General features: G+C 37.3%; 53 protein-coding genes (3 of these 53 running past the window's edge). 32 read left to right on the top strand and 21 right to left on the bottom strand.

What is annotated here, in order from left to right; translation table 11 throughout:
* Together panC and ytxJ are read left to right on the top strand one after the other, a co-directional pair.
* On the top strand, nt 1–556 hold the 3' portion of the coding sequence (gene panC / locus ACSBFT_RS00515) for a pantoate--beta-alanine ligase (protein WP_489602839.1). The gene continues 287 nt to the left of window position 1, outside the view; only the last 556 of its 843 coding nucleotides appear in the window; its start codon lies beyond the left edge, outside the window; it ends in the stop codon at nt 554–556.
* 69 nt (nt 557–625) lie between these two features.
* A complete protein-coding gene (ytxJ, locus tag ACSBFT_RS00510) occupies nt 626–961 on the top strand; it encodes a bacillithiol system redox-active protein YtxJ (protein WP_463044778.1) in 336 nt (111 codons plus the stop codon).
* On the opposite strand, the gene ACSBFT_RS00505 is transcribed toward ytxJ, so the two are convergent.
* Entirely contained in the window at nt 958–1,581 is a 624-nt protein-coding gene (locus ACSBFT_RS00505) for a 4'-phosphopantetheinyl transferase family protein (protein WP_489602837.1), read from the bottom strand. The genes ytxJ and ACSBFT_RS00505 overlap by 4 nt on opposite strands.
* 43 nt (nt 1,582–1,624) lie before the next feature.
* Here ACSBFT_RS00505 and ACSBFT_RS00500 point away from each other — a divergent pair, with 43 nt between their 5' ends.
* The 3 genes from ACSBFT_RS00500 (at nt 1,625) to folB (ending at nt 4,196) form a co-directional block, all read left to right on the top strand.
* Nucleotides 1,625–2,539, top strand: a complete 915-nt coding sequence (locus tag ACSBFT_RS00500; protein ID WP_489602835.1) for a WD40 repeat domain-containing protein — start codon at nt 1,625–1,627, stop codon at nt 2,537–2,539.
* A 95-nt stretch (nt 2,540–2,634) separates the two neighbouring features.
* A complete protein-coding gene (locus tag ACSBFT_RS00495; RefSeq protein ID WP_489602834.1) occupies nt 2,635–3,831 on the top strand; it encodes a DivIVA domain-containing protein in 1,197 nt (398 codons plus the stop codon).
* 14 nt (nt 3,832–3,845) lie between these two features.
* Complete coding sequence (gene folB, locus ACSBFT_RS00490) at nt 3,846–4,196, top strand: dihydroneopterin aldolase (RefSeq protein ID WP_489602833.1); 351 nt, start codon at nt 3,846–3,848, stop codon at nt 4,194–4,196.
* A 19-nt stretch (nt 4,197–4,215) separates the two neighbouring features.
* Here the strand turns inward: folB and ACSBFT_RS00485 are convergent, their stop codons facing one another.
* Together ACSBFT_RS00485 and ACSBFT_RS00480 are read right to left on the bottom strand one after the other, a co-directional pair.
* Complete coding sequence (locus ACSBFT_RS00485) at nt 4,216–6,072, bottom strand: M1 family metallopeptidase (protein ID WP_489602832.1); 1,857 nt, start codon at nt 6,070–6,072, stop codon at nt 4,216–4,218.
* A gap of 62 nt (nt 6,073–6,134) precedes the next feature.
* A complete protein-coding gene (locus tag ACSBFT_RS00480) occupies nt 6,135–6,923 on the bottom strand; it encodes a TatD family hydrolase (protein ID WP_489602830.1) in 789 nt (262 codons plus the stop codon).
* Between the two features lie 149 nt (nt 6,924–7,072).
* Between ACSBFT_RS00480 and ACSBFT_RS00475 the strand changes: the two genes are divergently transcribed.
* From ACSBFT_RS00475 to ACSBFT_RS00460, 4 genes are read left to right on the top strand one after another with little or no spacing between them, the layout of a single operon-like run.
* On the top strand, nt 7,073–9,520 hold the full coding sequence (locus tag ACSBFT_RS00475) for a bifunctional UDP-N-acetylmuramoyl-tripeptide:D-alanyl-D-alanine ligase/alanine racemase (RefSeq protein ID WP_489602829.1): 2,448 nt from the start codon (nt 7,073–7,075) through the stop codon (nt 9,518–9,520).
* Nucleotides 9,517–9,771 carry a hypothetical protein gene (locus tag ACSBFT_RS00470; protein ID WP_463044771.1) on the top strand — a complete coding sequence of 85 codons (255 nt, stop codon included), beginning with the start codon at nt 9,517–9,519 and terminating at the stop codon, nt 9,769–9,771. The genes ACSBFT_RS00475 and ACSBFT_RS00470 overlap by 4 nt, the downstream gene beginning before the upstream one ends.
* A gap of 58 nt (nt 9,772–9,829) precedes the next feature.
* Nucleotides 9,830–10,762, top strand: coding sequence for a ComEA family DNA-binding protein (locus ACSBFT_RS00465; protein WP_489602827.1), 933 nt, complete (start codon nt 9,830–9,832; stop codon nt 10,760–10,762).
* Nucleotides 10,763–10,764: 2 nt separating this feature from the next.
* On the top strand, nt 10,765–12,141 hold the full coding sequence (locus ACSBFT_RS00460) for a vanadium-dependent haloperoxidase (protein ID WP_489602825.1): 1,377 nt from the start codon (nt 10,765–10,767) through the stop codon (nt 12,139–12,141).
* Nucleotides 12,142–12,155: 14 nt separating this feature from the next.
* Here the strand turns inward: ACSBFT_RS00460 and ACSBFT_RS00455 are convergent, their stop codons facing one another.
* Nucleotides 12,156–12,875 carry an LOG family protein gene (locus ACSBFT_RS00455; RefSeq protein ID WP_463044768.1) on the bottom strand — a complete coding sequence of 240 codons (720 nt, stop codon included), beginning with the start codon at nt 12,873–12,875 and terminating at the stop codon, nt 12,156–12,158.
* 79 nt (nt 12,876–12,954) lie between these two features.
* Here ACSBFT_RS00455 and rpiB point away from each other — a divergent pair, with 79 nt between their 5' ends.
* Nucleotides 12,955–13,386: a ribose 5-phosphate isomerase B gene (rpiB, locus tag ACSBFT_RS00450; RefSeq protein ID WP_489602823.1), complete on the top strand. Its 432-nt coding sequence runs from the start codon at nt 12,955–12,957 to the stop codon at nt 13,384–13,386.
* A gap of 325 nt (nt 13,387–13,711) precedes the next feature.
* Here rpiB and ACSBFT_RS00445 read toward each other — a convergent pair whose 3' ends face one another.
* Entirely contained in the window at nt 13,712–15,049 is a 1,338-nt protein-coding gene (locus ACSBFT_RS00445; RefSeq protein WP_489602821.1) for a hypothetical protein, read from the bottom strand.
* A gap of 186 nt (nt 15,050–15,235) precedes the next feature.
* Here ACSBFT_RS00445 and ACSBFT_RS00440 point away from each other — a divergent pair, with 186 nt between their 5' ends.
* The 7 genes from ACSBFT_RS00440 to ACSBFT_RS00410 all read left to right on the top strand — a co-directional run bounded on the left by ACSBFT_RS00440 (nt 15,236) and on the right by ACSBFT_RS00410 (nt 24,872).
* Complete coding sequence (locus tag ACSBFT_RS00440) at nt 15,236–15,625, top strand: ribosome-binding factor A (RefSeq protein ID WP_463044765.1); 390 nt, start codon at nt 15,236–15,238, stop codon at nt 15,623–15,625.
* 9 nt (nt 15,626–15,634) lie between these two features.
* The gene (locus ACSBFT_RS00435) at nt 15,635–16,864 is read left to right on the top strand and encodes an FtsX-like permease family protein (RefSeq protein WP_489602819.1); all 1,230 of its coding nucleotides are present in this window, start codon (nt 15,635–15,637) and stop codon (nt 16,862–16,864) included.
* A gap of 2 nt (nt 16,865–16,866) precedes the next feature.
* Nucleotides 16,867–17,325: a hypothetical protein gene (locus ACSBFT_RS00430; RefSeq protein WP_463044763.1), complete on the top strand. Its 459-nt coding sequence runs from the start codon at nt 16,867–16,869 to the stop codon at nt 17,323–17,325.
* Nucleotides 17,326–17,332: 7 nt separating this feature from the next.
* Nucleotides 17,333–19,804 (top strand): M1 family metallopeptidase, encoded by a 2,472-nt coding sequence (locus ACSBFT_RS00425; protein ID WP_489602817.1) that lies wholly within the window; start codon nt 17,333–17,335, stop codon nt 19,802–19,804.
* Nucleotides 19,804–20,814: an SPASM domain-containing protein gene (locus tag ACSBFT_RS00420; protein WP_463044761.1), complete on the top strand. Its 1,011-nt coding sequence runs from the start codon at nt 19,804–19,806 to the stop codon at nt 20,812–20,814. The genes ACSBFT_RS00425 and ACSBFT_RS00420 overlap by 1 nt, the downstream gene beginning before the upstream one ends.
* An 85-nt stretch (nt 20,815–20,899) precedes the next feature.
* Nucleotides 20,900–23,956, top strand: coding sequence for a T9SS type A sorting domain-containing protein (locus tag ACSBFT_RS00415; RefSeq protein ID WP_489602815.1), 3,057 nt, complete (start codon nt 20,900–20,902; stop codon nt 23,954–23,956).
* A gap of 49 nt (nt 23,957–24,005) precedes the next feature.
* A complete protein-coding gene (locus tag ACSBFT_RS00410; RefSeq protein WP_489602813.1) occupies nt 24,006–24,872 on the top strand; it encodes a hypothetical protein in 867 nt (288 codons plus the stop codon).
* Between the two features lie 8 nt (nt 24,873–24,880).
* On the opposite strand, the gene ACSBFT_RS00405 is transcribed toward ACSBFT_RS00410, so the two are convergent.
* Nucleotides 24,881–25,717: a sulfurtransferase gene (locus ACSBFT_RS00405; protein ID WP_489602812.1), complete on the bottom strand. Its 837-nt coding sequence runs from the start codon at nt 25,715–25,717 to the stop codon at nt 24,881–24,883.
* 168 nt (nt 25,718–25,885) lie between these two features.
* Between ACSBFT_RS00405 and ACSBFT_RS00400 the strand changes: the two genes are divergently transcribed.
* The 8 genes from ACSBFT_RS00400 to ACSBFT_RS00365 all read left to right on the top strand — a co-directional run bounded on the left by ACSBFT_RS00400 (nt 25,886) and on the right by ACSBFT_RS00365 (nt 32,703).
* Nucleotides 25,886–27,370, top strand: coding sequence for a glycine--tRNA ligase (locus ACSBFT_RS00400; protein ID WP_489602811.1), 1,485 nt, complete (start codon nt 25,886–25,888; stop codon nt 27,368–27,370).
* A 110-nt stretch (nt 27,371–27,480) separates the two neighbouring features.
* A complete protein-coding gene (locus ACSBFT_RS00395) occupies nt 27,481–27,891 on the top strand; it encodes an Xre family toxin-antitoxin system antitoxin (RefSeq protein ID WP_489602809.1) in 411 nt (136 codons plus the stop codon).
* Nucleotides 27,888–28,346: an RES family NAD+ phosphorylase gene (locus tag ACSBFT_RS00390; RefSeq protein ID WP_489602807.1), complete on the top strand. Its 459-nt coding sequence runs from the start codon at nt 27,888–27,890 to the stop codon at nt 28,344–28,346. Before ACSBFT_RS00395 ends, ACSBFT_RS00390 begins: the two co-directional genes overlap by 4 nt.
* 132 nt (nt 28,347–28,478) lie before the next feature.
* Entirely contained in the window at nt 28,479–29,354 is an 876-nt protein-coding gene (locus ACSBFT_RS00385) for an SMP-30/gluconolactonase/LRE family protein (RefSeq protein ID WP_489602805.1), read from the top strand.
* Nucleotides 29,355–29,390: 36 nt separating this feature from the next.
* Complete coding sequence (locus ACSBFT_RS00380; protein WP_489602804.1) at nt 29,391–30,971, top strand: serine hydrolase domain-containing protein; 1,581 nt, start codon at nt 29,391–29,393, stop codon at nt 30,969–30,971.
* A 249-nt stretch (nt 30,972–31,220) separates the two neighbouring features.
* Nucleotides 31,221–31,799 carry an RNA polymerase sigma factor gene (locus ACSBFT_RS00375; RefSeq protein WP_463044753.1) on the top strand — a complete coding sequence of 193 codons (579 nt, stop codon included), beginning with the start codon at nt 31,221–31,223 and terminating at the stop codon, nt 31,797–31,799.
* Nucleotides 31,789–32,106, top strand: coding sequence for a hypothetical protein (locus ACSBFT_RS00370; RefSeq protein ID WP_463044752.1), 318 nt, complete (start codon nt 31,789–31,791; stop codon nt 32,104–32,106). The genes ACSBFT_RS00375 and ACSBFT_RS00370 overlap by 11 nt, the downstream gene beginning before the upstream one ends.
* Before the next feature lie 72 nt (nt 32,107–32,178).
* Entirely contained in the window at nt 32,179–32,703 is a 525-nt protein-coding gene (locus tag ACSBFT_RS00365; RefSeq protein ID WP_489602803.1) for a Spy/CpxP family protein refolding chaperone, read from the top strand.
* A 4-nt stretch (nt 32,704–32,707) separates the two neighbouring features.
* Here the strand turns inward: ACSBFT_RS00365 and ACSBFT_RS00360 are convergent, their stop codons facing one another.
* Both ACSBFT_RS00360 and ACSBFT_RS00355 read right to left on the bottom strand, forming a co-directional pair.
* Nucleotides 32,708–33,160 (bottom strand): tRNA (cytidine(34)-2'-O)-methyltransferase, encoded by a 453-nt coding sequence (locus ACSBFT_RS00360; protein ID WP_463044750.1) that lies wholly within the window; start codon nt 33,158–33,160, stop codon nt 32,708–32,710.
* Between the two features lie 42 nt (nt 33,161–33,202).
* Nucleotides 33,203–33,577: a hypothetical protein gene (locus ACSBFT_RS00355; RefSeq protein ID WP_489602801.1), complete on the bottom strand. Its 375-nt coding sequence runs from the start codon at nt 33,575–33,577 to the stop codon at nt 33,203–33,205.
* Nucleotides 33,578–33,904: 327 nt separating this feature from the next.
* On the opposite strand from ACSBFT_RS00355, the gene ACSBFT_RS00350 reads away from it, so the two are divergent.
* Both ACSBFT_RS00350 and nhaA read left to right on the top strand, forming a co-directional pair.
* Nucleotides 33,905–34,312 carry a hypothetical protein gene (locus ACSBFT_RS00350; protein WP_489602799.1) on the top strand — a complete coding sequence of 136 codons (408 nt, stop codon included), beginning with the start codon at nt 33,905–33,907 and terminating at the stop codon, nt 34,310–34,312.
* Nucleotides 34,313–34,528: 216 nt separating this feature from the next.
* Nucleotides 34,529–35,842 carry a Na+/H+ antiporter NhaA gene (gene nhaA, locus ACSBFT_RS00345; protein WP_489602798.1) on the top strand — a complete coding sequence of 438 codons (1,314 nt, stop codon included), beginning with the start codon at nt 34,529–34,531 and terminating at the stop codon, nt 35,840–35,842.
* Between the two features lie 36 nt (nt 35,843–35,878).
* Here the strand turns inward: nhaA and ACSBFT_RS00340 are convergent, their stop codons facing one another.
* Nucleotides 35,879–37,024: an MFS transporter gene (locus ACSBFT_RS00340; RefSeq protein WP_489602796.1), complete on the bottom strand. Its 1,146-nt coding sequence runs from the start codon at nt 37,022–37,024 to the stop codon at nt 35,879–35,881.
* A gap of 124 nt (nt 37,025–37,148) precedes the next feature.
* Between ACSBFT_RS00340 and ACSBFT_RS00335 the strand changes: the two genes are divergently transcribed.
* The 4 genes from ACSBFT_RS00335 to ACSBFT_RS00320 all read left to right on the top strand — a co-directional run bounded on the left by ACSBFT_RS00335 (nt 37,149) and on the right by ACSBFT_RS00320 (nt 42,868).
* Nucleotides 37,149–38,105 (top strand): ThuA domain-containing protein, encoded by a 957-nt coding sequence (locus ACSBFT_RS00335; RefSeq protein WP_489602795.1) that lies wholly within the window; start codon nt 37,149–37,151, stop codon nt 38,103–38,105.
* Between the two features lie 134 nt (nt 38,106–38,239).
* Nucleotides 38,240–40,654, top strand: a complete 2,415-nt coding sequence (locus ACSBFT_RS00330; RefSeq protein WP_489602793.1) for a DUF1549 domain-containing protein — start codon at nt 38,240–38,242, stop codon at nt 40,652–40,654.
* A gap of 1 nt (nt 40,655) precedes the next feature.
* The gene (locus ACSBFT_RS00325) at nt 40,656–42,086 is read left to right on the top strand and encodes a DUF1501 domain-containing protein (RefSeq protein ID WP_463044743.1); all 1,431 of its coding nucleotides are present in this window, start codon (nt 40,656–40,658) and stop codon (nt 42,084–42,086) included.
* Nucleotides 42,087–42,184: 98 nt separating this feature from the next.
* Nucleotides 42,185–42,868 (top strand): membrane or secreted protein, encoded by a 684-nt coding sequence (locus ACSBFT_RS00320; protein ID WP_489602791.1) that lies wholly within the window; start codon nt 42,185–42,187, stop codon nt 42,866–42,868.
* 295 nt (nt 42,869–43,163) lie between these two features.
* Here the strand turns inward: ACSBFT_RS00320 and ACSBFT_RS00315 are convergent, their stop codons facing one another.
* Together ACSBFT_RS00315 and ACSBFT_RS00310 are read right to left on the bottom strand one after the other, a co-directional pair.
* Nucleotides 43,164–43,574 (bottom strand): GNAT family N-acetyltransferase, encoded by a 411-nt coding sequence (locus ACSBFT_RS00315; RefSeq protein ID WP_489602790.1) that lies wholly within the window; start codon nt 43,572–43,574, stop codon nt 43,164–43,166.
* A gap of 6 nt (nt 43,575–43,580) precedes the next feature.
* A complete protein-coding gene (locus ACSBFT_RS00310) occupies nt 43,581–44,444 on the bottom strand; it encodes a protein-glutamine glutaminase family protein (protein WP_489602788.1) in 864 nt (287 codons plus the stop codon).
* A gap of 374 nt (nt 44,445–44,818) precedes the next feature.
* Between ACSBFT_RS00310 and ACSBFT_RS00305 the strand changes: the two genes are divergently transcribed.
* Nucleotides 44,819–45,328: a UpxY family transcription antiterminator gene (locus ACSBFT_RS00305; RefSeq protein WP_463044739.1), complete on the top strand. Its 510-nt coding sequence runs from the start codon at nt 44,819–44,821 to the stop codon at nt 45,326–45,328.
* Here ACSBFT_RS00305 and flxY read toward each other — a convergent pair.
* The gene (gene flxY / locus ACSBFT_RS00300; protein ID WP_489602786.1) at nt 45,317–46,606 is read right to left on the bottom strand and encodes a flexirubin biosynthesis putative acyl-CoA ligase FlxY; all 1,290 of its coding nucleotides are present in this window, start codon (nt 46,604–46,606) and stop codon (nt 45,317–45,319) included. The genes ACSBFT_RS00305 and flxY overlap by 12 nt on opposite strands.
* Nucleotides 46,603–48,273 (bottom strand): C45 family autoproteolytic acyltransferase/hydrolase, encoded by a 1,671-nt coding sequence (locus tag ACSBFT_RS00295; RefSeq protein WP_489602785.1) that lies wholly within the window; start codon nt 48,271–48,273, stop codon nt 46,603–46,605. The genes flxY and ACSBFT_RS00295 overlap by 4 nt, the downstream gene beginning before the upstream one ends.
* A gap of 1 nt (nt 48,274) precedes the next feature.
* Nucleotides 48,275–49,507, bottom strand: a complete 1,233-nt coding sequence (locus ACSBFT_RS00290; protein WP_463044736.1) for an NAD(P)/FAD-dependent oxidoreductase — start codon at nt 49,505–49,507, stop codon at nt 48,275–48,277.
* Nucleotides 49,501–51,015, bottom strand: coding sequence for a phytoene desaturase family protein (locus ACSBFT_RS00285; protein ID WP_489602783.1), 1,515 nt, complete (start codon nt 51,013–51,015; stop codon nt 49,501–49,503). The genes ACSBFT_RS00290 and ACSBFT_RS00285 overlap by 7 nt, the downstream gene beginning before the upstream one ends.
* Nucleotides 51,016–54,870 carry an MMPL family transporter gene (locus ACSBFT_RS00280; RefSeq protein WP_489602781.1) on the bottom strand — a complete coding sequence of 1,285 codons (3,855 nt, stop codon included), beginning with the start codon at nt 54,868–54,870 and terminating at the stop codon, nt 51,016–51,018.
* A gap of 7 nt (nt 54,871–54,877) precedes the next feature.
* Complete coding sequence (locus ACSBFT_RS00275) at nt 54,878–56,053, bottom strand: DUF2062 domain-containing protein (protein ID WP_489602779.1); 1,176 nt, start codon at nt 56,051–56,053, stop codon at nt 54,878–54,880.
* Entirely contained in the window at nt 56,050–56,415 is a 366-nt protein-coding gene (locus ACSBFT_RS00270; protein WP_489602777.1) for an ApeI family dehydratase, read from the bottom strand. The genes ACSBFT_RS00275 and ACSBFT_RS00270 overlap by 4 nt, the downstream gene beginning before the upstream one ends.
* Nucleotides 56,416–57,054, bottom strand: coding sequence for a flexirubin biosynthesis protein LolB2 (lolB2, locus tag ACSBFT_RS00265; protein WP_489602776.1), 639 nt, complete (start codon nt 57,052–57,054; stop codon nt 56,416–56,418).
* Nucleotides 57,035–57,671: the 3' portion of a flexirubin biosynthesis/transport protein LolA2 gene (gene lolA2 / locus ACSBFT_RS00260; RefSeq protein ID WP_463045020.1), read on the bottom strand. It continues 8 nt past the right edge of the window; the window shows 637 of its 645 coding nt (coding positions 9–645); its start codon lies beyond the right edge, outside the window; it ends in the stop codon at nt 57,035–57,037. Before lolA2 ends, lolB2 begins: the two co-directional genes overlap by 20 nt.
* On the bottom strand, nt 57,663–57,671 hold the 3' end of the coding sequence (locus tag ACSBFT_RS00255; RefSeq protein WP_489602774.1) for a polysaccharide deacetylase family protein. It continues 780 nt past the right edge of the window; 9 of the gene's 789 nt are visible here — the last part of the coding sequence; its start codon lies beyond the right edge, outside the window; the stop codon is at nt 57,663–57,665. The genes lolA2 and ACSBFT_RS00255 overlap by 17 nt, the downstream gene beginning before the upstream one ends.

Here is a 57,671-nt window from a genome sequence, read left to right as displayed (position 1 = left end):
CGAAATGTATGTTTCAATGCCAAAGATGGAATTGAATTTTGGTAATCTAGAACATGTCATGGAAGGCAAATTCAGAACGGGTCATTTTAATGGCGTAGGTACTGTGGTTGCCAAACTTTTCCATATCATAAATCCTAACAAAGCTTATTTTGGGCTTAAGGACTTACAACAAGTGGCCGTTATAAATAGACTTGTGAAAGATTTAAGCTTTGATTTACAGCTTATCCCCTGTCCTATAATCCGAGAAAAAGATGGATTGGCTATGTCCTCAAGAAATAGAAGGCTCTCGGAAACTGCCAGAACATCTGCTTCTCAAATATCCATTGCCTTGCAAAAAGCCAAAGCGTTAATGATTCAAGGGAAAAGTGCTTCTCAAGTTAAAAAGACCATTGAATCGTTTTTTCATAAACTACCTGAGTTTGAGGTAGAATATTTTGAGATTTCAGATTTTGAAAATTTAGAACCGATTGAGATAAAAAGTGCTAAAGGCAATACCACCATTTGTATAGCGGCATATCTGGACGGAGTAAGATTAATTGACAATATAGTATTCTAGAATATGCAGTTTTTGAAACTTTTATTATCCAAAATTATGTTCACAGGTGATAAATCAAAATCACAGAAGATGAACTGGAATCAGCTAGAAAAAGAAGAACAATTAGAAACTATTATTAGTGAGTCTAAAGAAAACCCTGTTCTCATTTTCAAGCACAGCACCACTTGCCCTATTAGCGGAACCTCGCTATCTAGAATGGAGAGGAGCTGGTCAGAAGATAAAGCCAAAGGCATTAAACCTTATTATTTGGATTTATTAAATAACCGTCATATTTCTAATGCTATCGCTGAAAAGTTCTCAGTAGAGCATCAGTCGCCTCAGATACTTTTAATTAAAGACGGTAAAAGCGTATATGATGAGTCGCATTTTGGTATCTCTTTTTCAGATTTAATAACAGCCGTTTAAACCGTCCAAACTAGAATATAGTCTTCTACAGGTTCTTGGTGAATTTTGTGCTTTTTATTATAATCAGGCATGGAAATTTCTCCAAACAATCCTTCAGTGGTTTGATGGAGTTTTAGGTTTTTAACAAAGTCAACACCTCGTTTTCCGTAGAGTTTATAAAGAGCTTCTTTGGCAGACCAATAAACAGAAAGCGTATTTAAATCGCTACCGATAGCACTTATTTCAATTTCTGAGTAAAGTCTTGGTAAGATTCTCCACATTTTTGTTTGTGGTTTTTCAATATCAATACCCACAGGTAAACTGGGATGCATAATCACACCAATAAAGTTTTTGGAGTGGGTTATGGACATTTCCCATTCAGAATTCACCATATAAGGTTTACCATGTTCGTCTTTTTTAATCCCGTCGAAATTAATTTGAAGAGATTTAGCCAAATGCCTAATGGCTATTCTGCTGGTAAGCATCTCCAGTTTCTTTCTTGGCGTTATAATACTTTGATATTCGGCATCCGTAAGAATACTGGACGGCAAATCTGTAAGCAATTCAAGCTCTTCCTCTTTGGACTCCCACACTAGTAAATGTGCACCACTGTCACATTCCTTTTGAAACCGAACTGGCATAATCTATCTTTGAAAATCAAATATCCCCTTTTTCCCAGTCTATATGAAATATGAAGCAGAGAAATTAGAATCCTTTACCGGCCACAAAGACTGTGTTTATAATGTAGTGGGTCATATAGACCCCAATAAATTCATTTCCTCTGCAGGAGATGGCCTTTTAGTGGAATGGGATGCTACAAAATCGGATTTAGGAAGGCCTTTAGCTCAAATGAAGAATTCAATTTATGCCCTGCATCTAGAACTTTCAAAAAATAGAATTTGGGCTGCCGAGAATTTTGAAGGTCTACGTGTCATAGATTTAATCTCCAGAAAACAAATAGCTTCTATTGCCTTAAACAAGGCTACCGTTTTTGATATAAAAACGTATAAAAACTTAGTTTTTGTGGCTGGAGGAGATGGCGTAATCACAGTTATTGACAGCGATCTTATGGCCTTTAAGAAACACATCAAGTGTTCGGATAAGAGTGTTAGGGCTTTAGCCATTAATCCTGTGGAACGGGAACTAGCAGCGGGCTTTTCAGATCATTCCATAAAGATATTTGACCTTGAAACCTTTGAACTTAAAAAACAAATTCTCGCTCATACCAACTCCGTTTTCACTATAGAATATAGCCCAGACTATTTAACGCTCTTCAGTGGATCCAGAGACGCCAATCTAAAAACATGGGATATCAACAATAATTATGCTCCCGGAGAGCAGATCGTGGCTCATATGTTCACTATTAACCACATTGCCATTAATCCATCAGGAACCCTTCTTGCCACATGCAGTATGGATAAATCCATAAAGCTTTGGGATACCGAATCTTATAAACTGTTAAAGGTTATAGACAAAGCAAGGCATGCAGGACACGGTACCTCGGTGAATAGATTACACTGGTTAACGGATGATACCTTTATTTCTGCAAGTGACGATAGAAGTTTATCTTTGTGGAAAATTAACCAATATGAAGCCTAAAGACTCGTTTAATATAAAAAATAGCGTCTAAATTCCCTTTTTACTAAAAGTGCGTGTAATTTTGTAACTATACATTTCCTGAATAATATAGAAGAATGAAAATAACTGCTTTAGAGATTAAACAACACGAATTTGAAAAATCCTTTAGAGGATATAATATTGAAGAAGTAGATATTTTTTTAAATAACTTGGCCTCTGAATGGGAAAGAACCAGCAATGAGTCCAAAATGCTAAGAATGCAATTGGAAATAGCGGAAAAAGAAGCTGCTAAACTTAGAGAGGTAGAAATGTCTCTTATAAGAACACTCCAAAGTGCTGAAAATACCAGCAATAAAATCACAGAACATGCTAAGCATGAAGCCGATAAGAAAATTGAAGATGCTAGTGTAGAGTCTCAATCTATCTTAGAAAAGGCAAAAAAAGAAGCATCACAAATTTTAGCACATGCGAACAATGAGTCTGAATCTATTTTGGCTAATGCTCAATTAGAAGTGAGTCAAAGCCAGAAAGCCCTTATTGACCAAGAAGCAAACCTGCGTAAGGAAATAAGTGGTCTAGAGTCTTATAAAGTAGACATTATCAATCAATTAAAAACGATAAACGCTGCAACCTCTGAAAGGATAAAAGGATTAGAAACCCCTATTCCTGAAACTTCTAAGCTTCAAACTATAGAAAAAGAAGAAATTATAGTTGAAACCAAAGAAGTGTCAATTGAAATTTCTGAAGAGGTAGAAATAGAAACTGAGGCCGTTCAAGGGATTGCTTCATCTGCCAATACACTCGTTTTAGAAAAGACCGTAGAAAGTAAAGAGGACGACCTAACAGTGATTGAAGGCATCGGTCCTAAAATCGCAGATGTTTTAAGAGAGAATGGTATTAAAACATTTAGAGATTTAGCCACTAAACCTGTTTATCAAGTCAAAGAAATTTTGGGATATGCTGGTTCAAATTACGCGATGCACGACCCTACGACCTGGTCTGAACAAGCCCTTTTGGCTGATTCAGGTAAATGGGAAGAACTAGAAATACTGAAAGATAAACTTATTGGTGGAAAGAACGTTTCTGTAGAATTTAAGCCGTCTGAAGAGCCAGCTTATGTAAATACACCAGAACAGGTTACTGAGGAAATGTTAGACAGAGTCAACAAAGTGAAAGCGGCTCTTAAGAAAGCAATGATAGAAAAGGATGCTGTATCAGTTTCTAATACTGCTCCTAAAGTAAAAACTATTAATGATATCGCAGCAGACAAAGCCGCAGAGGGAAGCGGGTCGTTTTTTGACAATTTGGGTTAATCTAGCATAAAATTATGGGACTTATTTCTCTGGAAGGCATGGAGTTTTTTGCTTATCACGGTTATTACGATGAAGAGCAAAAGATTGGTAATAAATATGCTATTGACCTTAACATTGAAACCAATCTTACAGACGCCGCCGAATCTGATTTGCTTAAAGACACCATAAACTACGAGGAGTTATACCAAGTGGTACTGTCCATCATGCAAATTAAACACCGGCTGTTAGAGCATGTGGCTCATGGTATTATTCAGAAGGTAAAAGCAACCTATCCTAATGTTATAAAAGTCACTGTAGGAGTTTCAAAATACAATCCGCCAATCGGCGGAATTTGTGAAAGAGCTAAGGTTCTAATAAGTAGATAACCCTACTTATTAGAACCTTTTAAGCTATCCAAAACAAAAAAGAAGTCATAATCTGCTGCAGCCAAAATAGAGATTTGACGGAATATTTAGCCAATAGGGTATTAGGCTTTTCTAAGCTGTATTGATTATTAATCAAATTCAAATCCATCAAATTCTTTTTCTTAGGATCAATCTGCACAGATAGAATGCTGTTTTTGTACTCAAATCTTTTTAAAGGGCTTTTTGCATCCCAGATGAGCAGTTCAGAACTTCCATCCGAAAAGTTGACCTGAACCTCTTGCGGCAAAATAAATTCCCCTTTTCTACTCAGTATAAAATAAGAATAATGGTCTCCATTGTTTAAGGTATCCACGGCATAATCGCAAGAATAAGATTTATTAAAAGCCTGCTCAAAATACCAGTTATAATCTCCTTTTAATACTTCATCTACCACATTTACAAAATCTTGAAGTTTTGGATGTTTAAACTTCCACTTCTCGTAATAGGTTTTTAAAATGGCATCCATGTTTGCTCTACCTATTATGTTTTCAAAAGTCCTAAGAATTGTAGCTGTCTTGGAATAAGTAAGTTCTCCATAAACGCCTTTAGGATATTCCCAAGAAGGTTTATTTACTTTTGATAGCTCTGGAAATCTCATACTCACATAAGAATATCTCGAACTCTCCATATCTCCCACTATGAAACCAAAAAGGTTCATTTGCGAACCCTTGCCATAGCCTTCGTCCATTATCCTACCTTCCATATATTGGTTAAAACCCTCGTCAAGAAAAGACTGTTCAAACTCATTACTGGCCAAAATCCCTTGGAAGTACTGATGACCAAACTCATGCACAGTGACCATTTCTGCCATTCTTAACCACTCTCCCACTCCCCAATAAGAACCGCAAGTTATAAATGTTGGGTATTCCATTCCTCCAGAACCACTGCTTTCAATGGGTGGATCCACCATAGTTAAAGTGCTATGAGGATAAGCTCCTAAAGTTTTTTCAAAGTATGCCAATGACTTTTCTGCGGCATCAAAGTATCTTTTATACTGACTGCTGTGTTCGGGCTGCATCATGGCCTTTAACTTAACATGCTTCCAGGTTTTCTCATAAACCTTAAAAGATGGCGATGCCGTCCAAGCAAAATCATGAACATCATCTGCTTCATAAATGACCGTCTTTAAACCATTTTTTAGCCTTGTACTTAGAACCTCTTTACCAGTAGCTCCTACTTGTAATCCTTCTGGAAGTGTAATGCTCACATGGTATTTACCAAAATCAGCATAAAACTCGCTGTTCGCATGAAACTGATGGCAGTTCCATCCCCATTCTCCATTACTATTCTCTTCAAATACACCAATTTTCGGAAACCACTGACCAATCAAATAGTAGTCATTTTCTCCATAGCCTGTCCGAGCAAAAATCTTTGGTAATTTGGTTTTGAAACCCATATTTAAGGTTATCGTTTCACCAGGTTGAAGCGGATATTTAAGCGGTACTACTGCCACGGTTCTATCTTTTTCATTTCTGTCGTCAGGTTGAAAATACCTTAAACCTCCTAAAAGTTCTTCTCCTCTAGAAGACTTCAAAGCGGTTACATAAATATTCCCAAATCCATCTTGCTTGAAATAATCTCCTCTTAATCGCCCTCCAGATTCTTTCATAAAGGTGGATTCCTTATCCTTAAATGCATTCATGTATAGATGAAACTGAAGTTCCTTCACAGGCACAGGACTGGCATTTGTCCATGTTAGAATCTGCTCGCCTGTCAAACTCTTTTCATCCCTATTTAAACTTACCGCAATTTTATAATTGGCAATATCTGGGGCTAAGTTTTGAGACAAACCCTGAAACGAAACTAAAAGCAGGGTGTAAATTAAACTTCTTTTCATTGAATTATATCTGTTAATCAAAACCATCGGAAAAAGTCTCTACTTAAAAAGTAAGAATCAAATTAAAACTTAGGATTAACAAGTCTTCTGGCATTTTCGGTTGTCTTTTCTACAACCTCTTTTTTGTCTTTAGCCATCCAGAATGCCACCTTCTCAGCTACCAAATCTATATAGCTAACCTCATTTCTTTTTCCTCTGTGAGGTACGGGAGCCAAATAAGGAGAATCAGTTTCCAAAACCAAATCCTCGAGTGTAACATAAGGCAGCACTTTATCTAAGCCTCCATTTTTGAAAGTAGCTACGCCACCTATTCCCAATAAGAAATTCAGACTGAGAGCCCTTTTTGCTTCTTCCAAATTGCCCGAAAAGCAATGAAAGATACCTCGTAAATCTTTCCATCCGAACTCCTCAATGAGTTCACAGCACCTAATTATAGCGTTATGTTCATTGTTTTTAGAATTCCTAGAATGTATGCATATTGGGATGTTATACTTCTTAGCCAACTTCAATTGTGCCAAAAAAGCTTGCTCTTGTTGATTGGTAAAACTCAAGTCCCAGTAAAAATCGAGCCCTATTTCTCCAATCATTTTAAATTTGCGATCCGCAAGCCAGTGCTCTACCAAAACTAATTCCTCTTTAAAATCTTCCTTAACATAACAAGGATGTAATCCCATCATAGGAACACAAAAGTCAGGATGGACATCTGCCAAATTTAACATTCCGGCTATGGTTTCACTATTGCAATTTGGCATCCAAATTTCCTTAACTCCCACTGCTTTTGCTCTTTGGAGTATCTGCTCTATATCTTCAGTAAATTGCCCATCATAAATATGAGCGTGAGTCTCTATCATTTAGCTATCACTGTTTTGCATGCAAGATACCAAATAGCCCTTCCACATACAGAACTTTAAGCATTAGAATTCGGAATTTTAGAATTATAATTACTCCGATTAAACGTAACTTTGCAGTTTACGACACAAAAAAACTACCATTGCAAAAAGTGCTTAATCCTAAAAATAAGACAATTCTTACAGACAGCAGATTCCTGTCAAACCCTTCTGAAACCCTATTTATAGCTATTAAAGGGGATAGACATGACGGTCATAAATTTATAGAACATCTCATAAATGAAGGCGTTAGGGAGTTTGTGGTGGAAAAGGAATGGCTTAAAGAGCACCCGGGAATGAAGGATAAGGCCGCATTCTGGCCAGTAGATAATACGGTAAATGCTTTACAGGCTCTTGTAAAAAAACATAGAGAAAGTTTCAGTTTACCTGTGGTGGGTATTACCGGTAGTAATGGAAAAACTATCGTTAAAGAATGGCTCTCCGTAATTGTTCAAAATAGCTTCTCGTTGGTTAAAAGCCCACGGAGTTATAACTCCCAGATTGGTGTACCGCTCTCTGCTTGGCAAATTAACGAGCATCATGACTTAGGTATCTTTGAAGCGGGAATATCTCAACCCGCAGAAATGCAAAAACTACAAGATGTCTTGCAGCCAGAGATAGGTATCTTTACAAATATAGGCTCTGCTCATAACGAGGGTTTTAGAAGTATAAAGCAAAAGATAACAGAAAAGCTTAGACTCTTTAGACATTCAAAGCAGCTCATTTACTGCCAAGATTATACAGAACTACACGAAGAAATAAGGATTTTCCTTTCCGCTGTTAATCCAAAAATAGAGCTTATCGCTTGGTCTAAAAACCAAAAAGGGGCTATTCAAATTGAAGTTTCTAAAAAGAAAGATTTCAGCCTTCTTAATATTTACTGGAAAGGCGAGGATTATAAAATTCGCGTACCTTTTACTGATGATGCATCCTTAGAAAATGTCATCCATTGCTTTTTTGTGGCTTTTATTGTTCTAAGGAAGAAATACGCTGAAAGCGAAACCTTGGCAATTATTCAGGCCGGTATTGACAGCTTAAAGCCAATAGCCATGCGGCTAGAGCTTAAAGAGGGCGTAAGAAATTGTTATTTGATTGACGACAGTTATAATAATGATTTTGGAGGATTGGCCATGGCCTTAAACTTCATGAATCAGCATCACATCAACAGAAAGAAAACCATTATTCTAAGCGATGTATTACAATCTGGGCTCAAAGATAGAGAACTGTATCTAAAGATAAATGACTTATTGATAGGTGCTGGTGTTGATAAAATTATAGGAATAGGTCCTAAAATCTCTAAAAATGCCAGAGCATTCAGAAGAATAACCTGTTATGCCACCGTACCTGAATTCCTTGCCAATCATCCGCTCCATACTTTTAATAATGAACTCATTTTAGTCAAAGGGGCAAGAAGTTTCTCTTTCGAAAAAATCGTTAATCAGCTGGTAAACAAAGTACACGGAACTGTTTTTGAGACCAATTTAGATGCCATTACGCATAACCTCAATTACTATAAAAGTAAGTTAAAACCGGAAACCAAAATCATGGCCATGGTGAAAGCCTCTGCTTATGGAAGTGGTAGTACGGAAATAGCCAGTTTGCTACAATATCACAGAGCCGATTATCTAGCCGTGGCCTATACCGACGAAGGTGTGGAATTAAGGAGAAATGGTATAGAATTACCCATACTCGTTTTAAATACACAACCAGAAACATTTTCTAAAATCTTAGAATATAATTTAGAACCAGAGCTATATAGTTTAAAGAACCTAAAAGAACTGCTCCAATTCTTAGACACCGCAATAGAAACTAACCTTGAAATCAAAGTTCACCTGAAACTAGATACGGGTATGAATAGGCTTGGATTTAAAGAGCAAGATCTCCCAGAAGTTTTAGAACTTATCACTAAGGATAAGAGACTAGAGATTGCCTCCATTTTCAGTCATTTGGCTGGTGCAGATAATAAAACTCATGATGCGTTTTCTAAAGAGCAAATAGCCACTTTTAAGAATTTGTCTGACTTTATTATTAGTAAATTAAGTTACAAACCGCTTAGGCATATTTTAAATTCTGCAGGCATTATTCGTTATCCAGAAGCCTCATTTGACATGGTGAGACTTGGCATTGGATTATATGGTATTGAAGCCAATTATGAAGCTCAAGGAGACTTACAAACTGTAGGTACCTTAAAAACTACTATTTCGCAGATAAAAACAGTAAAAAAAGGGGATACCGTGGGTTACGGGAGAGTAGGCAAACCCGACAAAGATGTTCAAATAGCCACCATTGCCATAGGGTACGCAGATGGCTTTGACAGACACCTGTCTGCTGGCAAAGGAAAAGTATGGGTCAATGGCACCCTATGCCCTACAGTAGGAAATGTATGTATGGATATGACCATGATAGACATTACCGAAGCAAAGGCGGAAGAAGGAGATAGTGTGGAAATTTTTGGTTCTCACCAAAGCATCTTCGAGATAGCCCAAACGCTGGAAACTATTCCCTACGAAATACTAACAAAAATAGGACATAGAGTAAAAAGAGTATTTTTTAAAGAATGAAAATTTCTAATGCAAAAAGTACTTTTTTGATAGGAATTGTACTTTTGATAATTACTTTTTTTCTCTTGGTTTGGGCTGCAGTAAACTTAATGCAAAGTAAGTCTCATGAAACGATCTTGCCTTGTGATTGCGTTTCCGTAGTAGATGGAAGAAATTTGTGTGCTCAGTTTAGTTTCCTTCTTGTAGCCGCTTTTTCATCTTTAACGGCTGTGCTTTTCTTAGTTGTTAAATCAGGAAAAACTCAAAGCTAAACTCTTCTTTGTTTAAAATTAGTTATCTTTCTGATGAGTAACTCTTTAACTCATCCATATGAACGCACTAATTAAATCCATAAAACAACATTTTGAAGTTAACAGGCACGAGGCACTGAGCATTATTTTTGGAGTTCTTGGCTTTATTATCATAGCCACGGCACTTTTGCTATCCGATAGCTGGTACGACCAAAGCGAAGCAAAGCTAATACTTACAAAGTATGACAATCTAGAACCAAGTTTGTCCAAAATCTATTCCAAACGAAAGAAAATTAAAGAAGCAACAAACACTATAAACCATCAGCATTTTAACCCGAATACAGTCACTTTTGACGTTTTAGTGAAAAATGGTGTTTCAAAGTATGCCGCCAAAAACCTTATCAATTTTAGAAATAAAGGAAAGGTATATAAAGCCAAAGAAGACCTACTAAAAGTGTACGGTATTTCAGAAGAGACCTATCTAAAAATTGAACCTTATATTGACCTGCCGAGTCAAGAAGAAGATAAAACCTACGCTACGTTTGAACGAATCTATGACGACACCACTGCTTCGAAACCAATTTTCAAAGCATATACGCCACCCATTATACAATCCTTTGACCTAAATTTGGCCACCCAAGAAGATTTAAGGCAAATTCGGGGAATTGGCGAAGTTTTTGCCAATAGAATTATTAAATATAGGGATGGTTTAGGAGGCTTTCATGATTTAAAACAAGTGAAAAGCACCTACGGATTGGCAGATAGTACCTACCAAGAATTATTGAAATCTACCTTTCTTAAAGAACCACCTAAAAAAATAAAAATTAATACGATTGAAGAAAAAGAATGGAAATCAACGCTTTTGAAAAACTACCAAAAAAGAGCCATTATTGCTTATAGAAAACAGCATGGCCCTTTTGAGCAGGCAGAAGACTTGATGAAAATCAAAGTACTAACACCCGATTTAATTGAGCGTCTCATTCCATACTTAGATTTTAGTAAGCCAATTTAAAAATGAAAAGAAAATTATTTTATTGTTTCACGCTCTTAGTATTTGTCTTTAATCAAAGCTGTAAAGAGAAAACCGAGGAAGAGATAACTCCTGATCCCATACCAGATCCTGTGGAATTAGAAATCTCTGCGGATTTAGCCATCAGATGGAGTAATACGACACTTAATGTTTTGAAAAACTCTCCTGATAACTCTCCTACTTATGCATCACGGTCTTTGGGTTATATTGGTCTTACCATGTATGAATCCATTGTTAAAGGAAGTATCGTTTTCAAGTCTATAACTCCTAGCTTAAATGGAATTGGTCAAACTCCGGATTTACCGATGGATCAAAAAATTGACTTTGAGGTGGCCTTAAATGCGGGTCAAAAAGAAATCATTCATTCGCTATATCCTCATGCACCTGAAAAAATATCTTCTAAAATTGACTCTCTTTATAACCTTGTTTTAAAAGAAAAACTAGCGGCCTCTGTTTCGCAGGAAACTATAAACGCATCTGACAATTATGGTAAACTGGTGGCTCGTCAAATTTTCGAATGGTCTAAATTAGACAAAGGACATGAGGGTTTTTCTAATACTTTTGATTTCAACTACAACTATCCTAGGGGAGCTACTTATTGGTCGCCCCCCGTGGCTGGTCAATCGAGTATTATGGCTCCAATGCACCCATACTGGGGCAATAACAGAACTTTTGCTTTGGCAAATTCTGCATTGGGAATCCCAACATTCATGGAGTCGAATAAGGACTCGAAAAGTCAGTATTTCATTGATATGAAAATGGTTTATGATAAAAATAATGCTCTTACCCAAGAAGAAAAAGAAATAGCATTATGGTGGGGAGATGACCCATCAGTTTCGGCAAGCCCTCCCGGCCATTCTTATTATTTAACTGCTAGCTTAATCACTAAGAAAAACTTAAAATTATTTGAAGCTACTTCTGCCTTTGCCAAAGTAGGTATGGCTGCCGCTGATGCCTTTATAAATACCTGGAAATGCAAATATCACTATTACGGTGAAAGACCAGCTAATTTTATAAAAAGGAACATCGATGGCAGGTTTGTCCAATTTTGGCCTGAGCCTCCGTTCCCTGCATTTACATCAGGTCATTCGAGTCAAATAGCCGCCACTACCACCGTCATGATTAGTGTATTTGGAAACCAAATAGAAATAGAGGACGATTTCCATACAGGAAGACCATGGGATAGTTCCAGAAGAGTTGAATATAAAACACGTCATTTTAGCTCTCTTACGGAACTGGCAGAAGAGTGCGGCTGGTCAAGAATTCTAGGGGGTATTCATACACCTCAAGATAATATAATAGGCCTAGAAGAAGGTAAAAAAATAGGCGACAATATAGTCGCCTTAGATTGGAAATACTAAGAAAAATGCAAAGTCTAAAAATTAGGCTTGAGCATATATTTCCCGTAAAAATCGGTAATAACTTGGATAGCTTCATCGGAAGTATCCACCAGTTTAACGAGGTCCGTATCTTGAGGACTAATATTCCCCTCTTGATCTCCCATTACCTTTTTAATCCAATCAAAAAGACCGCTCCAATAATCTGTTCCGACCAAGACAATAGGAAATCGACCTATTTTCTTGGTCTGAATAAGGGTTAAAGCCTCGAAGAGTTCGTCCATCGTTCCAAAGCCACCGGGCATCACGATAAACCCCTGTGAATATTTCATAAAACACACTTTACGTGCAAAGAAATAGTCGAAGTTTATACTCTTATCAATATCCACATATTTATTTGGAACAGCTTCGAAAGGTAGTTTAATATTCAATCCAATAGATTTTCCACCACTTTGCTGGGCACCTTTGTTTCCTGCCTCCATAATGCCAGGTCCTCCACCTGTAATGACGCCATAACCCTTTTCTACCAACTTTTCCGCTATCTCAACAGACATTAAGTAAAACTTGTGGTCAGGTTTTGTCCTTGCCGAGCCAAAAATGGAGACACTGGGTCCTATTTTTGCCATTTTATCATAGCCTTCTACAAACTCCGCTATGGCCTTAAAAATTTGCCAACTGTCTTGGCTTTGAATCTCACTCCAGTCTTTTTCGGCGAAAGCATCCTTTATTTTATGGTCTTCTTCGTTATTATTTATCATAGTTCGTTGATTGATTTTATAAAGTCATGTACCTTTACGTTTGTTTAAATGTACGCTTTAAAATTAAAAAATTTCTGTCATGAAAATAGCAATCGGTGGTGACCATGCGGGTTTTGAATATAAAAAGTTTATTCTTAGCTGGCTTCAAGAACAAAATTTCGAAACATCCGATTATGGACCTTATTCAACAGATTCTTTCGACTATCCAGACTCCGTACACCCATTATGTAGTGCCATAGAAAAAGGCGAGTACCAGTTTGGTATACTTATTTGCGGTAGTGGAAATGGCGTTTGTATGACTGCCAATAAACACCAAGGAATAAGAGCAGGCTTGGCATGGACTAAGGAAGTGGTAGAACTTACAAGACTTCATAATAATGCCAATGTTATTTGTATTCCGGCTAGGTTTGTAGATAAAGAGACCGCACTTGACTTTGTTAAAACTTTCATTTCAACGGAATTTGAAGGTGGAAGGCACGGCAGACGCGTTGATAAAATAGCCTGTGTTTAACTTATAATTATTGCTCGGATTATTGGTCTTTTGGCACAAAGTATAAGTTGGTGCCATGCTTTAGATAATCACCCAAAGAAAATAATGCATTAGGAACTAAGCTCAGACTTCACCGTAGTTTTAACAAAAAAGAGAGCGGTAAGAACAACGTTTATGCTTTTAGTATTTGAAACCTAAAGGATTCTGCAGAAATAGTCTATCCAAACCAAGACGCAATAAATTACTTTTTAAGTCCAAGTAATGGCTTTTAATTTTCTGGAAACTGGTAGATAGATAGTTGCTGTACCAAGTTTAAGAAACCCCAAAGCCCATTAAACCTTCAGAATTAATCTTTAAGTCTGAAATTTCTGGTTCCCTCCACCCTTTCATACATTTGGGCTAGTTTGGGGATTCTTTTGAAAATAGCAGGAAATACTTGTTCATTATCAATGATAAACTCTGGCCTTTCCTTGGCAAAATTCTCGTCAATTGCTATCAAACTTTCATACACCCCCGGACTCGCTAAATCATACTTTGAGACGCCCCAATTAAGATATGGAGAACCCGATTTTGCCATAAAATAGTCGTCGTTTTTCGAACCTGTCACCAATATAGATTTATTCACGATATAAGACTTCTCGGTTTTCTTTATGATCCTTATTTCATCAAGATGAACATATCCTGAACCTATGAATGGACTTACGCCAAGATTATTAATTAAAACAACCAAACCTAAGAACGTGAGAAAGACCATTTCTGGCAACATTGTACCCTTGAAGTGAAGGAAGTACCCCGCCATAAAAAAGGCTAAAAATGGGGATAAAGCAAGCAATTGGTAAGTCGCCATATTATCCGAAAGGAAAAAGGCAAAAACCGCAAAAATACCCGAAAACACCATAATTTGCTGCTTTCTGTTCTGGAAGTTCGAATATCTAGAATTACCAAAAATCTTAAAAATTCCCAAAACTGCTAAAATCATGGGCAGGGTATAAACCATTAAACCATCAAAAAACTCTATGCCATTCAAAAAGTGAAGCGAAAGACCTTTCTGAATCCAGAAAGAATAAAATTCTTCAAACGAGCCCATCAAATAAAAGAACAATGCCATAATGAACAGTGGCAATGCAAAGCCCAACATTAATAAAATTATTTGATTAAACTTAACCGATGTAAACATAATTAAGCTCAATAAAGCCCAAAATAAAAAGACGGGGAACGGATACCAAAATAGGGAACCAATGCCGAGATATAAGCCCATTTCAAAAATGGGTTCGGAGCTACCGTCATTATTTTCAATATGCCTGAAGATGCTATTGATGGCTAAAAGTAAGAACGTAGTAGCGAGTAAGGCAGGAGAAAGTTTATTGGCATCAAAAGATAAAGACATCGCAATGGCATAGAACAAGCCTGGAAGGTAATTTCTTTCAATAAAAGCCCTGTTATTATTAATGATAATGGTGAAAAGAACAGCCTGAATAAACACAATGCAGAAAGAAACTATCTCATGAAAATATTGGCCTCTGCCAAACAAAAAATCTATAAGACCATAAAAATAGGCACTCAGAGGACCAGTATTAGTCCATATCTCTTTATATAAACTTTTGTCTGAATTTAAGCGTTCGCCTATTAACATCCATTCCAGTTCTGTATTAAGAACTGGTAAAACGTTAAATATATAGAGCACTTTAAGCAAAAAAAGTACTACCAATAAGGATAAAACGTGAAAAAAAGTATTTGCTCTAAAAAAGGTTATCAACTGCCTTAACTTTTATCATTAAAAAGGCAAAATTATACTTTTGACGAGCGATTAACCAAAATAAACAAGGATATTTGCAAAGAATTAGAATAGTGCATTTTACACTTCACATTCATGGAAAATAAGAGACAGAAACAAATTGCCCGTCAAATCCAAAAAGACTTAGGTGAAATATTCCAAAAAGACCTAAAAGATGTCATTGGCTCTGCATTTGTGACTATTACAGATGTACAGACAACGCCGGATTTGGCTATCGCCAGAATTCATTTAAGCTTCTTGATGGTAGAAAACAAGGAGGAGCTTCTAGAAAAAATAAAAGACAACGGTAAAAAAATAAGAGGTTTGTTCGGAGAAAGGGTAAGAAACCAATTCAGAATAGTACCTAACTTTCAGTTTTATATTGATGAAACTGCCGCATATGCCCAGAAAATGGATGAGCTTTTTTCTACTTTAGACATCCCGTCTGAAGAAACAGAAATAGACGAAGACCTCTATCCCAACTAAGACTATTTCATGAATCTCTCTTTTCACATTGCGAAAAAATATTTTTTCTCTAGAAAGAAAAGAGGGTTTATTCATTTCATTTCTTTGATTTCAATGTTAGGCGTTTGCGTTGGCACAGCTTCATTGATTATTGTTTTGTCTGTTTTTAATGGTTTGGAAGAACTTAACAGAACCATTTTCAAAAGCAGCGACCCAGACATAAAAATTGAATCTGCTCATCGAAAGACATTTGATTTTGACCCAGTAGTTTTCAAGAAAATTACCGAAATCGAAAACGTAAAAAATGTTATTCAGGTTATTGAAGACAACGCCTTAGCCAAAAGAGAAGAAGACCAGATTATCGTTCAGGTTAAAGGGGTAGACAGTACCTTTCAAAACCATTCTCAATTAAAGGAAAGCCTGATTGATGGAGAACTTCTTCTTAAGTATGAAGAAGAAAATTATGCATTTGTAGGTGGTGGCGTTTTTAGCACACTTAATTTACAAAGTTTTAATTACCTCAGGCAATTACAGTTATGGTATCCCAAAAACCAAAAACTAAATGTACTGGATCCCGAGAATAACATTAACAAAATAACTTTACCTATTTCTGGGGCTTTTGTTTTGGAGCAACAATTTGACAACCTCGTTTACATTCCGCTCGATCTAATGGAACAGTTGACCGAAATGAAGGGTAAAAGAACCAGCTACGAGATTCAAGTTTCTGACGACAAAGATCTTCAAAGAATTAAATCATCTGTAAAAGAAATTCTTGGTGATGATTTTGAAGTAAAAGATCGTGACGAACAAAACGCCAGCCTTTACAGAGCCATTAAAATTGAAAAACTCTTTATTTTCATCGCTCTTTTATTCATTATAGGCATTGCGAGTTTTAATATTTTCTTTGCCTTAACCATGTTGGTTCTGGATAAGAAAGAAGACATCAAAACACTTTCTGCCTTGGGTGCTAGCGAATCTCTTGTCAAAAGAATCTTTCTTTCAGAAGGCGGCATTATTTCATTAACAGGTGGCAGCATAGGTCTGTTAATTGGTGTAGGTATTTGCTGGAGCCAAATGCATTTTGGTTGGCTAAAAATGGGTATGGAATATGCCATTGTTGATGCCTACCCTATTTTATTGAAAACATCTGACGTCATTATATCTATTATCGGAATAACTTTAATCGCATTTTTAGCTTCGTACTTTCCAGCAAAAAAAGCCGTTAAGTTTATGAACGAATCACTATCTACTACTACATAAAAATGAAAAAAATCTTCTTGCTTGGCTTAATGTTATTCTGCCAATCGGTTTCTGCTCAGTATCTACAACTTTTGGACGACTCGCAAAATTGGATTTTAAAAACCGCTGACATTAGTAGTGATCAGCTGGTTTTTGTCAATTACGAGAAAAAGAAAGTGGACCTCAATACCATGATCTGGAAGTTTTTACCAAATGGTAGGCTAGACTACGACTATCAAAGCAGTGAAGACGTTTTTGCATGTGCTGGCGTTAATTTTTTAGATATGGATGTGGATGAAAGTAGATGGGCTTACAATCCTGTTACTTTGGTACTAACCTTACAAATAAAAGGTGGCTACGCGAGTCTTGACGATTTTGTTTTCAAAAGGGAATACAAAGTAGGAATGCTTAGCGAGAACAATGGTTACGGATACACGCTAACCTTAGAAAAGGAGCAATATTTCAATGATTTAAAGAAATAAAAACGCAATGATGAGAATTTGGGGATTTATCTTTTTACTATTTTCTGTAGCACAAACTGCTTTAGCCCAAAATGTTTACCAATCCTCAGAAACTAAATATTTTGACTTAGTTCATACCAAACTTAATGTAACGCCCGACTGGAAAACAAACCATTTGCTTGGTGAGGCCACACTCACATTAAAGCCATGGTTTTATGCTCAGGAAGAATTGGTTTTAGATGCTAAAGGCTTTGAAATCAAAACCGTAAAAGTAAACGGCAGTACTGTAGCATATAAGTACGACTTGGCGAAACTCCGAATCCCTTTAGGTAGACCATATAATGCTAAAGAAACCATAGAAGTATATATTAACTATATAGCTAAGCCAGACGAACTTAACGAAATTCCACAATTTAAAGATTTAGAATTTAAAGGTTTGTATTTTGTTAACCCTGCTAAAAGCAAACCACAGCAAATATGGAGTGAGGGAGAAACAGAATATAATTCTTGCTGGTTTCCGACACTGGACGCTCCAAATCAAAAACACACACAAGAGATTTCATTAACCGTTCCTCAGCATTTTGAGACCTTATCTAATGGTTTATTAAAAGAGACTAAGAAAAACGATAACGGTACCAAAACGGACACGTGGGTTCAAGATATTCCTCATGCTGTTTATCTTACTAGTATAGTGGCTGGTGAATTTAGTAAAGTAGTGGATACTACTTTTACGAACTTTGAGATAAGCTACTACGTAGAACCCAAATACAAAGAAAATGCTTATCAAATTTTTGGCAGAACACCAGAAATGATAAAGTATTTTGAAGGACTGCTTCAGACACCCTATCCATGGAAAAAGTATGCTCAAATAGCCGTTAGAGACTATATAAGTGGAGCTATGGAAAATACCACAGCCACAACACACGGCAGTGGAATCCAGAAAAATAGTAATCAGATAGTAGATAATAATGATGACGGCGTTATAGCACATGAACTTTTCCATCATTGGTTTGGTGATTTTGTCACCGCCGAATCATGGGCAAATTTACCTTTAAACGAGGCATTTGCAGATTATTCTGAATACTTATGGGCTGCTAAGAAATATGGTAAAGACGAAGGCGACTGGGTAAACTACATTGCTTTAAATCAATACCTCAACGAAGCCGAAACCAAGCAAGAACCTGTTATAAGATATGGATATGCCGATAAAGAAGATATGTTTGACAGCCACTCTTACTCAAAAGGTGGGAGAATTCTTCATATGCTTAGAAACGAGGTGGGAGACGAAGCCTTTTTTCTGGGTTTAAAACTTTATCTGGAAGAGAACAAACTAAAAAATGCCGAAATAGGTAACTTGAGAATGGCCTTAGAGGAAATCACAGGTAAAGACCTTAACTGGTTCTTTGACCAATGGTTTCTTAAACCTGGGCATCCAAGGTTAGACGTAAAACATAGTTTTGAAAAAGGAAAGCTAAAGATAGAAATTGAACAAGTCTTAGACTCAGTCAATAACCTCATTTATAAATTACCGCTATCCATAGAAATTGGAACAGAAAATGGTCCTGTGATTAGGGAGCTTCTAGTTGAAAAAGAGGTAGGAAGTTTCACTATTCAATTGGATAAAAAACCATCTTACGTCATCATAGACCCAAACTCTTATGTCTTAGCTGAAATAAATCAAGAGCAATCTGATAAGGAACTTTATGCTCAATTTGAGAAATCAAAATCAATGATTGCAAGACTTAGAGCATTTGACCAAATTACCGCAGAAGAAGAAACAGAGAACGAGCTGGCGGTGAGTCAGATGTATGATAAAGACAAAAGGAATCTTACGCTGAGGGCTCTAAACGATGAGTTCTGGAAAATAAGAGAACTGGCTACTCATAAATTCTTTAATTATGATGGCGAGGATTTCTTAAAGGTGGAGAAATCTTTACAATCTTTAATCAGTACGGACGGAAAATCTCAGGTAAGAGCAGCGGCTATTTTAGCCATGAAAAACTTCCTAAATCCGCAAAATGATTTACTCTTCAGAAAGGCTCTGGCGGACACTTCCTATACGGTTAGAGCTGCCGCTTTGGAGGCTATTTTAATAAATCAGCCGCCAGACGCTGACAAGCTCACTTCAGAACTACAAAACATAGATGATGTCAATATTTTCTCTGCAGTAGCCAATTATAAGGCGTCGCAAGCCAAAGCAGAGGATTTTCAATGGTTTGTAGGAAAACTAGGTCTGCTGGATGGTGCCGAACTATACCAAACCATGGGCATTTTTGGTTCTTACATCGTCAGCACAGATAATGAAACCCAGCTTAAAAGTATTCCTTTCTTAAAAGATATTGCCATTCATCAGGCTACTTGGTATGGTAGGTTTTCTGCGGCTCAAGCATTAATGCTCCTTTTAGATTTAAATGAATCAAAGCAAGCTTTAAAAGAGGTTGTTGCAGCAGAGAAAGAAGAAAGATTAAAAAACATCTATTCCCAAATTCCTTTAGATTAATGAATATCAAAGACCGCCTAAATTTTGCAAGCAAACTAAGCCCTAAAAGGTTTTGGAATGCCATTGGCATCTTAGGCAGTTATGGCATTTCTAAAATCACTAAGAAGCCAAATATCATTGGTTTGCCATTGGCCATCGGTTTTGAGCCTACCACCAGTTGTAACCTTCGCTGCCCAGAATGCCCTAGTGGCCTGCGGTCTTTCACCAGACCTACAGGCATGCTTCAAAAGGAACTTTACGAGAAGGCTATTGAAGAACTAAAAGATACTTTAATTTACCTTACATTCTATTTTCAAGGAGAACCCTATTTGCATCCAGATTTTCTTGAAATGGTCAAATTTGCATCTGACAGAAAAATCTATACCGCCACCTCCACAAACGCACATTATCTTACACCAACTGTGGCAGAGAAAACAGTGAATTCGGGCATTGACAGAATTATAGTTTCTATAGATGGAACCACCCAAGAAACTTATCAGCAATACCGTGTAGGTGGTAAATTGGAAAAAGTTTTGGAAGGCACTAAAAACTTAATTGCTGCTAAAAAGCGATTAAAATCCAAAACGCCTCATGTTATTTTTCAGTTTTTGGTAGTCAAGCCAAATGAACATCAGATAGCCGATGTTTACAAACTAGCGGACGAACTAGGTGTAGATGAAGTAAGACTCAAAACCGCTCAAATATATGAGTATGAAAACGGCAATGAACTGATTCCGACCATTGATAAATACTCCAGATACAAAGACAATGAGGATGGTACTTTCAGCATCAAAAACAAGCTACTAGACCACTGTTGGAAAATGTGGCACAGCTGTGTGATCACTTGGGATGGAGCCTTGGTACCTTGCTGTTTTGACAAAGATGCCGAGCACCCGATGGGTACCTTACAAGATAACACCTTCAAAGAAGTATGGAATTCGCCTGCCTACACCAACTTCCGCAAGGCCTTAATATCTTCTCGATCTGAGGTAGAAATTTGCAAAAATTGTAGCGAGGGAGCTTTGGTTTAGAAGATCACAAGACTATCTTAGCAAAGCCATATAAAGGCTAAAACTCAACTATATTTTTCGCAATACATACATCAATATTGACGATATGAAACAACTTTTATCTCTACTTATATTTATTTCATTTTTATCTTCTCCTGTTTTCGCTCAAAAGTTTACGGACATAACGCCTAAAACGGACCTTGATAGGACTAGTAATATCAAGACGATAGAATATTCTGATTTTGATGGCGATGGCGATATTGACCTAGCAGTTTCTGGTAGTTACAGTTCTTCTTCCAATGTCAGTCAAAACATCATTGGGATTTACAAAAATGACGGCCAGGGAAACTTCTCACTGGATTTAGAACAAGATGTTATTTATACCGCCTCGGTTAATTTTAAAATCAAAGATTTAGATTTTGACGGAGACGACGATATTTTCTTTGTAGTACTAGAAGATGATTCTGATACGACACAAAAATTTTATTACCACACTTCAACTAATGACGGTAAAGGAAACTTTACAGACCGAAAGTTTAAACTAGCTGCTCCTGCAATGGAAAATTATAACATTGACCTTGGCGATTTTGATGGAGATAGTGACTACGATTTACTGCTTACTGGGAGCATGAGAGAATTACGTGATGATTCTGGAAAAGGGTTTTATTCAACAGCATTCAGAGGGCATAGTTTTTTATTCGAAAACCAAAACAAGAGTAATTTCGCCATAATCGCGAACTCAAACATTGATGGATACTATAGTGCAAAGGCCGTATTTGCAGATTTAGATGGAGATTCAGATATGGATTTTATTATTAGTGGAACGCCTTATTATTACATTGACGAAGGATTTGGCACTAGCGTATACTTAAACAACGGGAATAAAACATTCTCAAAAAAAGATGGTGATGATTTTTCATTCACATCAATCGAATCAATGACAGGAGGAGCTCGCCAACTTGCTCTAAACGACATTGACTTAGATGGGGATCTTGACTTAGTTATGTCAATGGTAGAAGTAGGGTTTTACTATACCAAGACTAAAGTATTTAAAAACGATGGGCTTGGAAACTTTACAATCATTGGCACTTCCCCTTTTGAAAACTATAGTGCAAATTTTGAATTCATAGATTTCAATGAAGATGGTTATGACGACATTATAATGTCAGGAAAACAGAATTTAGGTTTTGGTTCTGGCTACTTCTTTGTACCAAGAACGGAGCTTTTCCTCAATAATAAAGGACAAGGCTATGTAAAAGACACGCTAGTCACTTTTGAGGACTTGGGAGGTATGATAAAATGTTTTGATTTTGACAATGACGGATATAGGGATGTTTTGACTTATGGCAGAAATCATGTTATCTCTTCAAATGAAGATTTCTTAACCTTCTACTTAAACAAAAAAAATGAAAGCTTTAATACGGTATCTAAAAGCTTCTTTGGAGATTTAACGCAAATAAAAAGCACTCCTTTGGACTTTAATGCTGACAACTTCCCTGATATACTAATCACTGGAATTAATAAAATTGGTGAACCAGAAACTAAGCTATATCTAAATTTAGATGGCACCGGAAGTTTGGGTCAGGAAACAAGCCATCCCTTCCCTTCTCTTGACAGTACAAGAATCCTATTTGAAGACTTTAATAATGATGGGATTGAAGATGTGGTGTTCGTTGGAATTGACTCTTTGGCTCTAGGGAAATTCCAGCTTTTCTTAAAAAGCAATGAAGGAACATTTACGTCAAAAAATAAAGCTGACTTTCAAGCAGAAAAAATTAGTCAGATTGAAGCAGTAGATATAAACCAAGATGGTTGGATGGATATAGGCCTTACCGGAATTTATAATGACAGTGCGTTTTTATATGTTCTATTCAATAACCAAGATGGCTCTTTTGGTTGGCAAGATCAGAGTGAAATATTTAATGGTAACTTGGAGGATATTCAATTTGGAATTATTGATGGAGACGCATATCCTGATATCCTTTTAACAAATGGGAGATACACCATTGGTAAAGGGTATGAACAATTAATAGTAACATTTAGCAACCCTATTGGCCTTGGTTATTCTCTACAAAATACAGACACTACTAAATTCAACCATGAACTTTCTGCACTTAATAAATACTATCTAATCGATACTGATAAAGATGGTGACGATGATATCATTGCTGCAATTAGTTCCCCTGGAGGCTATTCTAGCAATGTTAGTTACTACGGCTTCCAAAATGAAGGCGGTATTTTTAACAGAAAATTTGATGAAAAAGCTTATGCAGGATATTCAATAACAGCACAAACTGCTGATTTTAACAATGACGAAACCGAGGATTTTTTCGCTTTATCTTATGTTTCCATGGGCACGCGATTCACTCGCTTTGATAAATATAAATATTCAATGAAGATGTTATTAAATATCGATAACGTATTAATGAAAGAAACCATCTGTCAAGAATTCAAAAGCTATAAGGAAGCAAAAATTAAAACAACAGATTACAATGCGGATGGAAACACTGATATTCTAATTACTGGAATAGACCTATCAGGCCAGCCAGCAATCACAATTTATCTTAATGACGGTTCACAATTACCATACGCAGCAGATAAAATCAACGCTTGCGACTCAATAACTTGGTTAAATGGCAAAACATATACATCCAATAACTTTGAGGATGTCTACCCTCCAGTACATGAAAGCTATTCCACCAGTCCTACGCTAAACTGTGACCCGAGAACGATGCTTTATCTAACAATGGGTAAAAGCGATAACTGGATAGATACCGTAAACGCCACAGGCGAATACCAATGGATAGATGGTAACACCTACTATGAAAGTAATAACACCGCCACCTATACTTTAACAAATCAGTCTGGCTGTGACTCTACTGTTAGCTTAAATCTTACGCTGATTCCATTAGCAAATGAGATGGAATCATCGGTTACTCTTTTCCCTAACCCAAGCGGAGAACAACTAAAGTTTGACCTTGGACATGAGCCTGAAGAAAACCTTGAATATCAAATTTTCAATACCTCAGGTTTGGAGATGAAAACTTGGGAAAGTAATCTCGAGGAACAAGTGATAGACATTAGCCAAATACCCTCTGGAACCTATATCATCAAATACCAAGAAGGTCTTAAAAGCCAATCTTTGAAGTTTGTTAAGCGATGATTTTGTTTCGTGTTGATGTATAAGCAGTATTTCATTTTTAAACTCAACCATGAACTTAAAACAGATTAAAACAGCAAGCATAAAGGTTATTTCGCCCATAGCTTTTATAATATCGCTTTTCTTTGTCGGCTCTTCAAATGGACAAGATTTCTATTCATTTTACCAAGAAAACGCAATTCAAATTGAAAAACTTGATAGTTTGAGTGATGGACTTTATCAAGCACTGTCTCCATATAAATATATAGCCATTGGAGAAATGCATGGTACAAACGAACCCGCTGAATTCATGCTAAGCTTGGCCAAATTACTTTCCAATAAAGGAGACAGCGTTATAGTTGGTCTAGAAATACCTTCCGATTTAATGACAAAGTACCTGAATAATCCTACGGATGAAAATATTACAAAATCTGATTTTTTCACAAAGTCTTATGATGATGGAAGGTCTAACTACATGTGGGCAAAAGTAATTGCCGATTTAAATAACAATCCGAGAGTTAGAATAACCTTTTTTGACACTTCTGTTTACGATGATAACCGTGACAGCGTCATGTATCTAAACCTGAAAAAAGAAATTGTAAAAAAGCCCAATTGGAAACTTCTTACCTTATCAGGAAATATTCACAATATGCTCAAACCTTATAAGGCTAATAAAAAGATGGTCTTACTTCTTTCAGAAGATTCAGAGCTAGGACTAGAAAACAGGATTTGCTCCATTTCTCACAGATTCATGAATGGAACCATGATTAATAACATTGGAAATGGACTAAAACTTAGAGAAGTTTCAAACTACAATTCCAATTTTGGGGTGAAGTTTCTGAATTACTTTTCCATTCTCCCAAAAGAAAGTCAAGGTTCCTACAACGCTTTGATTTTTACTCAAAATGTATCCGCAGCCAAATTGGTTGGCAATGAATAACAACACTACTATTTAACCACCGGCAAAACCCCTGGCATCCCCCACTCTGCCCAGCTTCCGTCATAAACAGCAGCGTTTTTATAGCCTGCTATTTCGGCAGCTAGGGCAATAACCGAAGCCGTAACACCAGAGCCGCAGGTCATTACTAAGTTTTTATTTTCTAATTGATAATTGTCAAAGATTGCTTTCAACTCCTTTTCTGATTTCATGTAAATGTCATTTTGAACCAAAGGAAATGGCAAACAAACCGAATTAGGAATATGACCTCCTCTTAAACCGGCTCTTGGTTCAGGAGCCGTTCCGTCAAATCGTCCCTGTGACCTTGCATCCATTATTTGGAATGTCTTATTATCAATAATTGACAAGACATCTTCTGCTTTATAAAACAGGCTTTTATTGGCTTTAGCCTCAAAGTCTCCCTTCTCCACTTTTGGCCATTCGGCTTTCACCGTTTCAAAACCTGCTTCTTTCCACGCTGGATACCCTCCACTTAAGACGTAAACATGCTCGTGCCCCATGGCTCTAAACATCCACCAAGCTCTAGCACTTCCATAAGTACCCACTTGGTCATAAACCACAATGATGGAGTCTTTATTGATACCAATATTTTGAGCGGCTACTGTAAAATATTCATCAGAAGGCATCATGTGTGGTAAATCAGTATCTAAGATGCTAAAATCAGCATTGATATCCATCATTACAGCATTCGGGATTTTAAAACCAGACTCCCAGTCATCGGAAGCATTCACTGGCTTCATCTTAGATTCTACCACAATTACTTTAGAATCTTCCTGCTGTCCTGCCAGCCATTTAACACTTACCAAAGGGATATTTTGCATTTGCATACGCTTTGTCTATTATTAGTCTTCATCAATTAATCGAAATTTAAGAGCATTTCCTTAGTTTTGCGATGCATTTGAGGGATTTAATGCTTTATGAAGAAAATTCAGTTTAAATCTTCCTATTAAATAACCCTATATTCAGATTTTCTTAGAACAAAAAAGGATACAATCATGTCGGCACCAGCCACAACGCTTCAGGATATCATTGCTCACGCAAAAGAATACGGTTTTGTATTTCCATCTTCAGAAATTTATGACGGTCTTCAGGCTGTTTATGATTATGGACAAAACGGTGTAGAATTAAAAAATAATTTGAAAACGGTATGGTGGAAAGCCATGACGCAGCTTCACGACAATATTGTTGGGGTAGATGCGGCTATTTTCATGCATCCATTAACTTGGAAAGCTTCTGGTCATATTGATGGTTTTAACGACCCTATGATTGACAATAAAGACAGCAAGAAAAGATACCGTGCCGACCAACTTTTAGAAGGTAAAGCCGAATTATTATCAAATGCTGGCAAAGAAGACGAAGCCAATGCCCTTTTAGCCAAAATGGGTAAACTTTTAGGTGATGAGGATCTGGAGGCCGTTAGAGAATTAATTATTTCTGAGAACATTGTCTGCCCTGTTTCAGGAACCTTAAACTGGACTGAAGTTCGTCAGTTTAACTTGATGTTTTCTACACAAATTGGTTCTGTGGCTGATGATTCTAGCACTATTTATCTTCGTCCAGAAACTGCTCAGGGTATTTTTGTCAATTTCTTAAATGTTCAGAAAAGCGGCCGTATGAAAGTACCTTTTGGTATTTCTCAGATTGGTAAGGCTTTTAGAAATGAGATTGTAGCTCGTCAATTCATTTTTAGAATGCGTGAGTTTGAACAAATGGAGATGCAATTCTTCGTTCGCCCTGGCACAGAAATGGAATGGTATAAACAATGGAAAGAAACACGTTTGAGTTTCCACAAAGCCATAGGACTACCAGCAGATAGTCTAAAATTCCATGACCACGATAAACTGGCTCACTATGCCAATGCCGCTGTGGATATTGAATATAAGTTCCCATTTGGTTTCCGTGAGATAGAAGGTATCCACTCTAGAACGGACTTCGATTTGAGTAATCATCAAGCCCTTTCTAAGAAAAAGCAGCAGTACTTTGACCCGAATATTGACCCTGAAACTAATAAGCCCTACGGAAACTACATTCCTTATGTGGTAGAGACCTCTGTGGGTGCAGATAGACTTTTCTTAGCTACTTTCTGTAATGCTTTCACAAAAGAAATGGTAGGAGAAGGCGACAAGCAGAAGGAAAGACTTTACCTAAAACTTCATCCTGCTCTTGCTCCAGTAAAAGCAGCGGTTTTGCCTTTAGTGAAAAAAGATGGACTAGCAGAAATTGCAGAAGAAATAGCGAATTCTTTAAAATCTTCTTTTAGAACCGTATATGATGATAGCGGAGCTATTGGAAAGAGATATACTCGTCAAGATTTAATAGGCACGCCATTTTGTATTGCGGTTGATTATGAAACAAAAGACGACAACTGCGTTACCATTAGACATAGAGACTCTATGGAGCAAGAGCGTGTGCCAATTTCAGAATTAAAAGAAAGAATAGGCAAAGAAGTGGCCATGGAGCGTATTTTGGAAGCTATCTAAGCATCATTTCATTGATTTAAGAGAGGGAGCACAACGTGTTTCCTCTTTTTTTGGCCAGAAAATTTGACAAGTGTCAAAAAAAATACGACATTTGAATAAAGGAAAATAGGATGGTAGAAGATAAAAAATATAATGTGCCTGATGATAATAATAGCCTAAACATTGCGGAAGAAGCTATCGCGGGTTATGGTTATGCATATGTTGCCAACTTACCAGTAAGCCAGAGTTTCACTCAAAAAGACTGGTCAAATTTCCTTCATATTTCAGAGCGTACTATCATAAGATACCGCGAGCAAAACAAAAAATTTGACCCACTCCAAACGGATAGAATAATACTCTTAGGGCATCTTTATGATTTTGGTTTAAGTATTTTCGGTAATGAAAACACCTTTAATCAATGGCTAATTAATAAAAACCTCGCTCTAGGTGGCCGTACGCCCAAAGAGCTCTTAGTTACCTCTTTTGGTATTAACATGGTTAAAGATGAAATAGGCCGCATAGCTCATGGTGTGCTGGCATGATAGTCTATCGTTTAGCTTCCGGGCTTTATAAGGATGATATTTCTGGTACAGGGGCAAGACTATTTGGTGGTAGATGGAACAGCAAAGGCATGCAAGTGCTTTACACCTCGTCTTCCATAGCACTTTGCACCGTAGAAATTGCGGTTAGAACTCCGCTGCATAGCTTGCCTATGGATTATTTCTTAATCAAAGTTTATATACCCGACGACTTAGCCATCTACGAGATACCAAACGAAGTTCTTCCTGACAAGTGGGATATACTTCCTCATGGAGATTTCACTCAAAGACTTGGCGATAGCTTTTTAAAAAAAGGTCATTACCTCCTAATGAAAACACCTTCTGCATGTGTAGCTGGTGACTTCAATTATCTTATTAATCCTTTCCATCCCGATTTTGATAAAGTAAAAGTTATTGAAATACAACCCTTTGAGTTCGACTCCCGATTATTCAAGTAAAGGTTGTCCAAAATAAATAGTTGAATTCATATGCTTTACCTTCAGAATTCTCTTTTGTCCAATATTTTGCTCGAGTCAAGCCATCATCAATTCTAATTTTTCTTATTTTAGGGTATAAATAAATATTACTTGATGAAATTAACCCTTTTACTCGCCTTACTTCCTTGTGCCTTCATGTTTAGCTGCTCTAATCAACCTAAAGAGACGGAAGAAAAAAACGAAACTACTGCATCAACCCCTCCTACCCTAAGCCTTGCTTGGGAAACTGACACTACCCTAATTACACCGGAATCTGTTATTTATGATGCCGCAAATGATGTCTATTATGTCAGCTGCATAGGTGTAGGAAGAGGTGCCGATTTTGATGGAGATGGCTACATCGCCAAGATTGGTCCAGATGGAACAATCATAGACAACAACTGGATTAAAAACTTAGACGACCCAAAAGGTCTAGCCTTAGTAGGGTCTACACTTTATGCCACGGATCTTAACAAATTGGTTTATGTAGATGTAAATACAGGAGAAACCACCATAGAAATAGTAGAAGGGGCTAAATACCTAAACGATGCCGCATCTACCCCAGCGGGCGACATTCTTTTAACCGATTCTGATTTAAACACAGTCTTTCAAATCTCATCTGGTGAAACTAAAGTGGTTTATGCAGATACTACTTTAGGCCGTCTTAATGGCATTTTTCACGAATCTGGCCGAAATTTATTAGCAGGTTTTAACTCTGGAAAAATATTTGCTCAGAGCGGTTCAGAATTAATTGTACTTGCTGATGGAATGCCAAAAGCAGATGGCATTGAAGCCATAGGTGATGGTTATTTCATTTCTTGCTGGAGCGGACACATCTATTATCTTGATAAAAACTGGAAAAAGACTCTACTAAAGGATACTTCAGCCGAAGGAATTGGAGCAGCAGACATAGATTACATTGCTGATAAAAAGCTACTGGTAGTACCTACATTCTTTGGCAATAAAGTAGTTGCCTATCATGTGAAATAGGAGGTTTATCTCCTATTCATTTTTCAACCCATAATAATGTCAACAAGAAGAGAATTTCTTGGTAAAGGTTCTATGAGCCTACTAGGTTTAGCCGCTCTACCCACTATACTAAGCCAATGCCAGTCTACTAAAAATACTAGTATTTTAGACACTTTCAGCTTTCCTAGAACGAGCCCTGAATCTCAAGGTATTTCTTCTGAGTCATTGATCAACTTTATAAATGCCACAAAAAAATCAGGACTTGAATGGCATAGTTTTAAGTTCTTAAGACATGGCAACGTTTTGGCCGAAGGCCACTGGAAACCATTCAAAGAGGAATATAAGCACACCCTTTATTCTCTCAGTAAAGCCTTTACCAGTACCGCTATTGGGCTTGCTGTAAAAGAAGGAATTATAAGCGTAGAAGACCAAGTCCTTTCCTTTTTCCCCGATCAACTTCCCGCTGTAATTGACGATAAACTGAAAAGCCTAAAAGTTAAACACCTCCTTACCATGAACTCTGGTCATGATACCGAAACTATGGAAAGTATGAGAGCAAATGAAGGGAAGAAAACGTGGGTGGCGTCTTTCCTAGCTCAGACTTTAACTCACGAGCCTGGCACTCATTTCTTTTATAATACCGGTGCCACTTATGTTTTAGGGGCTATCATTCATGCCAAAACGGGACAAACTCTATCGGAATACCTTAAACCAAGGTTCTTTGACAAGCTAGAAATAACAGGTTACGACTGGGAAACTTCACCAGAAGGACTCAACACTGCAGGTTATGGACTAAGAGTTAAAACCGAAGATATTGCAAAACTAGGTCAGTTTTATCTTCAAAAGGGTACTTGGGAGGGCGAAGAAATCCTATCCGAAGCATGGGTGACTGAAGCGACAAAAAAGCAAACAGCATCTCAGCAAGGTGACGGAGATTGGTCTCAAGGTTATGGTTATCAGTTTTGGCGATGTAAGCCAGAGCCCGGTTTCTATAGAGGAGACGGAGCCTATGGCCAATACTGTATCGTGATTCCACAATATGACATGACTATAGCCGTGACTTCGGAATCTTGGGATATGGGGAAATCTATGCAGGTAATCTGGGATAATGTACTTCCTGCAGTGCAAGAAGAAGCTCTTCCCGAAAATGCTAAAGCAGAAAAGGCGTTAAAGGATTTATGCCAAAAGTTAGAGATTGCTGTACCTAAAAACCAAAATACCTCACCTAATGCTTCCAAAATAAATGAGCAGGTTTTCAAAGCTTCTGAAAATAGTTATGGCATAAAGTCTATCCAATTTGATATAGCAGAAGACCAAGGCCAAATTATTTTTGATACGGAAGAAGGAGAGAATAAATTAATGTTTGGTATAGAAAATTGGATAACCAATGATGCCTATGCTCTCAATAACTTCCCAATTAAGAATAGAATTCAAGTGCCTTCTTTAATAGCTGCTTCCGCCACATGGTTAAATGATGACACAATACAGATTACCAGAAAATTTGTGGAAGCCATACATGGAGATACGCTTATTTGTAATTTTAAAGATGGTAAACTAGACATTGCGTTTAATAATTCCATTTCGCAAAACACACATAATGGAGAAGATGAAAGAGTCCATTTAAAAGGTGTAGCTTAGTGGATGGAACATCATTTAAAATAAGAAACACAGATTTTAGCATCACCAAAAAATAGATAACCATTTTCTACGAAACTTTTATTGATTAAATTCAAACTACACCGCAAGTTTTTTAAGTAACCCACATCTAAATATAAAACAGCAATTAATTTAGCAAAGTGTCACTTATTAAATGTGAATTCATTCGTGGAGAATAAGTCATCATTAACAGCCATATCTTTATTAAATTAAGCTTAAATAAAACTTTTTTTGAACGAAAAGGATCTTATACTTCAGCTCAAAGACGGGCAAGAATCCGCTTTTCGGAGTATTGTAGAATTATACCAAGACCGTGTTTTCAACACCGTGGTATCTATTACGCAAAACACCTTAGAGGCTGAAGATATATGCCAAGAAGTGTTCATAGAGGTATACCAATCTGTGCAAAAGTTTAGGGGTGACTCTAAATTGAGCACATGGATTTATAGAATTGCTTCTAACAAATCGCTAGAGTTCTTGAGGAAGAACAAAACTCAAAAACGATTCGCATTTGTTAAAAGTATATTTGGTGTGGATGAACAGATTCAACATCAGTCTGTAAATTTCATTCATCCTGGCGTACAATTGGAAGACAAAGAAAGAGCAAGCAAGTTGTTTGAGGCTATTAACAAACTTCCTGACAGTCAACGAATAGCCTATACCTTACATCATTTAGAAGGATTAAGTTATCAAGAAATTTGCGAAGTTATGAAGCTAACAAAATCGTCTGTGGAATCATTGCTCTTTAGAGCCAAACAAAACTTAAAGAAATTATTGGAGAAATTTTACGAAGAAGAATATGGAAACTAACAAGAACCAAGAAATAGAAAAAACGCTTGGCATTGTCAATCAGATACAGAAAGCGGAAATGCCAGATTTTTTCTATACCAGATTAAAAGCCCGAATGGAAAACGAATTGGTAACAAACCCGAAACTTAATTGGGTGTTAAAACCTTCTTTTGCCATCCCAATATTAACTGTTGTCTTGATGATTAATGTGGTGACCGTAAGCAAACTAATTCAAAAGAATGATAGTGCTTCAAATAGCCAAACGGTCATTGAATCTTTCCAATCCGATTATAACCTCAACTCAAATTATGGTCTGGAAATTTACTAGAGAAATACACTATAGTTCGTCTGAGAAGTCAATTTATAGCCAAGACTTAAGGACTATAAAAAACATGAAAAAATGCAAAATGTAAACATAAAATGGCTTTGGTTTTTAGGCGTTTTACTCCTCTTAAATTTAGGATTATTGCTCTTTCTTATACTGGGAAATGGTGATACCCGACCAAAGCAAGAAAGGAAGCCTCATTTAGAGAATATGCTTGATTTCGATGCTTCACAAAAAAAACAATTTGAAATCATTTTTGAGGAACATCAGAAAATCATTAAAGATAAAAATGATGAAATTAAAGTATTAAAAAGTAGACTTTTTGGTAAAATTGGAACAGAAGATGAGGATGCTGCCAAAGCTACCGCTAAAAGAATAGGCGAATTAAACGCAGCCATAGATTTAGCAACTCGAAAACACTTTCTAGAAATTAGAGAAATCTGTAATTCCGAACAAAAACTACTTTTTGAAAATTTCTTAAGAGATATTGTGAGCGGAAAAAGACCCCAGCATGCTCCAATGGAAGGAGACAGGCAGCAAGGTCCGCCACACGATGGAAATGGACCACCAATGGATGGAATGCCGCCACCACCGAGATAATTTCCTATCTAATTTGTTTTAGTCCCTCGTAGACTGCTATAGCTACAGCATTGGCCAAGTTTAGACTTCTTATATGCTCACTAAAAAGGGGTATTTGATACAAGAACTCGGTATTCTCTGCCAAAATATCCTTCGGAAGTCCCACAGATTCTTTACCGAAAATGAGAAAGATGTCTTTCTCAAAAGGCAAATCCCAATGGCTTTTTTCTCCATGTGATGAGAAGAAAGCCATTTTTTTATCCTGATGTTGATGAAAGAAACTTTCAGCATTATCATAATAATGAACTTCTAAGTGCTCCCAATAATCCAAACCTGCCCTTTTTAACCTTTTGTCGGTTATTTCAAACCCAAAAGGTTTTACCAAATGAAGCACAGAACCAGAGGCCAAACAAAGGCGTCCTATATTTCCGGTATTATTAGGGATTTCTGGTTCTAGGAGTACAACATTAAATGACATTTATAAACTTTTATAATAGTTGAAAACTGTGTTAAGGCTTCTTTATTTAAGCAACTTTCCAAAAAGAACCAGACCGAAAAGTACGCCAAAAATCAGATAAATACTCGTCAAAATAGCCATGCCCCCATAAGCTTCATACTTTATTACCCATTTAGCAAGAGCAAGTCCGGCAATCATAAAATGAGAAAAATTACCCATGGCTACAGCCCTACCATAAATACCGCCTATGAGATTCGACTTACCCATCCAATTGACCATGGCAAAGCCGAAATATAGTGCTCCTAGAATTTGTAGAATGATAGAACTAGCAAGTTCTAAGCCCAAAAGGTTGACTATTTCTTCGGGAGCAAAAGTAAAAGCTATAGCCGCCAATCCTAAAAATATAGCGGAGGAAGTCATGATAGATTTCGAATTCATTTGCTGCATTTTTTTGTAAATATCCATCCAAAGGTAACACATATTATATGCTATAGTACCCGTACTACTTTAGGTTAATTCATCATGCACTAGCCAGCATAAACTTGGAAAAGCATAAGTTAAAAAAATGTGCCTTCAAAAAGGAAACGGAAAAATTGATGTCGTTTTACTGTTAAGTTCTGAATGGTAAGCTTTAATGAGTTTTAGAACCCCTAATACGTCAAGCATTTATAATTCTTTGACCTTTTTTTTAATCATACATACAACCTTTTATGGGTGTTGAACATTACTATATCAAAGTACTTTATCCAGACATAAACATAAGTTATGAAAAAGCTCATTCTGTTTGGTCTACTCTCGGTGGCTATGGTCGCCTGCTCGAAAAAAAACAATGTAATTCCCCAGGAACTGGAAGGCAAGTGGTTGCTTTTTTCCGTTAAATGCTTTTGTCATTTTGATGAAAGCTTCGACTTCAGTCAACATTCCTTAAGATTTGATACCGAAGAAAAAAGAGTCTTTATATCAAATCCTGACGACACCTATTTTATTCACGAAACTGGAGATTATGAATTTTCGGTCAGTGATGACAATGTGATATATATTGATAAGGAAGCATCATTTACTTTTGACATCAGTGATTACCAATTGACATTAATAAAAAAGGATAATCCACAGATTGCAGATGATGAATTAACACTCATTTATCATAAAGAAGCAGTTCTTGTATTACATTAATTTTATTAAAAATAGCATTTTTTAAAGCCCCAAAAACTAAGGTTTCTCACATCATTTTTCAAAGCGTTGTTCATAGAAATGTACATGCTGCGATAACCTTTAAATTATCCGTTTTGGTCTGTTTTTGGTCAAGAATGATGGCAAATCCCGTGTAAAACCCACCGATTTATGCGAAATTTGAAGAATAACAAGATATTGACAAACACATCATCAAACATGCTCAAAAAAATACTGCTCACACCTTTTCAGAAATTCGCGAAAATTCAGAGTTCCAGCGGTATTCTGCTTTTTGCAGCTACCGCCATCGCTATGATTTGGGCGAACTCTGCCTTTAGCGAGAATTATCAATCTTTATGGGAATATAAAATAGGAATAAGCTCAGAGGGCTTTGAACTAAAAAAGCCTCTCATTCTTTGGATAAACGACGGCCTTATGGCCATTTTCTTTTTTGTGATAGGTCTTGAAATAAAACGAGAGCTGTTAGTAGGTGAATTAAATTCTATTAGAAAAGCAACCTTCCCCCTCTTTGCTGCCATAGGGGGTATGATTACGCCATTTGCCCTATTTTACTTTTTAAATGAATCCCCTGAGACGGCCAACGGTTGGGGCATTCCAATGGCTACTGACATTGCTTTTTCTCTGGCTATTATCAAGTTGCTCGGAAAAAGAGTCCCTCTTAGTTTGAAAATATTTTTGACCGCTTTTGCTATTATTGATGACTTGGGTGCAGTGTTGGTCATTGCCATTTTCTATAGCACTGGTATTGACTGGAACCTCATACTTTATACCCTTATACCATTTATCCTTTTATCTTATTTATCATTAAAAGGTTCTTATTCGGGTGCTATAACCTTATTCTTAGGAATAATAATTTGGTACTTATTTTTAAAATCTGGTATCCATCCTACCATAGCTGGTGTGCTTTTGGCATTCACTGTGCCTATTAGCCAAAAGATTGACATTGCTTCTTTCAAACACAGGCTCTTGAGCGTGGTAAAAAGAATCAGCAAATCCGAAGACCCCGACATCCCAGTTTTAACCAAGGATCAGGTAGAACAGATTGAAGAATTAGAAGAGGTTGTAAACAAATTTAACTCTCCGCTTCAAAAACTAGAACATCAGCTTCATGGATGGGTGGCCTATTTTATTATGCCAATTTTTGCTCTCGCAAATGCGGGGGTCATATTTGCGGCAGACATGGTCTTAGATATCCCGCTAATTGTCAATATCGCTATTGCACTGTTTATTGGTAAATTTATAGGCGTTTCCTTATTATCTTACCTTAGCATCAAACTAAAACTAGCCGAGCTTCCTGAAGACGTTACTTACGCCCAAGTTATTGGTATTTCCATTCTGGCTGGAGTAGGTTTTACCATGTCTATATTCATAGCCAACCTTGCCTTTTCTGGAAGTCCTATTTATATGGACTCTGCCAAAGTAGGGATTATTGCAGGTTCAGTTATTTCAGGAATAGTAGGTTATATTATTCTAAGAATAAGCGGTAAACCTGATTTGAGTACAGAAAGTTAAGCGAAACAAAATTCCTTGATGAAAAGGCTATGAACGTTAAGCCTTTTCATCAATGTAATTCCAAACCAAAAAGAGCATTAGTCCAAAAAGCAAAATAACCGATGCCAGTGCTAGCCTCAAACCAAACACATCCGACAAATAACCAATGGAAGGAGGCCCTATAAAGAAGCCGGTATATCCAATCGTTGTAGCCATAGCTATTCCCACGGCAGGGTTAACACCTTTGGTATTTCCTGCCAAGGAGAAAATAATAGGAACCGCAGTAGCCACTCCCAGACCCACCATAAAGAAACCTATAAATGCCGAATAGACAGAAACATAGGACACCGCTACAACGAGACCTAAAATAGCCAAAACGGCATCATAAATTAAAAGCTTTTTGTGCCCAAAAAATGCGGTTAGTTTATCACCAAATAATCTAGCAAGTGTCATCCCCCCAGCATATACGCCAAATGCCATTGCAGAGAATGTTGGTCCTTCTCCCACAACCTTATTCATAAAGATGGCCGACCAGTCTGTCATGGAGCCTTCTCCTATCATAGAACAGAAGGCTATAATCCCTAAGGGGATAATGGCTTTTGAAGGCCATTTAAAACCACCCGAGCCCTCTTCTTGGTCTTGTTTGATATTGACTTCCTTATCGCTAATCAGATAAAAAGAAGCTACCACCACTATCACTAAACAAACCCCACTTAGAATAGCCAAATGGTTAAATAAAGAAACATGAAATTTAGAAAACAAACTCCCCGCACCGGCTCCCAGAGCCATTGCTATACTAAAAACCGCATGAAACGATGAGATAATGGGTTTACCCCAAAGCCTTTCTACGTATACCGCTTGACCGTTGGCACAAACGTCCATTGAGCCCGTAGTCATGCCTAATAAAAACAAGAAAACACCTGCAAAAGTAAGGTCCGGATAAAGGGCTATAAAAGGCGAAAAAATGCAGAACAAAATACCTGCCACTCTTGTAATGCCATCTGAACCAAACTGAGTGGTGAGCCAGCCCGTAAACGGCATGGCCGTCAATGCTCCTGCGGCTACCAGAAACAAAAGGGAGCCCAAAACACTGTTACTAATTTGAAAAAAGGATTGGAGTTCAGGAAGTCTTGCCATGAGATTGGCATATAAAAAACCATTTACAAAGAAATAAGAAGACACCGCAATTCGGCTTTTGAACATATTATCGCTATAATTTTATGAATATGGCTAGGCGTCAAAGTTAATATAAGAGATATTACCAAAAGAATATTATTTTTGAATTAGCTTTCAAAACGTCATTCAGCCCTCTTAATTAATATTTGAAATGAAAATAAAACTATTAACTCTTTACTTTTTACTAAGCCTAATTACTTTAAGCTCCTTTGCACAGAAAACGATTAAAACCCTCATTATAGACGGGCAAAACAATCATGACCAATGGCCAAAAGTTACATTCATGATGAAAAACTATTTAGAGGAGAGTGGCAAATTCACGGTAGACGTAAAAAGAACTGCTTACACATGGAAGGGTGAAGAGTACATTGCCGAATTCCCAATTGAAGGTGTGCCAGAAACCGAAGCCTTAGAAAAAGCAAAAGCTGACCCTAACTTTGCACCGAACTTCAAAGCTTATGATTTAGTTATCACCAATTTTGGTTGGAACGCAGCCCCTTGGCCAGAAACTACTAAAAAAGCATTTGAAAAATTCATTAAATCTGGTGGAGGCTTGGTGGTGGTTCATGCCGCAGACAATTCCTTCCCAGAATGGCCAGCATATAACGAGATGATAGCCCTTGGTGGATGGGGCGACCGTACAGAAAAAGACGGCCCTTACGTCTATTATGACAACAATGGCACTCTCCAAAAAGACATGACTGCCGGAAATGCGGGGCATCATGGGCCTCAGCATGAATATCAAATTCAAATAAGAGATACCGAACACCCTATCACCAAAGGAATGCCGCTTAAATGGCTTCACACTAAAGACGAACTTTACGATCAACTAAGAGGTCCTGCCAAAAACATGAAAGTATTGGCTACTACATATTCTAGTAAAGAATTTAAAGGGACAGATAGACACGAACCTATGCTCATGACCATTAACTATGGCAAAGGACGTATTTTTCATACCCCTATGGGACATGTAGATTACTCTGTTTCCTGCGTTGGCTTTATCACCAGCCTGCTTAGAGGCTCAGAGTGGGCAGCCACGGGCAAAGTGACTATTCCAATTCCTTCTGATTTTCCTACAGCAGAGAATACGAGTCAAAGAGCAGAGTAAGCAGTACAGTAAAGGATGGTTTAGTTGGCAATTCAAATTAAGTTTGATTAAGGCATTCTTATACCCAAACCCTATTACAAAGACTTAAATACTTCATCACCTTTATGATGGCTTATTAGTCTCCAATAACACTTATGCTTAGTTTCTTCTTGCTTCTTTTTGCTGAAAATGCCGAGCCGTCAAAAACTTTTTGGCTGTTTTCCTTTTTGGGAAGATTACATCCAATGTTGGTTCATTTTCCTATCAGCTTATTAATATTAGCTGCTCTTTTTGAACTTTTAAGTTTAAGGAATTTCCATTCTAAACTAAGACCGAGTATCAACCTCATTCTAATAATAGGTGCCCTTAGTGCGGTTTTATCTGCTTCTTTTGGTTTATTATTAGCTCAAAATGAAAACCTAGACGGCGACATATTATTCCTTCATCGGTGGGCAGGAATTTTCACCAGTGTTTTAAGTATAATACTGTTGCTATTACTACATCAAATACTTAGAAAAAATCTAACAAAACTTGTTTTTCCTTACAGACTAGTGCTATTCCTAAGTGTCATTGGTGTTTCAGTAGCGGGGCATTTTGGTGCCAGCATGACCCATGGCGAGACTTATTTAACCGAAGTATTACCGGGTCAAAACGCTAATTATTCTAGTTCCAATGGTCAATATCAATTAATAGCTTATCAAGGTGACACTTTAAGCGAAGCCAATCAACTAAAGCTTACCAATGAGATAAGAGCCATATTGGCTCATAATTGTTATAAGTGCCATGGCTCTGCCAAACAAAAAGGAGAACTACGATTAGACGAAAAAGCCTATGTTTTTGAAGGTGGTGAATCTGGCAAAGTTATCATTCCAGGGAATGCTAAAAAAAGCGATTTATACCAACGAATCACATTACCGAAAGGACATGATGATGTAATGCCTGCAAAAGGTAAAACTTTGACCCAAAACGAAATTGCACTCATAGCACTATGGATTAATAAAGGTGCTCCATGGCCCGATGGTGCTTTGCAAGCCTCTGTTTTTAGGGTAGCCGAATTAGCTCCAAGAAATCCAACACTGCCTGCCCAGACACCAAACTTAAGAAACCCTATAGATTTATGGGTCAATGAATATTTCAAAAACAATGAAATACAATGGGGACAACCCGTAGATGACCGAACGTATTTAAGACGAACCTATCTAGATATCATTGGGCTTATTCCTTCCAATGAAGACCTGAAGAGTTTTGTGGCGGACACTCGCCCGAACAAAAGAGAAATTTGGGTTCAAAAACTGCTTGATAATAATGATAGCTATGCTCAGCATTGGCTTACATTTTGGAACGATGCCCTTCGAAATGACTACACCGGAACAGGTTATATTACCAAAGGCAGATATAATCTTACGGATTGGCTTTATAAATCATTGAGACAGAACAAACCTTACGACGCCTTTGTCAAAGAATTACTTAACCCAAATGAATCATCAAAAGGTTTTATAGCTGGAATTCAGTGGCGAGGAACGGTTAATGCAAGCCAGAGAACAGAAATGCAAGCGGCTCAAAATGTAGGACAAGTGCTTCTAGGACTAAATCTAAAATGTGCCTCTTGTCATGATAGTTTCGTGAGCGACTGGAAGCTGGAAGATGCCTATGCCTTTGCCAATATATTCTCAGAAGAGCCACTGGAAATGAATAGATGTGAGATTCCAATGGGAAAATTCGCTCCAACAAGGCTCCTTTGGCCTAGTTTAGGAGAAATAGATGGTACCGCTAGTAGAGAAGTAAAACTAAAGCAGCTTTCTGATAAAATAGTACAGCCGGCCAATGGAAGACTTTACAGAACCATCGTAAATAGGGTTTGGAAGCAAATGCTAGGAAGAGGGGTGGTGGAACCGGTAGACGAAATGGATAACGAACCATGGAGTCAAGATTTGTTAGATTGGCTGGCAGTTGATTTTGTAAATAAGGGATATGACCTCAAAAAGCTTATTTTCCTTATTTCTACTTCTAAAATCTACCAAATGCCTTCTCAAGGTTTTGAAAGCTCCGGTTTACTGGTAGGCGAAGCTTATAAATTCAAAGGAATGGTAAGGAAAAGAATGACTGCTGAACAGTTCTCAGATGCCGTAAGTCAGCTTTTTGCTCCTGTTTTCAACATGGACGAAGTAAAGTATGAACCCTTCGAGCTCGTCGCATATCTGCCATCTGAGAAAAAAGCAAGGGCCTCTTTAGTTCAAAACAATCCTTTCTTAACGGCTCTTGGACGACCAAACAGAGAAGTAGTAAGTACCAGCAGGGAATCGCAAGGCAACTTACTCCAAGCCTTGGAAATGACCAATGGAACACAGTTAAATCAGGTTTTAAAACAGGGAGCTAAAAACTGGAAGGCACGTTATCCAGACACAGAAAATCTTATTTCTGAAATGTTTAAACAAGCTTTAGCCAGGAACCCGAATCCAAAAGAATGGGAGATTGCTAAGGCGTCATTGGGTCAGAAACCCTCCATAGAAAATATTCAAGACTTTATGTGGTCGGTGGTTTTGCTACCAGAATTTCAACTAGTTTATTAACATGAAAAAATATTGGGACAGAAGAGATTTCTTAAAGCACAGTGCCGCTGCGGTAGCTACCATGGGTATGGCTTCTCCCATCTCCAGTTTGCTATCTAGCTGTTCCACTAAAAATGGGTTAGCTTCCACGGCCGATTCCGTCATCTTGCTTTTTATGGCTGGGGGTATGGCTCATACCGAAACCTTTGACCCAAAAAAGTATACACCCTTCACCAAAGGCATGCAATCCGATGCCGTCTTAAGCACTTTTAAATCGGTTCCAACGGCCTTAGATGGCATTCACTTCTCCGAAGGTTTGGAATCTATTGGAAACATTATTGACCGAGGAAGCCTGATAAGATCCTATGTGGCGGCAGATTTAGGGCACATCTTACATACGCGTCATCAGTATCATTGGCACACTTGTTACGAACCTCCACAGTCTGTCACTGTACCTCATATAGGTTCTTGGATTTCTAATGAATTAGGACCTCTGAATAAAGTCATCCCTTCTTTTATAAATATTGGGCAGCGTTTTGAAGTTGGCGAAGGCGAAGAATTAAAGGCGTTTCATAGTGCTGGTTTTTTGGGTAGCGAACATGGTCCTTTTCTTATCCCCGACCCCACTTCTGGTTTAGATAGTGTGCGACCACCCGTTGGTATGTCTACCAAAAGGTTTGAAAGTAGAAATCAATTATACAATCAGCTTTTGAGCGAATCTGCTATGGGGGAGTTTGGTAGTGACTACCAAAAAGAGTCTTTGAAAAGGTCTATGGAACAGGCTTATATCCTGCTCAATTCGCCGGAAGCCAAAGCCTTCGACATTCATTTAGAACCCAAAGAAAGTTACGACACGTATAACACAGGAAAATTTGGATTAGGCTGTCTTATGGCCAAAAGGTTAGTTGAAGAGGGTGCTCGTTTTATCACCGTCACCTCAGAATACGAACCTTTTATGAACTGGGACACCCATGACAATGGACATACCAGAATGGAAGAAATGAAAAAGCGGATTGACACCCCTATTTCTCAGCTTATTAAAGATTTAGAAAAAAGTGGTAAACTAGACAGCACCATTGTGATAGTGGCCAGTGAATTTAGTCGAGATATGCTCACCGAAGGTAGGCCTGACCTAAAAGTGAAAGACCAAGTGGAAGTTCCGGACATTATCAATGATATGAAAAACTACGGTATGCACCGGCATTTTACTGACGGATGCTCTATGCTTCTTTTTGGCGGCGGCATAAAAAAAGGACACGTTTATGGAAAAACAGCGGATGAAAGACCTTGCAAATCCATTGAGAAACCTATAAGGATTGACCGCATTCACCAAACCATTTACCATGCTCTTGGTATTTCGCCAGAAACCAATTATGAAATAGAACAGAGACCATTTTACACCACACCAGATGGAAAAGGTTTAGCCGAATTAGATTTATTGGCAAAAGGCTAAGTCAATTTTCACAAATCATTATCTAAATGTTATAGAAACAAAGCAGCTTTTACTGTTTATCTTAGTCATTTGATTTTTTAAACTTAAGGCTATTTATCATGATTAATTCTAAAATATTGGTCGCTATCAAAACCTGCTTGATTCTCCTTATGGGAATTAACACCTCTTTAAAAGCACAGAAAGTTTATCAGTTTTCTACGGAAAACAATCACGGACAAGAAGAAATACACCGGCTTTTTATCGATAATCAGTACTTTGTGGAATCTGTCTTTATAGGCTCTCCGTCAACATTTCTAAGTACTAAAGGTGGTTTCTACCAAAAAGAAGGCAACACATACCAAGTTAACTTCGAGTTTAATTCAGACTTTGAAAAGGATGGGATTAAATCACAGCGTTATACGCAAGAATCTTCTTGGAAAAGTCAGGGTAATACTGCTCAAGATCTTGCCGGAAAGTGGCTTATGGGTGGCAGAATAAATGAAGACGGCCTTAGCAGAAGAGATACCAGCGGAACCCGAAAAACAATGAAAGTACTTTTCGGAAACTATTTCCAATGGATCGCTTACGATACCGCCAGCATGAAATTTTCAGGCACTGGTGGAGGAAAATATGTCATTGACCATGGAAAGTATATAGAGCGAATAGAATATTTTTCTAGAGATAACGCTAGAGTAGGTGCCCAATTAAGTTTTGATTATGAATTGATTAATGGAGAGTGGCACCATAAAGGCTTAAGCAGCAAAGGTGATGCCTTTCATGAAATTTGGGTTAAAAGGGAATGAAAGACTTTTATTAAAATCAACAACCTTCACCATTTTCTACCGAGTGCTGTTTTCAAATTAATATAGATAAATCTCATTAGAGAAAAATCAAAAATAACCAATAAATAGTACCAAGCTTAGACAGTAAAGGACAGTTGTGAAACTTGGCTAAATTACATTTGTGCATCGAATTATTAAATTATTTAAAATTACCAATTCGGTCTATTCAACCCTATTCTATAAAATGAACGCATGGTTTTGTTTAAATTCTAAAAACACATTTAGTATAAACAGAACCATGCTTTCTCACATTTTATTAGAAAAGTCTCTCTAAAATCACAAAGTCTATTCCTCCTTTTTTGTATTTCTTTTCTGTCTCTTGCAAACCAAATTTGTGGTAAAAAGCTGTTTTATCCACTCGGGCATTACACCATAGTTTTTCTATTTGGCGTTGCTGGCATATTTCTAGTGTATGGTATAATATTTTAGTGCCAAAACCTTGACCTTGTTCAGAGGCTATGGTAGCTAATTTTCTAAACTGAGCTTCATTTTCCTCAAAGAATAAAGAAACTACAGTAACCAGTTCTTCCTTTTTGAAAAGACCTAAATGCAGCCCTTTTTCATCCTTTGGAAGTTTCACAAAATCATAAGGCATATCTGGCCACATAACGGTGTGTCTCAAATCCCACGTTTGAGAAGCTTCTATCTCTCTGATTGTTATTTCCAAAATTCTTTAATTAAACAATTCCCAAAGTTTATCACTCCAATGCGTATACCTCAAGTTATAAAAGTGCATTAAGGCATCATTTGTTTCATCAGATAGTTCAACCGGTTTTGGCAAGAAAGTATAATTTACCAGCCAATCGAAGTTCGTTAGTAGTTTGTTCAAAAAATCCCACTCGTCATCTAAAAAACGCCCCTTTCCTTCATGTATTTTTATGGCTAGGTCATTTATGGCGAGGCCTCTTTGAACATAATCATCGCCTACATTTAGGTACCAGAAGTTTCCAGTAATAATAGAAGGCAAATAAGTGGGAGGATAATATTGTCCCAAGGGCTTTGCCGTGTTTTCCTCTAAAAAGCCGTCTAAAGAATTGAAAAGATAGCAATCTACATCCGTTAAAAGGTACAAAGATTTAGGACAATCTATTCTCTTAAGCCACTCTTCTTTCGTTAAAAGGCCGTCTGGCTTGAAAGACTGGTCTATCACCAAAGTTTCTATATTTCCATCCTCATCAAAAGAAGTAAAATAGGGAGCCACATGATATCCCCAATTGGTGGTTTCAGAAATGCCAAAAGGGTCTGGTACATTAAATAATTCATCTGAGAGCAAAGAATATCTGGCTGGAGCAAAATTCCAGATTTTCCCAGTAAAAATACCCTCTTTCCTAAGAAGCAAACAAATATAATGAGCTCTATCCTCACAAGAGCCATTAATGTATCTAAACTCAATATTCTCAGACCTCACCATTTCAAAAATCTTAGCCCTGGCTTCAAAGGGTAAAGGCTCTAAATAGGGTATAAAAGGTGCTGCAGAAAGAAGTAAGCTATACTCTTCTGGACTAATTAAATCCCGACCTTGGTCTGTGTTAAACATCTTTTATCAATAACATTTCGATGTTTATCTAAATTTATAAGGCTTCGAAACATTAGTACGAAACTAAGACTTAAAAACGTCCTTAAAAACGAACAAACCAATAATTAATAGAACATTTATTTATAATATAATGATTGTATTTATAAAATTGATTATGCCAAGATTTTATAAATCAAACGCCTTTCAGAACATTTCAAAATCCTTCATATTTTAAAATCACGGCGATTTAGGTTCAAAATAAATATCCTGAAATTCATTAAAAACATAGACCATATTACCACTTTTTTATCTCCCAAAGATTATTCGGATTTGGGAGCTTATTTGCCTGTGTAAAATAAACAAGTTAGCTTCGTTCAACCAGATATAGTTTAGCCATGAATTGGTACGTATTGTACACAAAATCAAGAAATGAAAAAATTGTAGCCGAAAGGCTCAATGAAATAGGGATAGAAACTTACTGTCCGGTTTTAAAAAAAGTAAAACAATGGTCTGATAGGAAAAAGGTGGTAGAGGAACCCCTTTTTAAATCTTACATTTTCGTAAGACTGGAAGAGCACAAAAGAGCGTTGGTTTTTAAGGTACCAGGAGTGGTCAGATACCTTTTTTGGCTTGAGAAAGCGGCTATTGTTAAAGAACATGAAATAGATGCCATTAAAAACATGCTGAGCGACTTTGAACATTCAGAGATTCAGATGCAGCAGTTTGAGGCCCAAGACAGAGTGAAACTAAAGTCTGGTCCCATGATAGACATGGAAGGCTATGTAGGAAAGCAAAGCGGCCATAAAATTGAAATTCTTTTACCTGCTCTTCAAATGAAGCTGGTGGTTGACACCAGACATAACAAAGTCTCTAAAATGACTTCTGACGCAGATTCAGACTCTTAAGTCGTGAAACAGAATGGGCTTTCTGCTCAATTTTGGATTTTTAAGACTTTCCATTTCTTTTACATCTATAAATTCTACTTTAGGAGCTACTCTTAGTTTAGCTCTAAAGTGGTCTTTTATTTCCTTTTCAAAATCCGGACTAGCTATTTGTGTAGCCACTTTCACTAAGATTTCGTCTGTACCAAGTTCATTGGTAAATACCGCAATCAAATAATTTTCTATTCCCTTTATATCATTCAATACATCATATAGGGCAGGCGGATAAAGTGTGGTGCCCTTGTATTTTATCATCTGTTTTTTACGGCCGAGAATTGGTCCAAGCCTAATGGTCCTTCTGCCGCAGGTACAAGCGTCCGTATAGTGCATACAGATATCTCCCGTTTTAAATCTTAAAAGTGGCATTCCTTCCACCCCTAAGGTAGTTATCACTACCTCGCCGGCTTCGCCCTCTTTTACAGGATTGTTATCATTATCCAAAAACTCTACGATGACCAATTCTGGGTGATGATGTCCACCCAAACCCGCTGAACACTCTGTAAAAGCGGTGCTCATTTCGGTGGAAGCATACGTAGAATAAAGTTGAATATCCCACTTTTCCTTTATTCTTTCACCTAAGGTACTCAAACTAAAATCTTCATTTCTGAGAGACTCCCCAATACAAATGGCTTTTTTGATATTGGTGGCACGGTAATCTATTCCGTTTGCTTCTGCATATTCTATTAACTTCAGCAAGAAGGATGGCACTGTAACAAAGGCCGTAGGATTGATTCTATGAATGGTATCCCATTGTAATTCGGGTATTCCACCTCCTACTCTCACCACACCAGCACCTAATTTTCTAATGCCCATAAAGTACGCCAACCCTGCCATAAAACGCTTGTCCATGGTGGTCATTAGCTGATAGACATCGTCTTGGTTACCATCTGCACATACAAAAGAAATGTACTCATTATAAGCCAGCCTGTCCAAGTCTTTATCTGTAAGCGGAAAAGTTACCGGATCTCCTAATGTACCCGATGTGGTAATGTAGTCTATTATTTTACGTGGCTCTACACAAATAAAATCCTGATTGAAAGCCTGCAAGTCTTCCTTCGTGGTCACAGGAATCTTGCGTAAATCTTCTAAAGTTTTTATGTCTGAAACATCAATAGATTTTTCCTTAAACATACGTCGGTAAAAGTCCGAATGCTCATTGAAGTATCTAAACAATTCCGGTAATTTTGCCTCTTGAAATGCCTTTTGCTCGCTTAGTGATTTTAATTCAATCTCGGGAATCATTTCTCCTTCTCTAGTTTATCAATTTCCGACAAAACTTCCTCCTTTTCATAGCTCGTCGCAATCTCCATTTTCAATGCTTTCCTATAATACGCCAAAGCTTCCTTCTTCCTCCCCTTCTTCTCCAAATAAGCCGCTATTAAAATATAAGTATCGTAGTAATAAGGATTGGTTTTTTCAAATTCTGCCAACTCACTTTTGGTGACATTACCTGCTCTAACTTTTTCCTTTAAATATTTGAACGTTTTAAAATTCTCAAACTCCGAAGACTTTAAAAATGGGTCTGAAGGTATGTTCAAATCTTTCTCATAAAATTCTGTTTTCGTATTCAGCGTATCTGCCAAGGCAAAAACCCTATTCAAATCATAACAAACATATTGACCCAATTGGTAAGGATTTGTAGAAATCCAAACTTGTAATTTCTCTGGTTTAAAAACAATAGAGTGGTGAGCTATCAACTGATTTATAGCCCTTTCGTTTCCCATTCCAATATCTTTACGCCCTAGGCCTTTCTGGTTTCTTAATATGGAAACCGCATCTGCTACGGTCAGTTTAGGTTTTTCTGTGACCAAATCTGTCATCAGCTCAAACCTATAGGCAGAAGAGCTTTTCTGAATGTTGTTCAAATTAATGGCATCCTCCTTAAAAACATCTCCTTGAAAGTGATTGGCACAAATTTGATAATCTGATTGCGAAGCAGGAAACAAATCAACCTTGGTAGGGCTCACTTCAATAAGAGCCGATTTCCCATCTTCCGCAGAACCTATCAATAAAGATTCGGACACAAAAACCTTTCTTTTCTTGGCTATTTCATAAGCCTCCTTAATGTTTTTGGCGTATTGCAGAATTTCTCTGGCCACTAGTGAAATAGGCGTTGCTGCGGCAGTTGGAATCTCGGATTCTGAGGCGTTTAACGTAACAGTCAATCCTTTTTCATTCATTCCAGAAACCGCCCCAATCATACCCGCCCAAGAAACCATCATCAACTTATAGCCCTTATCAGGATTCACAAAATTAATGACCTTGTTTTTGGCGAAATCTTCTCCCACAAAAAAATCAAAATTCCGCCCTACTATCAGCATACTGTCTGCCGTTCTTTCATTCCAGGCAGAAAAAGACGTACAACCTACTTTAAAGTTTTTCCCTTGTAGTGCATGACCAATATCATGTGCGGCATGATAGTTCAGCATTCTATGATACTTGGGAGCTATATAATCAAAATCGTCAGACGCAAATAAGGACTCGCCGTAAATTTCTTCCTGATACTCTTTAGTGATATGTTCGTCCAAATCCTTATTAAAATAAGCAATGAAATACTTCATTTGCTTCAAAAGAAATTGGGAGGGAATCATCTTGTTTATCTGTCTAACAAAGGCCTCCTCTTGTTCCGAAGCTAGTTCCTTCTGAAGTTTGCCTTCCATTACACCACGCTCAAATCCTCCCCCTTTAACATAGAGTTCCCATAGTCCTGTCTCACTTTTCTTCAGCCAGTTGCCATCTATTTTATAAAAATCTTTGTCAATGGTTTCTCTTTCATGGTTTAAGAAATCCGCCAGAACTGGTGTAGGCTCATCAATTTTAACCCAAAAATAAAAGCATAGAATGACTACCAGAAATAGCGAAAGCACTCCCGCCAGAACATAAGAAATGATTTTCAGGAATTTCTTCATGCTATACGGTCCTGTTTCTCATTTCCAAAAATGAATTTAAGGCTTTCAAGGCTTTAACGGGATTTCTGACAAATGCGTTTTGCGTATCCCAGACGTAGCCCGCCAAAACAGAGCATATTTGTTTCTTAATTAAGGGGTCAGGGGCTTCTGCAAAGAATATTTGCTGCAATTCACCTTTATACCAAGCATCCACATATGCCCTAAAAACTTCAATGCCTTGCTTCATATATTGACTGTACTCTTTCTCCCAATCGACTTCCTCCTTATTTAGAAACCGCCCAACCAAAGTGCCTGCCAAATGACCAGACTCTACGGCAAAGGTTACCCCTGAAGAAAAAATAGGATCTAAAAACTCCGTAGCATTCCCCACCAAAACATATCCTTGTCCATACAGCTGTTTAGTCGCAATGGAATATCCTCCCAGGGTTTTAGGTTCAAAAATAAACGCTGAATCTCCAAATCTGTTTTTCAGTAATTCATTACTGGCGAGCAATTCAATGAATCTTTCTTTTGTATCTTCTGAAAAAGAACTAAAAAAAGAAGCATCAGAAACTATACCAACCGAAGTGGTGCCGTCTGAAAAAGGGATTATCCACGCCCAAGCCCCTTTTTCCAATATTAAAGCTATAATTCTATTCTCGTTTGTACGTTTATTATCCTGTAAATGAGCAAAGACCGTTTGCCTCGCAGGGAACGAGGAAGGTTGGTCTAGATCGAACATTTTGGGTATAACTCTTCCATACCCACTGGCATCTACTATAAATCTTGCAGACAGCTCATAGGCGTCCCCATTTTCGTTCAATATTGTAGTGATAGAGTCCGTTCCGAAAAACGCAATATGTTCTACTGAATGTTCAAAGAACACTTCTACACCTTGCTTGGCTACTTCATCTGCCAGTGTTTTATCAAAATCTGCTCTTTTTACCTGCCAAGTCCAGTCCCAGCCTTCGGTAAATTTCTCGCTAAAATCAAACTCACAGACTTTATCATCTTCCACAAAAACAGCTCCCCTTTTCTTTTGAAAACCAACGGCTTCAACGGCCTTTAGAAGACCTACATCTTCTAAACGGCTCATTATTCTAGGTAAAAGGCTTTCTCCAATAACGAATCTAGGAAATTTCTGTTTTTCCACCATCGTCACTTTAAAGCCTTGCTTTCTAAGCATAGCTGCGGCTAAACAGCCAGCGGGACCAGCTCCAATAACCAAAACGTCCGTTGTTTTTTTTGCTAACACTGGTTTATTTTTTTGACAAGGTAATCTTGACCTAATATTACACCACAAGTTCTAACAGCACCTACGGATACGCCAAGAATACCATGCATGTTTAAGTTTTGCCCCGTAAAAAATAGGTTAGATATTTTAGTGGTAGGCGATATAAAAGTCTTCAAAGGCTCATTATAATCTTTGGCTATACCATAAAGGCTTCCGTCGTTGGCTCCAATATAATCTCTGTACGTTAATGGGGTTCCACAGGAAAATGATTTTATACAATTCCTCAATTCCGGAATCCTCTCATATACCACATTTAATAGCCTTTCTCCCCTTTCATTCTTAAAATCCTCATAGTCCTGTCCCCTACTTTCTCTGTCATGTGGAACAGTGCTGAAAGTATCCTTCCATTTGGCCACGTCGTCCATTTCCATGTAACTTAAAATGGTCAAACTATCAGCCCAATCTCCAGATTTCGAAGACTTTGGCACAAAAACACAATAAGAATCCGGCCATAAATCGCCCTTAATATTTCTACTGCTCCAAACATCATCTCTTCTAAAATGATAGTTATTATAGTTTCTGTATTTGAAAGTATTTGGCTTTAACACCACATCTAAGACGAAAGCTGAAGTTGAATTTTTAAGGTTGGCTATTCTATTTCTATAAGCCTTTTTAATTCTAGCTGAATCCAACATTTCCATGGTGTTGGCTGGGTGTATATTTGATATAAAGTTCTTCCCTTCTATCTTTTCTCCGTCTGTCAACAATACGTGGTCTATTAAACCATCCTTTTCGACAATTTTGACGACCTCGCTATAATTTCTAACGACTGCACCTAAATTCTTAATATTTTTAGTTAAGTAACGCTCTATCTGTGCCCCCCCGTCTATGCATTTATAGGAACTTTCAATGTAAGTATTCACCACCAAAGCATGTACATATAATGGTGTTTTATGCCCTTCTCCTGCGTAAAGTGGATTTGTGGCGGCTAAGACCATCTGTAATTTTGGATTAGAAGTAATGGACGCTATATAATCTTTTGTACTTACATCCAGGTATTTAAAGCCTAGTTCATCTGCCCCACTTACTCTTAGTCTGTACATCGGAAAGTGATTACAGACCTCTTGGATTTTATTTATATAAGACTGTATTCCAGCTCTTTCTGTCGGAAATTCTATGGATAGTTGATCCACAAAATTGTCATAACCCTGAGCATGGTTATAAAACTTGGGGTCGTCTCCAAAGGAAACTTTATCAAAACCATTTTCATCCATTTTATGGAGATTCAGTTTATCCATAATATCAAAATACTTGAAAAACTGATTCAAGTTTTGCCCCTCATCTAATCCTCCGAGGTAATGAACTCCTGTATCAAAAATGGCCTTATCGCGTACAAAAATCTGTAAACTGCCCCCAAATTGTCTGTTCTTCTCTAAAACACAGACCTTAAAACCTTCTTTGCTTAAAATGTAGGCACACTCCAAACCGCCTAAGCCGCTACCTATAATGACGTAATCGTACTTTGGCATTTATTTTCTTAAAACGTAGATGATGTTAGACGTTCTTTTGGTTTTATCAATTCGCTCAAAACTTAGATGATGCTTCGTAGCTATTTCTTCAATAAACTTTCCAGACAAAAATTCTAGTTTGTTTTGTGTTTTATTGAATCCAAAATTCGTAGAGAAAAACTCGGTAAGTTTGGTTCCTTTATGCCTTTCTTTCAAATCACTATCCCCATCTCTAATTAAAATTAACCCATCTTTATTCAAGTTTTCAATGGTTTTCTCAATCAGTTTTTCTTGTTCCACTTTTGGTAAATAATGAAGAATGTCGCTTAAAACGAATGCGTCACTCTGCTGTAAATCACTTTTGGTGGCATCGGCAGTTGAAAATGTGATGTTTTCTGTTCTAGAGAAACAATTTGCCGCTACCGCAATTTTATCTTCATCGTAGTCGCTACCAATGATAGTTCTATCTGGACTTCTAAAACCTAACATAAGTGGAAGAAATCCATAGCCACAACCAATGTCTGAAATAACACCCTTTTTAGGAAGAATTTCATCAAACAACCTATAGCTATCTTCTAATTTTACCTTAATTTTCATGTACCATTCTAGGACAGGACCTTTGTAAATATAGTTAGTTCTTAGCCTATCATAAAAGTAATCTACGGTTTCTTTTTCCGCTCTTAGTTTCTCGTATTCCGCTTTAAAATAAGAACTTATGAGCTTGGTTCTTTTACTATAATTGTTTCCAAAATGTTCATCATCGGCAGAAATTCTTGGCAAGTATTTAACCGTAATTTCTCCTGGCTTCAGCAAGAAATTATCTTCCCTGCCCTGCACAAAGGCCGTTCCATGAAAAATAATAGGTACTATGTCTAGTTTCAATTTGTCTGCTATGAAAAAAGCTCCCTTATGAAACCTCCTTAGTTTTTCTGATGGCGACCTAGAGCCTTCTGGGAATATGGCAATAGAATAGCCCTGATTGACTAAGTCACGAATTTGATCTAGGCTTTCGTCATAACCCGCTTCTTTAGGAATAAAGCCTCCCATTCTCACGATAGGCCCCATAAACGTATTATGCCACACCCAGTCATTGACCATTAAAATGAGTTTAGGATTCAGTGATTGCATCAAGAGTGAATCAATCACAGAATGGTGATTACAAATAACCATAGCTGGTTTTTTGAATTGTTCGTTTTCAATATTTCGTATTTCTTTACGGACGTGCGTATTGACGTAAATCATAGACTTGGCAGACCAATGCCTCACCTGATGAAACCACCTTTTTCTTATAGATAGTTTTAAGGGCAACAGTTTCAAAATAATAAAACCGATGCTCATCATAATGAAACAACCCACGCCAAAATATACAAAGGCAAAAATGGATCTGAGGAGACTCATCAGCGTAAGAGGGACCCGTTTCTTGGCAGTTCTCTTGGTAATTAAGAAATGAAAAAGGGCTGGCTGAATGGTATTAGAGACCAGCAACACTGAAAACATTCCAATGACTGCAATGAGTCCTATCGACTTCAATGCAGGGTGTTGAGCAAAAACCAGTACACCAATACCTATAATGGTCGTAAACGCAGAAAGGAAAATAGCAGATTTATAATTTGCTAGATTCTTCTTTCCTCCTTTATACTCGTTATTGAGGGCATCTGTAATAAAAATACTGTAGTCGTCTCCTAAACCAAAAATGAAGGTAGAAATAATGATGTTGATGATGTTGAACTTTAACCCGAACAAACCCATCAGACCAAGGATTATTAACCAACTCAGTACCATAGGAATATAGGTAATGAGGGCTAATTCTATTCGGCCATAAGAAATTAACAAAAAGACAAAAACCAGTATGGAAGAAATCCCTAGAATAAGATTAAAATTGTTTTTAATGCTAAGAACGAAGCTATTGGTCAAGTACTTCTTACTGAAAATCTCCATGTCTGGATTATTCTCAAATGCATCAATTATTTCCTTTTCAAAAGCTAATGGTGTTTTAATGGTGGTAATAACCGAACTTCCATCTGAACTTTCCGAGATATAATTCGCCAAAATAAGCTGACTAGATTCTCCGTAGCTCTGACTGTTTATTGGTTTTAAGTCTTTATCTAAAAGTTTGTAAAACTCACTGAAGGCATCTGGTTTAAATTTGAATTTTAGACCTTCAGATACCAGCATCTGCTTTACCGTTACTTTGCGTTCCGGAGTCCAAAATGTATTCCAACGATTTATTCTTTCCAGCTGCTCTTCTTCAGATAAAAGCAACGAACTCACATTCGCATATTTCTTAATCTTCCCTTCTTCATGCAGTTTTTCCAAAATAGGTAAACTGGCTTCTGTGTGGCTTAAAGCTTCATTGATGTTTTTAGATTTAGCAACCAAATAAATAGTAGAAGTACCATAATCATGACTGATATTACTCAGGTGCTCTTCTGCACGCTTAGTTTCTTCAGACATGTAGTTCATTTTCATCATGTCCGCCTCAAAAGCTACTTTTCTGGAAGAAAAAATGGAGATAACCGCCAAAACCAAAATTAAGCCAATAAGAATCTTATTCTTCTCAAATGGGTATCTTCCTATTTTAGAAATCAGATTGTCTTTAAACTCGAACTTGTCTTCTACTTTAAATTCCTTCAGCAGATGTGGGTAAACCACCAAGATAAATAAAGCCGTACCTCCCAAAGCCAAGGCAGCAAAAATTCCAAAGTCCTGTAATGCCTCAGAATCTACAAATAGCAAACTCAAAAAAGCACCTATGGTGGTAAATCCACCTAGCGTTAGTGGAAAAGATAAATCCTTTAAGGCGGCTACCGCGGAATTAGTATGCTTAAAGTGCGTATAAAAATGTATGGCAAAGTCTACCGAAATCCCTAAAACTATAGACCCGGCTCCTATCGCAATTACCGAGACACTCCCCCTTATTAAGTAAAGCATTCCCATGGAGAACAATAAGCCAAACAGCACCGGAATAAATATAACGAGGAAAGAACTCCATCTTCTAAAGAAATAGGTAATCAGTATAAAGAGGGATATCATGGTAATACTTAAGGTTACCAGAATATCCTTTTTAATTCGGCTGGCATTTCCTGTGGCCACCACAGCTGTTCCAAAAGGTTCCGCTATTATCTCTCCAATTTTTTGATCGTTGGCGTATTGAATGGCATCTTCTATATGGTCTATGAGTTTCTTGTTTTTTGCCGTATTTTGAGAATCCGCTCTGGGTTTGATAAAACAGAGTAAGTTCTTTTTGTCTTTGGTAAAAACGTAACCTTCATCAAGTTCAAAATTGTCTTCTATCTGAAGTGATTCCAACTTTTTTAAAACTGGCCCCGAAATACCCAAGGGATCTTTCAGAATATTCTGTTTTACAGCCATGCCAGATGGCGACATCAAACTTTTAAAATTATTTTCCATCGAAGCCTTTATGGCTTCTGGTTTTATTTGTTCTTCTAACTTTTCAAAATCTTTTTGCTCTAGAAATACAGGTAGATTTTCTAGGTAAACGTCGTTCACCTTTAAGAATAAATCCTCCTGCATTTTTACGGATATATCCTCTATCAAATTATCAGAATGATCTAGGGCTTTTAACCTTTCCGCAAAAACATCAGCATATTCCTTTAGTAAATACTCCTGTTCTGCAATCGTACTATCTTTAAAATAGATATTAATCGCAATGCGATCTAGGTTTTTAAGGTTCTTGAGGGTTTCATTTATAGTTCTAATCTTACCATTGCTGGGCATCATTTTAGTAATATCCTCTTCAAATTGAATTTGAGAGGCATTATAGGTCAGAAACGTGACCAATGCACCTGTAGAAACAAACAAGAGCGTTCTGTTTCTTTTGAAAAACTTAAATAGAAAAGCGAAAAATAAACCCATTTTAAACTTAAGACTTTAAACGCCTATTGAGTTTTATTGTAATAAATGTAACCAAACCTCCAACAACAGCCATTCCAATAGCGAAAACAAAACTACCCAAAATATAGGCGGGAAGCTGCTGCTTCATGACTTCTAAATTTAATTCTGTCTGGAAAATTGGTGTATTTTCGTTGAGTAGCATTTGCCCAACTTTCAGACTACCATAAAGTATAAACGGAATAAAAGGCGGGAAGCTGATGTTAGCCGCCAATATGACAATTGCCTTATTCAGTTTAAGAAAATGAGCCAACAATATGGCCGTAGCCAACTGGTAGCCCCAGATAGGAATAATGCCCATGAAAACGCCGAAAGCAACACTTAAGGCTTTCCTCGACGCTTTCTCCTCAGGATTTAATAGCTTCTCATCTATAAATTGCCTTATAGAGGCCTTATTTATTTTCTTAAAAAAACGAAATGGTATGTACCAGAAAAAGGCTAGAGTTACCAAATAGGTATTTAGAACACTGATTCTAAAAAAGTCTTTAAAGGGTCTAAAGTGAGATACTCGTTCACCTTCTTTGGCATAGAAGACCTTAATAGGAACTGGAATTACAGGCACATTTTTCCATGCCGTTTTTACCATGATTTCTATCTCAAATTCATACTTTTTAGTATAAAGATTGATTTTATCCAATACATGAAGGGGGTAAAGCCTAAAGCCCGATTGCGTATCTGGCAAGTCAATGCCTGTTTCTAGCTTGAACCAGAAATTGGAAAACTTGTTGCCAAATGTATTTTTCTGTGGCATATTTTCCTGCTGGAGATTTCTAGCACCTATCAGCATGGCCTCCGGGTTTGCCACTAAGGCCTCTAAGAAAACAGGAATGTCATCTGCAAAATGCTGTCCGTCGGAATCTATTGAAATGGCGTAGCTAAAACCTATCGCTTTAGCATGTTTCAAGCCCAATTTCAATGCATGCCCCTTTCCTTTATTCTGAGTATATGAAAGTGTTTCTATCCCCGAAATACCAGCCAAAATTGCTTCAGTTTGGTCAGTGGAACCATCATTTATTACAATAACGAAATTGGAATATTGCTTTACATCCTCAATAACCTCTGCTAAGGTTTTCTCATTATTATAGGAAGGGATTAAGACGCAGCAGGAGAGCTCGTCCATTTTGGTTTTATACGCTGAGTTATTCACTTAATTTGGTAAGTACTCTTTGTAGAAAAAAACTTAATATTACCTGCACTTAGGGTTCCAGAGGCCTTTATAGTCGTGTCAGATTCTCGACTAAATTTTAATTCTAAAACCAGTTTAGTGTGCTCCTCTGGATTTAAAACAGCCATAAACTTCAAGTTTGTTTCCTGAATTAATTGTAGTTTTTCTTCGCTTAAATGCTCCAAAACCTCTTTAAAAAGTTGTAGTTGACACACGCCAGGTACCACAGGCATTCCAGGAAAATGTCCTTTATAGATTTCATGTTCGGGATTTAATGCTATCTGAACCTGATTCACATCTCCTTTGGTAGTCTCTCTAATGTAAAAGAAAGTATTAAGCAGCATTTAGGACTTCTTTAGGTTGATCAATTTAATTCTTAATCTAATATCGTGGTGTTGAACAGAAATCTCATTTGGAAACCCATTTAAGTGATTAGCGAGTTCAATTGTCAGCTTCTTCTTGTTTCCTTTAGCACGCTCTATCTTCACCAAATCACCGCTCTGCTTATCTGTAAAATAATAATTTGAAAACTCCGAGCCTTCCAGTCTGTCTACCCTGTGGCCCACTTTATCCGTGAAAACGCTGGCCTGTTTTGAATCCAAAACATTCATCAATAGGATTTCTAAGTCTTGCTGAATGGTCTTAATAAAAAGTGGCCTATCAAACTGAGGAATAGTATAATGGACGATAGACTGTCCATTGTCAAACTCTAGGTCAAAAAGCTTCAAGCCCATTTCTGTAGTAAAAATAACTCTATACGCACCAGAACTCACCTGCTTTGTGAGTAAGAGTCCACTAAAGTTTTTGGTGTACAGTTTAATATTGGCCTTAAACAAATAGGAATTAAACTTATCTTCAAAAATAGGTTTTAGCTGCTCTACTTTTTCAGAACTAGAAACTGGCATCAATTTCTGATAATGGCCAAGACTACAGCCCGTCAAGACCAGTAAAAGCAAGCAAATGCTAAACCTTAAACTTAGCATCCGAAATCGGAATGTTATTTTTCCTATTCAAAAACTTAATGCTGGTATAATCTCCTCCAGGCTCCATCATTCTAACTTTTTCTATCTCAAACGTGCTCTTATCGATGCTCAACTGAATGGATTTCAAAAACTGCTTCGTACCGCTACTCACTGGTGTTAGCTCCAATAAATACTCCGAGGCATTCATATAGTATTTTACATCATACTCCTTATTATCAAGCAAGTTCCCATTTACGACACTCATCATCATGTCATTAATGCCTTTAAACATCTTATTAGAATTGACATTATATCGGCTCACTTTGCCATCATTTTTGATGAACATTTTACCATCAGAAAGCACGATTACATAACTGAATGGCTCCGTATATTCCCATCTTAGTTCATTCTGTTTTTTGAAGAAAAACTTCCCTTTGCTAACTATTTTTTCTGATAAGACACTAAGATACTTTTCCTGAACAAATTGGCTTTCTGTGGTATTTATTTTTTGATTTTCAATACTCAATTTCTTCTTAAAAACGGTCGTCTCTGTCATGACTTTATAGCCAGCGGGTGTCTGAGCCAAACCACTTAAACTCATCAATAAAACCATCAAAAAACCAAAAATATTAATCCTG

The sequence above is a fragment of the Arcticibacterium sp. SM2516 genome, from assembly GCF_057914865.1.
The sequence above is the reverse complement of the archived record's forward strand: the minus strand, read 5'-3'. Positions and strand labels throughout refer to the sequence as shown.

Excerpts from the sequence above, each read along its gene's own strand:
- flxY (WP_489602786.1), bottom strand. The coding sequence starts at position 46,606 with ATGATTCCCGAGATTGAATTAAAATCACTAAGCGAGCAAAAGGCATTT.
- ACSBFT_RS00380 (WP_489602804.1), top strand. The coding sequence starts at position 29,391 with ATGTCAACAAGAAGAGAATTTCTTGGTAAAGGTTCTATGAGCCTACTA.
- ACSBFT_RS00385 (WP_489602805.1), top strand. The coding sequence starts at position 28,479 with ATGAAATTAACCCTTTTACTCGCCTTACTTCCTTGTGCCTTCATGTTT.
- ACSBFT_RS00310 (WP_489602788.1), bottom strand. The coding sequence starts at position 44,444 with ATGTTTAACACAGACCAAGGTCGGGATTTAATTAGTCCAGAAGAGTAT.
- ACSBFT_RS00355 (WP_489602801.1), bottom strand. The coding sequence starts at position 33,577 with ATGAATTCGAAATCTATCATGACTTCCTCCGCTATATTTTTAGGATTG.
- ACSBFT_RS00400 (WP_489602811.1), top strand. The coding sequence starts at position 25,886 with ATGTCGGCACCAGCCACAACGCTTCAGGATATCATTGCTCACGCAAAA.
- ACSBFT_RS00480 (WP_489602830.1), bottom strand. The coding sequence starts at position 6,923 with ATGATAGAGACTCACGCTCATATTTATGATGGGCAATTTACTGAAGAT.
- ACSBFT_RS00455 (WP_463044768.1), bottom strand. The coding sequence starts at position 12,875 with ATGATAAATAATAACGAAGAAGACCATAAAATAAAGGATGCTTTCGCC.
- folB (WP_489602833.1), top strand. The coding sequence starts at position 3,846 with ATGGGACTTATTTCTCTGGAAGGCATGGAGTTTTTTGCTTATCACGGT.
- ACSBFT_RS00425 (WP_489602817.1), top strand. The coding sequence starts at position 17,333 with ATGATGAGAATTTGGGGATTTATCTTTTTACTATTTTCTGTAGCACAA.
- nhaA (WP_489602798.1), top strand. The coding sequence starts at position 34,529 with ATGCTCAAAAAAATACTGCTCACACCTTTTCAGAAATTCGCGAAAATT.
- ACSBFT_RS00320 (WP_489602791.1), top strand. The coding sequence starts at position 42,185 with ATGATTAATTCTAAAATATTGGTCGCTATCAAAACCTGCTTGATTCTC.
- ACSBFT_RS00460 (WP_489602825.1), top strand. The coding sequence starts at position 10,765 with ATGAAAAGAAAATTATTTTATTGTTTCACGCTCTTAGTATTTGTCTTT.
- ACSBFT_RS00280 (WP_489602781.1), bottom strand. The coding sequence starts at position 54,870 with ATGGGTTTATTTTTCGCTTTTCTATTTAAGTTTTTCAAAAGAAACAGA.
- ACSBFT_RS00285 (WP_489602783.1), bottom strand. The coding sequence starts at position 51,015 with ATGCCAAAGTACGATTACGTCATTATAGGTAGCGGCTTAGGCGGTTTG.
- ACSBFT_RS00340 (WP_489602796.1), bottom strand. The coding sequence starts at position 37,024 with ATGTTCAAAAGCCGAATTGCGGTGTCTTCTTATTTCTTTGTAAATGGT.
- ACSBFT_RS00350 (WP_489602799.1), top strand. The coding sequence starts at position 33,905 with ATGAAAAAGCTCATTCTGTTTGGTCTACTCTCGGTGGCTATGGTCGCC.
- ACSBFT_RS00390 (WP_489602807.1), top strand. The coding sequence starts at position 27,888 with ATGATAGTCTATCGTTTAGCTTCCGGGCTTTATAAGGATGATATTTCT.
- ACSBFT_RS00465 (WP_489602827.1), top strand. The coding sequence starts at position 9,830 with ATGAACGCACTAATTAAATCCATAAAACAACATTTTGAAGTTAACAGG.
- ACSBFT_RS00485 (WP_489602832.1), bottom strand. The coding sequence starts at position 6,072 with ATGAAAAGAAGTTTAATTTACACCCTGCTTTTAGTTTCGTTTCAGGGT.
- ACSBFT_RS00325 (WP_463044743.1), top strand. The coding sequence starts at position 40,656 with ATGAAAAAATATTGGGACAGAAGAGATTTCTTAAAGCACAGTGCCGCT.
- ACSBFT_RS00405 (WP_489602812.1), bottom strand. The coding sequence starts at position 25,717 with ATGCAAATGCAAAATATCCCTTTGGTAAGTGTTAAATGGCTGGCAGGA.
- ACSBFT_RS00330 (WP_489602793.1), top strand. The coding sequence starts at position 38,240 with ATGCTTAGTTTCTTCTTGCTTCTTTTTGCTGAAAATGCCGAGCCGTCA.
- ACSBFT_RS00360 (WP_463044750.1), bottom strand. The coding sequence starts at position 33,160 with ATGTCATTTAATGTTGTACTCCTAGAACCAGAAATCCCTAATAATACC.
- ACSBFT_RS00495 (WP_489602834.1), top strand. The coding sequence starts at position 2,635 with ATGAAAATAACTGCTTTAGAGATTAAACAACACGAATTTGAAAAATCC.
- ACSBFT_RS00295 (WP_489602785.1), bottom strand. The coding sequence starts at position 48,273 with ATGAAGAAATTCCTGAAAATCATTTCTTATGTTCTGGCGGGAGTGCTT.
- ACSBFT_RS00305 (WP_463044739.1), top strand. The coding sequence starts at position 44,819 with ATGAATTGGTACGTATTGTACACAAAATCAAGAAATGAAAAAATTGTA.
- ACSBFT_RS00505 (WP_489602837.1), bottom strand. The coding sequence starts at position 1,581 with ATGCCAGTTCGGTTTCAAAAGGAATGTGACAGTGGTGCACATTTACTA.
- rpiB (WP_489602823.1), top strand. The coding sequence starts at position 12,955 with ATGAAAATAGCAATCGGTGGTGACCATGCGGGTTTTGAATATAAAAAG.
- ACSBFT_RS00435 (WP_489602819.1), top strand. The coding sequence starts at position 15,635 with ATGAATCTCTCTTTTCACATTGCGAAAAAATATTTTTTCTCTAGAAAG.
- ACSBFT_RS00415 (WP_489602815.1), top strand. The coding sequence starts at position 20,900 with ATGAAACAACTTTTATCTCTACTTATATTTATTTCATTTTTATCTTCT.
- ytxJ (WP_463044778.1), top strand. The coding sequence starts at position 626 with ATGAACTGGAATCAGCTAGAAAAAGAAGAACAATTAGAAACTATTATT.
- ACSBFT_RS00270 (WP_489602777.1), bottom strand. The coding sequence starts at position 56,415 with ATGCTGCTTAATACTTTCTTTTACATTAGAGAGACTACCAAAGGAGAT.
- ACSBFT_RS00500 (WP_489602835.1), top strand. The coding sequence starts at position 1,625 with ATGAAATATGAAGCAGAGAAATTAGAATCCTTTACCGGCCACAAAGAC.
- ACSBFT_RS00470 (WP_463044771.1), top strand. The coding sequence starts at position 9,517 with ATGAAAATTTCTAATGCAAAAAGTACTTTTTTGATAGGAATTGTACTT.
- ACSBFT_RS00335 (WP_489602795.1), top strand. The coding sequence starts at position 37,149 with ATGAAAATAAAACTATTAACTCTTTACTTTTTACTAAGCCTAATTACT.
- ACSBFT_RS00420 (WP_463044761.1), top strand. The coding sequence starts at position 19,804 with ATGAATATCAAAGACCGCCTAAATTTTGCAAGCAAACTAAGCCCTAAA.
- ACSBFT_RS00395 (WP_489602809.1), top strand. The coding sequence starts at position 27,481 with ATGGTAGAAGATAAAAAATATAATGTGCCTGATGATAATAATAGCCTA.
- ACSBFT_RS00440 (WP_463044765.1), top strand. The coding sequence starts at position 15,236 with ATGGAAAATAAGAGACAGAAACAAATTGCCCGTCAAATCCAAAAAGAC.
- ACSBFT_RS00365 (WP_489602803.1), top strand. The coding sequence starts at position 32,179 with ATGCAAAATGTAAACATAAAATGGCTTTGGTTTTTAGGCGTTTTACTC.
- ACSBFT_RS00430 (WP_463044763.1), top strand. The coding sequence starts at position 16,867 with ATGAAAAAAATCTTCTTGCTTGGCTTAATGTTATTCTGCCAATCGGTT.
- ACSBFT_RS00410 (WP_489602813.1), top strand. The coding sequence starts at position 24,006 with ATGAACTTAAAACAGATTAAAACAGCAAGCATAAAGGTTATTTCGCCC.
- lolB2 (WP_489602776.1), bottom strand. The coding sequence starts at position 57,054 with ATGCTAAGTTTAAGGTTTAGCATTTGCTTGCTTTTACTGGTCTTGACG.
- ACSBFT_RS00370 (WP_463044752.1), top strand. The coding sequence starts at position 31,789 with ATGGAAACTAACAAGAACCAAGAAATAGAAAAAACGCTTGGCATTGTC.